Genomic DNA, 52,593 nt, shown 5'->3' on the forward strand with positions numbered 1-52,593 from the left:
CCCTTCGGCGAGGCCGAGACCAAACTCAGCCCGTCCGGCGTTTGAGGACAAGGGCCGCCGGCTGGCCCGGTGGCATCCGGCCCGAGCCCGCCCTTCGGCGGGGCCGAGGCCAAACTCAGCCCGTCCGGCGTTTGAGGACAAGGGCCGCAGGCCGGCCCGGTGGCATCCGGCCCGAGCCCGGTCCTCGACGCAGCCGAGGCCAAATCCAGCCCGTCCGGCGTTTGAGGACCCGCTAGCCGGCCCCGCCACCCCCGTGGACCGCCTCCCGAAGCCGCTCCACGAGCAACTGCGGCTTGGCCGACCCCCAGACGTTCCGACCGAAGGCGACCCCGGCCCCGCCGGCCGCGACCACGCCGCCCGCCAACGCGACGACGTCGTCCTCACTGTCCGACTTGGGCCCACCGAGCGCCACCACCGGAACCGGACACGCCTCGACCACGGCGGCGAACTCCTCGGGCCGCCCGGGGCAGACGGTCTTGACGATGTCCGCCCCCAGTTCCGCGCCGATCCGCGCCGCGCGAGCCACGTTCTCCGTGGTCCACGGCACCGCCTTGCCCCAACCCCCCGGGATCATCTCCGCCATCACCGGCAGGCCGAGCTGTTCACACTCCGAGGTCAGCCGGGCCAGCCGCCGCAGCGACAGATGCTCGTCCGGCGCACCGGGGAAGGCCAGCACCACCACGCAGTCCGCGCCCAACTTCAGCGCCTGCTCCGGCAGATGCATGATGTCGTTGACGTCACCCGGCGCGAAGTCGCCCAACTCCGAGGCGCCACCGTCGATCCGCAACACCAGACCCGCATCGGCGAAGGTGTCGGCATAGGCCCGGGCCAGATGCCACGTGGCGAGCACCGCGTCCGGACCGCCCGCGGCGATCTGCGCCATCGGCTCACCCAGCGGCGGCCCCTCGCCCATGTAGGCGGCGTGGTCGATGGCGACGAACACGGCCCGGCCGTCCGCGCCGAACATCCGACGCATCCGCCGCAGCTTGCCCGCCCCGGTAGCGGAATAGGTCTGCACAGTCGTTCCCTTCGATCGTTCTCCACCCGAATCGGCGGAGCTGCCAGCACGTTCAGTCCAGCTCGACGGACGACCCCGGACGAGCCGCGTCGACGCCCCCGACCTGCCGCTCGAACTCGCTCCCGTCCCAGTAGTCCACGCGATGCGCGATCAACCCGCCCACCACCCGGAACCGGAACACCCCCCGGATCCGCACCGGTTCGGCGACCCGCGAGCCACGCGGCCGACACGTCATCGTGTAGGCGAGCGCGGCCCGATCGCCGTCCACCAGCAGGTCCTCCACGACATAGCGCAACTCCTCGAACTCGGCCAGGAAGTGCGGCAACCGCTCGCGATAGGCGGCCCGCCCACGCAGACCGCGCCCCAGCGCGGAGGTGTGCTCGTTGTGGAAGTCGACACTCACCAGGTCCGCGATCGTGTCCGGATCACCCCCGTTGAGCGCCGCGAGATAGGCCTCGACCGCCGCCCGCGTCGCCGCCCGGTTCGCCGCCGCCTCACTCACGCGTCGGCCCGCACGTCCCGGCCGCCTCGGACGTCCCCGCCCTCCCGCTCACCCCACAGCTCACGAACCTCCGCGAACACCTGCTGGTTGTGCGAGATCTCCACGACATTGCCGTCCGGGTCCTTCAGCGCGCAGATGTAGCCCACCGGCGGCGGCACATCCATCGGCTCCCAGTGCAGGCATCCGGCCGCACGCGCCCGGTCGGCGATCGTGTCCACGTCGTTCCGCGACGGCACCTCCATGCCCAGATGCGCGAATGGCGTCAGCTGCGGTTGCGGATTGCCCCGATCCTTGTCGAAGGCGACCAGGACCAGCACGAACGGAGTCTGTACCTGGTTGGGGTTGGACAACCACGCGTTGGAGCCGGCGTCGTCGCTGTGCCGCGACACCACCACCAGCGGGGTGAACGAGGTGTAGAAGTCGATCGCCGCCTCCAGGTCGGACGACGGCAGCGCGATATGGGTCCAGCGGGCCTCGGTCAACGTCGGTTCCATCGCGGTGGCTCCTCTCGGTCCGGTGTGCTGCGTGTGCTCGCGCCGCTCGACGGCACTCAGTCGATCGGCCCGTCGAACTCGTCGGCCGCCAGCGGCGTCGCCACGTCCAGGCGGATCTGCCGCATCATGTGTTGGGCACGGCCCTCCCACGCGCTGGGCGGGCCCACCCGGTAGAACGGCGACCGCAGGTTCTCCATCAGCACGGTCACCATGTCGGTGTCCTCCTTGTTGGTCAGCTCGAGGTTGACCAACTCCCGCTCCTGCAGGTCGAGATCGTCGGTCAGCCCGTAGATCCGGGAGAACAGCCGGGTGCGATCGGGCGCGATGGGATCCGCCCGCACCATGATCAGCTGGGAGGCGTAGGGCAGCGGCGTCAGGTTCGGATAGACGAACTCCGCGTAGCTGCCCCGCAGATCCTCCTCACCCAGGTCGGTCCGACCCAGCGACATGTCGTACGCGTCGCTGTGCGGCTTGTAGCCGCTGGTGGTACGCCCCTCGAAGCGCACCACGGTGTCCATCTGCTTGCGCACCTTGTTCAACCGGCGGTGCACGAAACGCACGTGGTAGTCGTCGTTGGAGTTCTCGACGAAGGCCTTCCAGTTGAACGGATACTCCTCGTCCAGCTCGCGGTGGTAGCGGTGGTAGTCACCGATCCGATACGCGGTGTAACGCGGCAGCAGCGGCGCGATCCACTCCTCGAACGACGGCGCCTTGTGCGACAGGCACGCGAAGACGAGCTTGTCGAAGGCCACGTGCACCCGGATGGGGACTAGGCCGTACCGGTGCATCGGGAAGTCCGGACCGTACATCCGGTTCATGTCCGGGATCGACAACAGCGTGCCGTCGAGCCCGTAGGTCCACGCGTGGTAGGGGCAGGCGAACGCCTTGCCGCAGTTTCCCGCGGCGTCGAACGCGACGCCGGAGGCCCGGTGCCGGCAGTTGTTCAGGAAACCCTTGACCGAGCCGTCGCGCTGCTTGACCACCAGCACCGACTGGCCGCCGATCCGCCCGGTGATGAAGTCGCCGGGCCGGCGCAGATCCTCGGTGTCGCCCAGCCAGATCCACGAGCGGGCGAACACCCGGATCATCTCCAGATCGAACAGATCCCGATCCCAGACCTCCCAAGGCTGCAACATCTCGCTCGGCAGGGGGGCGTCCACCAAACCGTCGCCCTCGCGAGCGGTCGCGGTACGGCGTTGTTCCGCCACCCGCTCGTCCAGGGCATGTTCCGCGGCCCCGATCCGGTCCGTCAGCACAACGTCCTCCCCGTCACCTGGGATGTTTGCGATACAGCCGAAGGTAGGCGGCGGGAATCGGCCCCGATATGTGCTTCAGGCACGAACAAACGGCCCTCGCGCTGCGCCCGGACCACATCGGTGCACACGTACCGGCGTGCCAGCCTCGGGGGAGCACGTCCGAAGCACGGCACCCTGGGAGGAAACCCGTGGAGTACACCCCGCTCGGTCGCACCGGCATCCGAGTCAGCAGGCTGTGCCTCGGCACGATGATGTTCGGCGCGTGGGGCAACACCGACCAGGACGCGTGCGTACGCATGGTGCGCCGCGCGCTCGACGCCGGGATCAACTTCGTGGACACCGCCGACGTGTACGCGTTCGGGGAGAGCGAACGGATCCTGGCTAAGGCGCTCAAGGGCCGCCGCGACGACGTGGTCCTCGCCACCAAGTTCGGCGAGGCGATGGACCCGGACGCGCCGCTGCGCCGCGGGGCGTCGCGGCGGTGGATCGTGCGCGCCGTGGAGGACAGCCTGCGCCGCCTGGAGACCGACCACCTGGACCTGTACCAACTGCACCGCCCCGACCCCGACACCGACATGGACGAGACGCTGGGTGCGCTGACCGACCTGGTCCGCCAGGGCAAGGTACGCGCGATCGGCTCCTCCGCCCTGCCCGCGGAGGGCATCGTGGAGGCGCGCTGGACCGCCGAGCGACACGGGCACCAGCCGTTCGCGGCGGAACAACTGGCCTACTCGGCCCTCGCCCGGCACGCGGAGCGCGCCGCGTTGCCCACGTGCGGTCGATACGGTCTGGGCGTGCTGGTGTTCAGCCCGCTCAACGGCGGCTGGCTGACCGGCAAGTACCGGACCGGGGCGGCCGTTTCGCCCGATTCGCGCGCGGTTCGCAACGCCGAGCACTTCGACCACGCGGACGCCACGATCCGGGCGGCGAAGACGGCCCTGGTCGAGGAGTTCGCCACGATCGCCGACGAAGCCGGGTGCAGCCTGCCCGAGTTGGCCCTCGCCTTCGTCCTGGCCCACCCGCAGGTGACCGCCGCCATCCTCGGCCCGCGCACCCCCGAACAACTCGAATCCCAACTCGGAGCCTGCGAGGTCCAGTTGAGCCGCGAGACGCTGGCCCGACTGGACGCCCTGGTCGCCCCCGGCACGGACGTCAACCCGGCGGACTGCCCCTATCCCCGCCCGGCCCCCCGCGCCTGAGCGCATCCGCTCACGCCGTCGTCACCGACGACCGCCCGTGCGCACGATCCCCATCCGGGATCGTGCGCACGGGCGGTCGGTGTTTCGGTGGTGCGGTGGTGCGGCGAGGCGACCCGTCGGGGCTACCTCACTTCTCCCACATCACGATCTGGTTCCCCCACGGGTCCAGGAACGAGGCGTGGTGACCCCCGAATTCCTCCCAATAGCACTGCTCCCACAGCGCGGTCGCGCCGAGCAGTACCGCCTTGTTCAGATACTCGCTCGGAGCCGCGTCGACCAGGATGTACACCCGCGAGTGCAGTCCGGCGCGCGGCTGTTGGGGCAGCGGCGCCGGGTCCGGCACCTGGGCGGCCTCGTCGAACAGGCCCAGGTGCAGCCCCTCGCCGGGCACGATCTGGTGGAAGACGCCCTGCGGGCGCGGGTTGATCGTCCAGCCGAACAACTCGCGGTAGAACTCGGTGGTCGCCTGCACGTCGGGCGTGGGCATGTCGACGAAGACCAGGGTATTGGTCACGGGTGGATCCTTTCCGGGGCCGGGCTGTGTCCAAGGACGGTGAGCGGAGCGGAACGGGGTGAACCGCGGGTGGGATGACGAAGGATCAGACCTGGTGGGCGTGACCATGCGTGAAGTAGGTGCCCTTGTCGCGCCAGAGCACGACCTCGTTGCCCCACGGGTCGCGGAACGCGGCGTAACGGGCCTCGAATTCGGCCCACGGCTTCTCCTCCCACAACACGCTCGCCCCGGCCGCGACGGCCTTGTCGAGGTAGGCGGGCGGCTCGTCGACCATCACGTAGATGCGCGGCACCGGGCCGACCGCGGGGCGGGCCTCGCGGCGGATGCCCAGGTTGGGCTTCACCCCGGGCAGCACCTCGCTGAACTCGTCGGCCGGGCGCCGCTTGAACTCCCAGCCGAACAACGCCGCGTAGAAGGCGGATGTGGCCTCCACGTCGGGGGAGGGCAGGTCCATGAAGATCACCGGATTGGGCACGTCGACTCCTCGGAGCGGGTGGGGGTATTGACGGCGGCGGCGGACGCGCGCCGCTGGGCGGCGTCGCCGAGGTCGAGGAAGCGGCGCAGTCCGGCCGCGTACTCGGGGTGGGGTTCGGGATCGAGCACGGTCATCGTCGGGCGCGGCCAGTCGCCCGCCCGACCGGCCCCGGGCGCGGGCCACCAGCGGGCGCCGGCACCGGCGGCCAGGGCCGCGCCGTACGCGGCCAGGTCCGTCTCGGCGGGCACCTCGACCGGAACGCCCAGTACCGAGGCCTTGATCGAGCACCACAGCGGGCTGCGCGCGGGCGACCCGGCGCACACCAGGGTGTCCAGGCGAACTCCTCGCGCGGCCAGGCCGGTCGCGATGTGCGCGAGGCCGTACGCGGTGCCCTCCAGGACGGCACGGGCGAGTTCGCCCGGACCGCTGCCCGAGGTCAGGCCGAAGACCTCGCCGCGCAACTCGCGGTTCCAGCGCGGCGCGCGCTCGCCCTCGAGGTAGGGCAGGACCAACACGCCCCGCGCGCCCGGCGGTACCTCCGCGGCCAGGGCCAACAGGTCGCGGACCTCCCGCCCGGTGAGGTCGCGCAGCCATTCCAGGATCAGCCCGTGCGCGGCGACCGGGCCGCCGACGATCTCGACCCCGGGCACCGCCGCCGGCAGCGCGTACGCGTCGGCGGCGGGCGATCCGGCGGCCACCGCCACGGCCAGCCCGCCGGTGCGCCCACCGGGGTCCAGGGCCCGCCCGGGACGATCCAACCCGCCCGCCCAGAAGGCCAGATAGGCATCCTGCGCACCGGCCACCAGCGGGGTGCCCGCCGCCAGATCGTGCCCCACGCCCAACGCGCCGACCACGGACCCGGTGGCGACCACCGGCCCGTATCCGGTCAGCGCCGGATCACCCGGCCACCGCGCCTGCGCCCGATCCGCGCCGAACCGGGCGGCCAGCCAGTCGTACAGCTGCCAGGCCCGCACGTCGGGCCCGTGCTCGGCGCGCAACGCCGCGTGCTGGGCGTGGTGCTGCTCCACGGGCGAGCCGGTCGCCCCCGCCGGATGCCGACAGGTCAGCGCGGCGACCCCGGAGCGGACCTCCGCGCCGACCTGCGAGCCGGCTCCCGACGCCCCGATCCCGCCGACCACGGTCGTCGGGCTCTGCCCGCCCAGGCACAGCGCGGCGGGACGGGCCGCACCGGGCACCAGCGCGCGCAGTTCGGCGAGCGCCTGCGTGGTGGCGGCCAGCCAGGCGTACGGATCGGCCTGCCCGGGGGCCCAGTTCGCCGCCCCGGGGTAGCCGGCGGTGGTACCGCCCAGGACCGTGCCGTCGGGATCCAGGGCCAGTGCGCGGACCGAGTTGCTGCCGACGTCGACGCCGACCACGACGGAGGAGGTGCCGGGCATGCTCAGCCGCCCACGAGGACACGGTAGACGGGCGACTTCGCGGCCAGCCGGAAGGCCGCGTCCACGTCGGCGAGCGGATAGGTGGCGGTGACCAGCGCGTCCAGGTCGGCCGCCAGTCGGCCGGAGCCGATGATCGCGGCGGCCTCGGTCCAGTCCCGCGGTTCCTGGCTGTAGACGCCGACGACGCTCAGTTCGTGATGGTGGATCAGGTCCGGACCGACCTCGGCGAGCACCTCCTTGGGGAAGGCGCCGAACAGCACCACCGTGCCGCCGTCGTCGCACAGGGACAGCGCGCTCTCCAGGGCGCCCGGGGCGCCGGCGGTGACGAACACGACGTCCTGCCGGCCGCCGGTCTCGGCGGCCTGCTCCGGGGTGCTCGTCCAGTCCGCGCCCGCCGCGCGGGCCTCGGCCAGGCGTTCCTCGCTGATGTCGATCAGGCCGACCGAGGCGGCGCCCTTGAACCGGGCCAGGGCCAGGTGCAGGCGGCCCATGAACCCGGCTCCGATCACCGCGACCCGATCGCCCGCGCGCAGTCCGCCGAGCCGGGCCGAGTGCGCCACACAGGCCAGCGGTTCGCCCATCGCGGCGTGCGCGATCGGCGCCGAGCCGGTGCGGAACGCCTGGAGCGCCTTGACCTTGACGAACTCGGCGAAGCCGGCGCCCATCGAGATGGTCCCGTCGGCGAGCGCGCCGCCCTGTGGCTGCTTGCACAGCGCGCTGCGCCCGCGCCGGCACGAGGTACAGGTGCCGCAGCGGGTGAGCAGGTCGACGGTGACCGTGTCGCCGACGGCCGCGACCCCGGGCAGCCCGGCCACGGCACGTCCCACGGCGACCACCTCGCCCGCCACCTCGTGGCCGGGGGCGACCGGGTAGATCGGCTTGGTGCCCAGGTAGAGCCGGCGCTCCATGGTGCACATGCCGGTGCGGCCGACGCGCACCAGCACGTCGTCCGGGCCGACCTCGGGGACCGGTTCCTCGCGCAGGTCGACCTGCTCGGGCGCGGTGACAACGGCAACTCGCATGGGGGCTCCTCGACTTCGCGGCAAGACTGCGGCGGAAAAACGGAAGGACGGGGTGTTCAGTACGCCCGCAGGGTCGGCCAGCGCGAACGCAGCGGTACGCCCGCCCGGGCGAGCAGCGCCTCGGCGGCGCGGGCGGCGGCGGTACGCAGCGCAGGCTCGTCCACCTCGACGCACGCGTGGTCGCGCACCACGATCCGGCCGCCGACCAGGACGTCGCGCACCGAACGCCCGTCGGCGGACCACACCAACTGCTGCGCGACATCGCCGCGCGGGGTCCACTGCGGGCCGGTGGCGTCGTGCACCACCAGGTCGGCGTACTTGCCGGGCTCCAGCGAGCCGATCCGGTCGGCCATGCCGATCGCCTCGGCCCCGCCGATGGTGGCCAACTCCAGCGCCTCGGCGGCGCCCGGGCCGGTGGGGTCGAGCGCCATGTCCTTGGCCAGCCCGACCGCGAGCGCGGCGGTACGCAGCAGGTCGGCCGAGTCGGCGGCGTTGGCCGCGTCCGTGCCGAGCGCGATCCGCCCGCCGCGGCGCAGCAGCTCGGCGTGCCGGCCGGCGCGGGTGACGCCCTGACCCAGGCGCAGATACGCCCACGGGCAGTAGGCGACCGCCGTGCGGGTGGCGAGCAGCGCCTCGACCTCGGCGTCGTCCAGCCACACGGCGTGTGCGAGCAGCAGGTGCGGGCCGAGCACGTCGAGCGAGGCCAGGTGCAGTGCGGGCCGGCGGCCGGTGCGGCGCAGGTAGTCCTCGGGGTCGGCGCCGGAGGGGGACAGGTGCATCGTCATCCGGGCGCCGCGGTCACGGGCCAACTCGGCCGCGCCGGCGAGCAGTTCGTCGGAGGCCAGACCGTGCCCGACCAGGGTGACCCAGCCCTCGACCCGGCTGCCGGGCGGATGGGCCGTGACCAGCGCGGCGAGCCGGTCCAGCACCTCGCCGGCGGGCCCGGCGAACGGCGCGCCGGGCACGTCCCACCCCCAGGCGCCGATCCCGCCCCGGATGCCGACCTCGTGCATCGCGGCGGCCACCCGCTCCGGGTGCGCCACGGTGCCCGCCTCGATCACGGTGGTCACCCCGTTGCGCAGGCTCTCCACGCCGGCCAGCAGTGCGGACAGTTCGTCGTCGGCGGGCAGGTGCGCCGCGTGCAGCGGCACCGCCCAGGTGTCGACGGAGGCGCCCGGCGGCAGGTCGTCGGGGATGCGCGCGCGGGCCAGCGGGTCGCCGGTCTGGTGCAGGTGGGCGTTGACCAGGCCGGGGGTGACGACACAGTCGCTCGCGTCCAGTTCCGGGGTGCCCGGCCAGCGGGCGCGCAGCTCGGACGTGGCGCCGACGGCCAGGACGCGCTCTCCGGCGACGGCGACGGCGCCGCCGAGCAGCACCTCGCGGCGCGGGTTCATGGTGACCACGTCACCGCCCGCGACCAGCAGCTCCGGCCGGGTCGGCCCGGGGCCGTTCACGTTGGTCTCACCTGCGCAGTCGCCATGTCCGGGGACACTAGGCCCGGCGCCGGCCGCCGGCATCGTGGCCCGGAGCACAATCAAGTGCGCCCAGTCCATGCCGGGAACACAATGCGAGCACAGGCCGACGGGGGAAAACCTGGCCCGGTGCCGTGTCGGGCGAGCTTCCAGGTTGCGGCGCCCGACACGGTTCGGGCCGGTCCGGCGGACCCACCGGGATCCGCCGGACCGGCCGGGCCCGTCCACCGCGTCGAGGGAGTTGCCCACATGACCGACACCAGCACCAGCGGGCCGCGGATACGTGCGGACTGGCTGCGCTCGGATCCGTACCCGCAGTTGATCGGCGGCCGGGAGTCCTTCGACGGGGAGGCGCGGCCGGTGATCGACCCCTCCACGGGCGGCCGACCGGCATCCTGGCTGGCGGCGACCGACGCCGAGGTCGAGGCGGCGATCGTCGCGGCGCGGAGCAGTTTCGACGCCGGAGTGTGGCGGCGCATGCCGGGACCGCGCAAGGCGGAGGTGTTGGAGGCGGTGGCCGCGGCGATCCGCGCGGACGCGCCCCGACTGGCGGCCCTGGAGGCGATGGACACCGGCAAGGCGGTCTCCGGGGCGCTGACGAACGACGTCTACGAGGCGGCGAACGCGTTCTCGTACGCCGCGGCGATCTGTCGCACCGCGCACGGCGACGTGCGGCGCTCGTCCTTCCCGCCCGAGTTGTTGCCCGGCGGCGGCCCGGACCTGCTGACCCTGCGCCTCGGCGAGCCGGCCGGCGTGGTGGTCGAGTTGTTGCCGTGGAACGGCCCGTTGATGACGGGCAGTCAGCGGATCGCCTCGGCGCTGGCGGCCGGCTGCTCGATCGTGGCCAAACCGCCGGTCGACGCGGTGGTGACGCTGGTCGAGCTGGGCCGGACGCTGACTGCGGCGGGACTGCCGGCCGGGGTGTTGAACATCGTGCTCGGCCCCGGCGCCACGGTCGGCGAGCGGCTGATCACCGACCCCAGGATCGACCTGATCAGCCTGACCGGCGGCACGGACACCGGCCGGCACGTACTGGCTGCCGCCGCGCGCAACCTGACCCCGGTCCATCTGGAGCTGGGCGGCAAGTCGCCGGTGGTCGTGTTCGACGACGCCGACCTGGACCAGGCGGTGGGCTGGGCGATGATGGCCGCGTTCGTGAACATGGGCGAGGTGTGCGTCGCGGGCAGTCGGCTGCTCGTCCAGGAGTCGGTGTACGAGCGGGTGGTGGAGGCGGTGGCGGCGGCCGCGGCGTCGCTGCCGGTGGGCGACGCGCTGCATCCGGACACCTTCATCGGGCCCCTGATCAACCCGCGCCACGCCGACCGGGTCCGCGGCTTCGTGGACCGGGCCCTGGCCGCGGGGGACGCCTCCGCGGTCGGCAAGCCGGTGCTGCCCGACGGCCTGCCGGACACCTATGTCGCGCCGACCGTGCTCGGCCGGGTTCGACGCGGGTGCGAGGTGGAACAGGAAGAGGTGTTCGGGCCGGTGCTCGCCGCGATGCCGTTCGCCGACGAGGCGGAGGCGGTGGCGCTGGCCAATGGGACGCGGTACGGCCTCAACGGCACCGTGTTCACCCGGGACATCGAACGCGCGTTCCGATTCGCGGACGCGCTGGACTGCGGTGAGGTCAACGTGAACTGTCACTTCGCGCCGGACATGAACGGCGGACGCGGCGAGCCGCGCCGGGCCAGCGGCTTCGCCAGGACCGGGGTGGACGCCTACACCCGCACCAAGGCGGTGAACGTCCAGGTGCACAGCGGGTGAAGCGCCGGGTTGTGCTCGGGGACCAATGACCGCACCTGACCGAGCTTCATACCTTCTGATTGTCAGACCAACAGCCTGACCCACACCCTGAGGAGGCCCGATCGTGGCCGTTACCGGGATGAACCACGCGGTGCTGTACGTGCGCGACGCGCACAAGACCGCCCGGTTCTACAACGAGGTGCTGGATTTCGTCACCGTCATCGACGGCCCGCCCGGGAGCTACGTCTTCATGCGGGCCCCCGCGTCGAAGAACCACCACGACATCGCGTTCTTCACCGTCGGCGCGGAGGCGGGCGAGTCCCAGGCCGGTCGGCGCACCGTGGGGATGTACCACATCGCGTGGGAGGTCCCCACCCTCGACGACCTGGACGAGGCCCGGCAACGCCTGGCCACCGCAGGCGCGTTGATCGGCGCGAGCGACCACGGCGCCAACAAGAGCCTGTACGCCAAGGACCCCGACGGTCTCGAATTCGAGGTCATGTGGCTGGTCCCGCCCGAGTACTGGGGCGACGAGGAGCACGAGGCGATCATCCGCCCGCTCGACCTGGACGCCGAACGCGAGCGGTTCGCGCATCTGGCGGGCGCGTAGTGCCCTTGCGGGCACCGGGGGAGCGGATCCCGTTCGCCAAGGTCGCGCGCCGCACGATCTCCGAGGAGGTCCGCGACGCGCTCCTGGCGAGCGTGCGCGAGGGCGACCTGCGACCGGGCGCCCAACTGCCCCCGGAACGCACGCTGTGCGAGCAGTTCGGGGTGGCCCGCACCTCGGTGCGCGAGGCGATCCAGGGCCTGGTCTCGCTGGGCTGCCTGGTCAAGCGGGGCAACCGGTTCTACGTCGCCGAGCGGCTGCCCGGGGTGTCCTTCGACGCGGCCGACGGCCGCAAGCTGCGCGTGTCCGAGTTGTTCGAGGTACGCCAGGTGACCGAGGTCGCCATCGCCCGACTGGCCGCGCTGCGCGCCGAGCCCGACCAGCGGGCCGAGATCGGCGAACTGGCGGCCGGATTCGACCCGTCGATGAGCCTGGAGGCGTTCCGCCGCCAGGACCGCCGCTTCCACGCGGCACTGGCCCGCGCGTGTGGCAACACCACGCTGCGCGAGTTGTACGCGAAGGTGCTCGACGCGGTATTCGCGTCCGGCGACTTCGCCTCGCTCCTGGCCGCCGAGGGCAACGCCGAGGCGGTCCGTCAGGTGATCGCCGAGTCCTGCCGCTCGCACCGCGGCATCGCCGAGGCGGTCGCCGCCGGCGCCCCCGACGCCGCCGCCCACGCCGCCGCCGAACACCTCGGCGAAGTGGAACGGCAGATGACCGCGCGGATGTTCTAGGTCCGCCGTTCCGGGTCCGGCGGATCGGGCCCGCCGCTCGGCGGCCGGCGATCCGGTACACCCTCCGGGCCCGCCGTCCCCGGTACCGGCCGGGGCGTGCCCGGCCGGCCGCGGCCCGGACCCGTGCGGGTCGGCCCGTCCACCCGCCAACCCCCAACGACCGTACGCACCTCTCGGAGAGGACCGCATCGAGATGAGCGACACGCAACGCGTCTGGGCCTTCGACGACAGCGAGTTCGTCGAGGTCAAGCCGGGATTCCGGCGCCGGGTCTACACCGGCGACGAGTTGATGCTGACCCTGTGGCGGATCCGCGAGGGATGCGGCCCCACCCCCTACGACGACCATCCCGACCACGAGCAGTACGGCATGGTGCTCAAGGGCAGGCTCGACTTCCGGATCGACTCGGACGAGCGGCGGGTGCTCGGGCCCGGCGACGTCTACTGGGCACCCAAGGGTTGCGACCACGGGGACAGCCTGTTCATCGGCGACCCCGAGCACGGCGAGACCTGGATCCTGGACATCTTCACCCCGCCGCGCGACGAATACCGCTGACGGCCGACCCGCACCGACCCACCCGCACGACGTCCCCGCACCACCGCGACACCCCACGACTGTCGGACGGTTGCGCTCGCCGCAGGCACCGCGCACCGACCCCCACCCGCTTCCGGGCCGGATTCCCCCGCGCAACCGGAACGGGCTCCTCCGCCGGACCGACATCCCACCCCGGCCCGCGGCCGTACACCCGGCAACGGCACGCCCACCGTGCCCGCCCGGATCGCCGCGTACCCGTCGGTCCGTGTCGAACCAACGCGCCCTGATTCGTCTGGAGACCTTCCGATGAAGAACATGGTTCGAGTCATCGCGGCCTCGGTCATCATACCGGGACTGCTCCTCACCGCCTGTGGCGGCGGTTCCTCCTCGTCCTCCACCACCGAGGCCGGGGCGCCCGCCTCGGCCGGCGCCCCCGGCGCCGGCACCCTCCCCGCCAACGAACCCGACGTCAACAAGGACAAGAAGGTCGTCATCGGGGTGATGAGCCCCGGCGACACCAAGGACAAGGGCTACTACCAGAGCTTCGTCGACGAGGCGAACACCTATGCCACGGCCAATGGTTGGAAGCTGGTGGTGGTCGACAAGATCAACCCGGCCAACGCCGTGCAGCAGGCGCGCAACCTGTGTCGGCAGAAGGTCGACATGATCGCCATCGGCGCCAGCGAGCTCAAGGACGCGCTCAGCGCGGCCAAGGAACCCCAGTGCAAGGGCACCACCTGGTACATCAGCGGCGGGCAGGGCGTCACCCAGACCGCCGAGTTCACCCAGTCGCTCGACTACATCAACGAGTCGCTGTACGTGGCCGGTTACGCCGCCGGACTGATCCTCAAGGAGAACGGCGGCAAGAAGGCCGGCTACATCACCGGCCCCGACCTCCAGTTCGCCCGCGACGTGGCGAAGGCGTTCGAGGCCGGCATCAGGAAGGTCGTGCCCGACGCCGAGATGGTGCAGACCTACACCGGCGACTTCAACGACTCCGGCAAGGCCAAGGAGGCCGCCCAGGCGCAGATCAGCCAGGGCGTCAAGGTGATCTACCCCTACCTCGGCGGCGCCACCGACGTGGTCACCCAACTCGCCAACGAGAAGGGCGTGCCGGCGCTGACCCCCGGTACCGACCGCTGCGGCACGCCCGGCGCGCAATACGCGATCTCGGTGATCTTCAGCCCCGGCGCCTACTTCGCCGGCGCGCTGGAGGACTTCAAGAAGGGCACGCTGCGGATGGGTGTGGCCCGCGAGTGGCACCTGGGCAAGGACCCGGTGCCCACCGTCAAGCTCTGCAAGCCCACCGGCGACCAGGCGCAACAACTCCAGACGCTGATCCAGGACATCGGCAGCGGGAAGGTGAAGGTCGATGAGGCCGTCGCCGCAGGCAAGTGACACCGCCGTGACCGCCTCCCGACCGGCACCCGACACCGTCGGCGAGCCCGCCGGCGCCCCCCTCGACGGGCCCGCCGAACACACCGGCGCCGCCTCCGTTCTCACCGTCCCCGTGGTGCAACTGCTCGGCATCGGCAAGCGGTTCGGCGCGGTACGCGCCTGCGACGACGTCTCGCTGCGGGTTCGGGCCGGAGAGATCCACGGCCTGCTCGGCGAGAACGGCGCGGGCAAGAGCACGTTGATGAAGATCCTGCTCGGCCTGGTCGTCCCGGACACCGGACGGATCGTGCTGCGCGGCAGCGAGACGACCATCGCCGACCCCTCGGCCGCGGCGGCGCACGGCATCTCGATGGTGCACCAGCACTTCAGCCTGGTGGACCGGCTCAGCGTGTGGGAGAACGTGGTGCTCGGCGACCGCGGCCGGGTCGACCGGGACCGGGCGCGCAAGTCGGTGCGCGAGGTCGGCGACCGCTACGGCCTGCGGGTGGACCCCGACGCGTGCGTCGAGGACCTGTCCACCGGCGAGCGCCAGCGGGTCGAGATCGTCAAGTGTCTGCGCCGCGACCCCGGGGTGCTGATCCTGGACGAGCCGACCTCGGTACTCACCCTGGAGGAATCGCGCGAACTGTTCACCGTGCTGCGCCGGGTGGTCGCCGACGAGGGTAAGGCGGTGATCCTGATCAGCCACAAGCTGGACGAGATCGTGCACGCCACCGACCGGGTCACCATCATGCGCCAGGGGCGTGTGGTGGCCAGGCGGGCCACCGCCGACACCGATGTACGGGCGCTGGCCCGGGAGATGGTCGGGCGCGAACTGTCCAAGTGGACCGCCGCGTCCGCGGTCGGCGCGCTCGACGCGCTGATCGAGCCCGGCACCGGCGAACCGACCGGTGGCACCGCCGTGTTGGACGTGCGGGAACCCGAGGCGGCCCCCGCCCCGAAACCGCGGCCGGCGGCCGGCGAGGTCCGGCTGCGGATCACCGACGCGCACGCCCGGGCCGCCGACCGGCGCCCGCTCCTGCGCGGGCTGAGCCTGGAGGTGCGCGCCGGGGAGATCCTGGGCATCGCGGGCGTCGAGGGCAACGGCCAGGCGGCGCTGGGTGATCTGCTCTCCAGCCTGCTGCCGCTGGACGCCGGCCGGGTGGAGGTGTGCGGCGGCGCCGTCGCCGCCGGCCGGCCCGGCGCGATGCACGCCGCCGGGGTCGGCGTGGTGCCCGAGGACCGACACGTGTCGGGCTGTGTGCTGGACATGTCGGTCGCGGAGAACCTGATGATGGCCGACCTGTCCTCGGTGACCAGTCGGGGACTGCTCAGTCGGCGCCGGATGGCCGAGCGGGCCCGGCGGTTGATCGAGGAGTTCGAGATCGCCACCCCCTCGCCGGACACCCCGATGCGGCAACTCTCCGGCGGCAACCAGCAAAAGGTGGTACTCGCCCGCGAACTCGCGGGCAGACCGCAGGTGTTGGTGGCCGCACAGCCCACCCGGGGCCTGGACATCGGTGCCATCGAGTACATGACCGAGCGGCTGCACGCCGCGGCCCGGGAGGGCATCGCGGTCCTGCTGCTGTCCACCGAACTGGGCGAGATCCTGACCCTCTCGCACCGCGTCGCGGTGATCCATCGCGGCGCCGTCGTCGGCGAGATGGACCGCGCCGACGTCGACACCGAGCGACTGGGCCTGATGATGGGAGGCCAGGCGGCATGACTTCGACCTCCGGGACCCTGATCTCCGAACCCCCGCCCGCGGTCGCGGCGCCCGAGCCCGTCGAGCGCCGCCGACCCCGACTCGCCGACCTGGGCACCCCGCTGCTCTACCTGCTCTCGCTGTCCACCGCGCTGGCCCTGGCCGGCCTGCTGATCGCGCTGGTCGGCCAGTCCCCGTGGGACGCGGCGAACGCGATGTACGACGGGAGCCTGGCCGACGGCGCGGCCATCGGGCAGAGCATCGACCAGGCCGCGCCGCTGCTCCTGGTCGCCGTCGGCTCGGTGATCGCCGCCCGCGCGGGCATCTTCAACATCGGCCAGGAGGGCCAACTCCTGGTCGGCGCCGCGGTCGGCGCGGCGATCGCGCTGTTCACCCCGGGCCCGGGACCGCTGGTGCTGATCCTGGCCCTGCTCGGCGCGGCCGTCGGGGGCGCGTTGTGGGCCGGCATCGCCGCGCTCCTGTTCTACTGGCGCGGCGTCGCGGTGGTGATCAGCACGCTGCTGCTGATCTTCGTCGCGAACCAGGCCGTCTCGTACGCGGTCAACTCCCCGTCGCTGCTGCGCGAGAAGGCGGTGGCCGGCCAGGTCACCACGTCGCAGACCGACATGTTGGCCGAGTCGGTCTGGCTGCCCCGGATCGGCGAATACCCCGACTTCAACATCGGCGCGGGCATCTTCGTCGCGCTGGTGCTGGCCGTCGGCACCTCCCTGGTCCTGGTTCGGACCCGCCTCGGCTTCCGGCTGCGCATGCTCGGGCTCAACCCCAAGGCCGCGCACCGGGCGGGTGTGGGCGCGGTGCTGGTCGGCGGCGGTGCGCTGCTCGCCTCCGGCGCGTTCGCCGGGCTGGCCGGCGGCGTGATGCTCACCGGCAACGGCCATCGCATGCAGGACGGCTTCGCGGACAACGTGGGCTTCGACGGACTGCTCGTCGCGCTCGTCGCCCGGGACAAGCCGATGCTCGCCGTGCCCGTCGCGCTGTTCTTCGGCGCGCTGCGCGCGGGCGGCGGATTCCTGTCCGCCACCGGGGTTCCGCGCTACATCGTCGCCGTGGTCACCGCGCTGATGGTGCTGGCCACGGTGTTCCCCGCCGCCTACGCCGAGGTACGACGCCGTCGTACCGCCGGTGCGGCCTGAGACCGGGAGGATGCCATGATCGACGACCTCGCCATGGTCCTGGGCAGTTCGGTCCGGCTCACCGTGCCGCTGGCGTTCGCCGCCTGCGGCGAATACATCGCGGAGCGCGCCGGCACCATCAACATCTCGGTCGAGGCGATGATGCTCGGCGGCGCGTTCAACGCCGTGTGGGGCGCCTCGATGACCGGATCCGCGTCCTTCGGCCTGCTCTTCGGCATGCTGGCCGGCCTGGTCATCGGCTTCGTGCACGCCGAGTTCAGCCACCGCCTGTCGGTCAACACCTACGTGGTCGGGCTCGCCCTGAACGCGCTCGTGCTCGGCCTGACCAGCTTCCTGCTCGACTCGATCGACCTGACCGGGCACCAGGTGGACGCGCTGAACATCCCGGTCCTGTCCGATCTGCCACTCCTCGGACCGGTGTTGTTCGCCCACCGATGGCCCGCCTATCTGCTGGTCGCACTGATCCCGCTGGTGTGGTGGCTGGTGCAACGCAGCCGCTTCGGCCTGGAGTTGCGCGCCGCCGGGGAGAATCCCCAGTCGGCCGACGTCACCGGGATCGACGTGCGCCGCCGGCGCCGGCAGAGCGTGCTGCTGTGCGGCGTGCTGGCCGGACTCGGCGGTGCCTACCTCGCGGTGGGCGAAGTGGGCGCGTTCAACCAGAACATGACCGCCGGTCGCGGCTTCGTGGTGATCGCGGCGGTGATCTTCGGCGGCTGGACGTTGCGCGGCACCATGGCCGGCTGCCTGGTCTTCGGCGCCGCCGACGCGATGCGGCTCGCGCTGCCCGCGCTCGGCGTACACCTCAACTCGCAACTGCTGATCGCCGCGCCGTACCTGCTGGCGCTGCTCGCGATGATGTTCCTGGCCAAGACGCATCGCCAACCGGCCGCGCTGGGCGCGCCGTTCGTGCGGGGGATCGTATGAGGGCGGTACGGCACCGCGGCCACGGCGGCCCGGAGATCCTGGAGCAGGTGGTCCTGCCCGACCCCGAACCGGGCCCGGGCGAGGTGCTGGTCGCGGTGCGCGCCGCCGCGGTCAATCGCCTCGACCTGCTGCAACGGCGCGGTCCGGGCCTGCTGCCGGGCTTCACGCTGCCGCACGTGCCCGGCATGGACGTCGCGGGGGACGTCCTGGCCGTCGGCGGCGGTGTGCGCGAGCGCCGGGTCGGCGACCGGGTTCTGGTCAACCCGGCGGTGCACTGCGGGAGTTGCGCCGCCTGTGGGCGCGGCGACGAGGCGTGGTGCGGGGCGCTGCGCGTGGTCGGCGGGAACCGGCCCGGCGGCTATGCCGAGTCGATCGTGGTCCCGGCCGGGCGCACCCACGCGATCCCGGCACACGTGCCGCACGTGGCCGCGGCCGGGCTGCCCACGGCGTACGGGATGGCCTGGCAGGGCCTGGTCGTACGCGGCGGCCTGCGCGCGGGGGAGACGCTGATGGTGCACGGCGCGGGCAGCGGGGTGAGCATCGCCGCCGTACAACTGGCCCGCGCGCTCGGAGCGCGCGTCGTGGTCACGTCCGGTTCCCGGGCCAAGCTGGACCGGATGGCCGACCTCGGCGCCGACGTGCTGATCGACCACCGCGCCTCGGACCTGGTCGCCGGGGCCCGCGCGGCGACCGGCGGGGCCGGCGTCGACCTGGTGCTCGACCACGTCGGCCCGGCGCTGTTCCAGGCGTCGCTGCACGCACTGCGCCCGCGCGGCCGACTGGTCTTCTGCGGGGACACCACCGGCACCGAGGCCGGCTTCGACCTCCCGCACGCGTTCCACAGCGGACTGACCCTGCTCGGCGCGGGCTCGATCGGCGACGCGGACTTCGCGGCCATGGTCGAGTTCTGCCTGGATCGGGAGCTGACCCCGGTACAGGACGGCGCGTTCCCGCTCGCCGACGCGGCCGCGGCACACCGGCGCCTGGAGAGCGGTGCCGCCTTCGGCAAGGTCACCCTGCTCCCCGGCGGCGCCCGATGACCCCCGCCGAGGCCCTGCTCGTGCTGACGGCGGGCCTCGGCGCGGGCACGGTCAACACGGTCGTCGGCTCCGGCTCGCTGCTCACCTTCCCGGTCCTGCTCGCCCTCGGCCATCCGCCGGTGGTCGCCAACGTCTCCAACACGATCGGCCTCACCCCGGGCTCGATCGCCGGGACCCTGGGCTATCGCCGCGAACTGGCCGCCCAGTCGGCCCGGTTGCTCCCGCTGTCCGCCGCCGCCGTGCTCGGCGGGGCGACCGGCGGCCTGCTCCTGCTCGGCCTGCCACCGGGCGCGTTCCGGGCGGTGGTGCCCGTACTGGTCCTGCTCGCCGCGGCGCTGATGGGCGTACAGCCGTGGTTGTCCGCCCGCCTGCGCGCACGCCGTACCACGCGCGAGGCGGCGCGGGCGGTGGTCCCGGCGGTCGTGCCGGCATCCTCGGCCGAGTCGCCCGCCGCGTCCCGCGCGGCCGGTGCCGGCGTCGGCGTGGCGCTGCCGGCCGCGGTGTTCGCGGTGAGCGTGTACGGCGGCTACTTCGGCGCCGCGCAGGGCGTGTTGCTGCTCGCGCTGCTCGCGATCGTGCTGGACGAGGACCTGAACCGGCTCAACGGCCTGAAGAACCTCCTCCAGGCGCTGGTCAACCTGGTGGCCGCCGTGCTGTTCGCGCTCACCGCCGAAGTCGCCTGGCTCCCCGTCCTGTTGCTCGCCCTCGGCTCGGTGGTGGGCGGCCGGGTCGGCGCGCACGTCGGCCGTCGGGTCCCCGCCCCGATACTCCGCACCCTCGTCATCGTCGTCGGCACGGTGGTGGGGGTCGTCCTGCTGGTCACCTGACCCCGCCCGGTCCCGTTCGACCGTCGCACTCGTGAAAGAAGGAATCCCATGTTGCGTTGGCTCACCGCCGGGGAGTCGCACGGTCCCGCGCTCACCGCCGTACTGGAGGGGCTGCCGGCCGGAGTCGAGGTGTCCTCCGCCGAGTTGGCGCACGCGTTGGCCCGGCGGCGGCTGGGGAACGGCCGCGGGGCCCGGATGCGGTTCGAGCGGGACGAGGTGGAGTTCACCGGCGGCGTGCGGCACGGGGTCACCCTCGGCGGGCCCGTGGCATTGCGCGTGGCCAATACCGAATGGGCCAAGTGGGCCGAGGTGATGGCGCCGGATCCGGTCGACGCCGACGGGCGCCGCTACGACGAACCGGGTCGGCTCGCCGATCGGGGCCGGGCCGCGGCGCTGACCCGCCCCCGCCCCGGACACGCCGACCTGGCCGGGATGCAGAAGTACGGCTTCGACGACATCCGCCCGGTCCTGGAGCGGGCCAGCGCCCGGGAGACCGCGGCCCGCGTGGCGCTCGGCGAGGTCGCCCGCGCGTTCCTGGCCAAGACGCTGGACGTGGAGATCCTCAGCCACGTGGTCCGGATCGGCGCGGTCGCCCTGCCCGGCGCGCTGGTGCCCGAGCGCGGCAGCCTGGATTCGATCGACGCCGACCCGGTGCGCTGCGTCGACCCGGAGACCTCCGCCGCGATGAACGCCGAGATCGAGGCCGCGCAGAAGGACGCCGACACCCTCGGCGGCGTGGTCGAGGTGGTGGTGTACGGCCTGCCGCCGGGTCTGGGCAGCTACGTGCACTGGGACCGCCGGCTGGACGCGCGCCTGGCCGCCGCGCTGATGGGCATCCAGGCGATCAAGGGCGTCGAGGTCGGCGACGGCTTCACCACCGCGACCCGCCGCGGCTCGGTCGCGCACGACGAGATCACCCCGGTCGCCCCGGGACACCCCGGCCCCACCCGGGTGCGCCGCGAGACCGGCCGCGCCGGCGGCATCGAGGGCGGCATGACCTCCGGCGAACCGCTCCGCGTGCGCGCCGCGATGAAGCCGATCTCCACCCTGTCCCGGGCCCTGGCCACCTTCGACGTGCGCACCGGCGACCCGGCCAAGGCGATCGCCCAGCGCAGCGACGTGTGTTCGGTGCCCGCGACCGGCGTGGTCGCCGAGGCGATGGTGGCCCTCGTCCTGGCGGACGCGGTCCTGGAGAAGTTCGGCGGGGACAGCGTGACCGAGACCCGGCGCAACGCGGAGGCCTACCTCGCGGCACTGCCGGTGACCGTCGCCGACGCGTGACCGTGCCCGCCGGGCCGAACACGGCGGACGGGCTCCGGGGTGACCACCCCGGAGCCCGTCGGCGGCTCAGCCCCCGGCCGTCGCCCCCGCGAGCAGCCGCGCGCGCAGGCCCTCGTCCAGTGCGGCGTCCACGCACGTCCACGCCATCGCCAGACCGCCGTCCAGCAGCGCCCGATCCGCGGCCGGCCGGGCGGCATAGGCGGCGAACTCGGCCTGGTGCAGCCCCACATCACCGGAGTCGATGGAGATCAGCGGCTGGATGGACGGGATCGCCAGCGACACGTTGGCCATGTCGGTCGATCCGGCCTGCCGGTCGTCCTCGGCGGTCACCGGCGGGAACTCCCGCCCCACCACCAGCGCGTTGCGCTCATAAGCGGCCAACAGCCCCGGGTCGTGCCGGAATTCCGAGTACGCGGGCGAGGTCGAGGACAGCGTCAGCCGCGACCGGGTGGCCACCGCGCCCGCTTGGAAACACTCGCGCACCCGCGCCTCCAGGTCGGTCAACCCGGCCAACGTGGCGGCGCGTACGTAGTAGTCGGCCTCGGTGTGCTCGGGGATCACGTTCGGCACCTGCCCGCCGGTGGTGGTGATCCCGTGCACCCGCTGATCCGGCGTCATGTGCTGGCGCAGCAGTCCGATCGCCACCTGCGCGACGGTCAGCGCGTCGGCCGCGTTGATCCCGTCCTCCGGGCAGGCCGACGCGTGCGCGGCGCGGCCGTCGTACTCGACGTGCAGTTGCGCGCGGGCCAGGCAGGTGGGATCGAGCCGCTCCCGGGGCGAGGGGTGCACCATCATCGCCGCGTGCACCCCGGCGAACGCGCCGCGCTCCAGCATCAGCACCTTGCCCCCGCCGTTCTCCTCGGCGGGAGTGCCCAGCACCCGTACGGTCACGCCCAGGTCGTCGGCCACCGCGCCCAGCGCGAGCGCGGCGGTGATCGCGGCGGACGCGATCACGTTGTGTCCGCACGCGTGCCCGATCCCCGGCAGCGCGTCGTACTCCGCGCAGATCCCGAGCACCAGCGGTCCATCGCCGCGCTCGGCGACGAAGGCGGTCGGCAACTCGCACACGCCGGGGGTGACGGTGAAGCCGTGTTCGGTCAGCTGCTCGCCCAACCATCCGCAGGCGCGCTCCTCGACGAAGCCGAGTTCGGGATGGGCGTGCAGACGGTGACTGAGTGCAACCAGCTCTGGTGCGGCGGCGTCCACCGCCGCCTGGGCGGCGGCCTTTGCGGGTGCCGCGAGGTCGAAGGCTCGCATGGGCGCATCCTGCCCCACGACGGACGTAACGGGAAGTGACCGAACGAAGTATCTGTTCCGCGTAACAACGACCGGCTAAGGTGCGGAAATCCATGATCGACAAGGCAGAAGTCACGGAAGACCGGACCCCGGTGCCGGACCGGGCCGAGGTGTTCGAGCGTGAGCTGAACGTCCTCGCCCTCTCCGGCGACGGCTGGCTCGCGATCCTGCGAGCGCTGGCCCGACGCACCGGTCGCACCGCCCGACTGGTGGGTGTGCACGGTGGTGTGCTCGCCGCGACCGACGACGGCACCGAGTCGATGACCCCGGTCGCGGTGGCCCACGTGTTCGTCGAGGACCGCGTGGTCGAGGTCACCTGCGACGAGGGCTGGCGGGCCTCGGCGTTGCCCGTACGGGTGGCCCAACGCCGGGTCGGACTGCTGCTGTTGGGCGAGCCGGACGGCGCCGCCGACGACGAGCCGCTGCTGCGCGCCGCGGTGACGGCGGTGGCGATCGAGGCGATCCGGCGGGACGCGGTCGCCACCGCGACCGCCGAGACCGCGGGTCGGCTGATCGACGAACTGCGCTACGGCGCGCTGCGCAACCTTGGCGATGTCACCCGCACCGCCGCCCGGTTCGGCCTGCACCTCGACCGCCCGCACTCCGCCGTCGTGTTCGCCTACTCCGGACCCAACCAGCGCACCTGGACCACCGCGCTGTCCTGGCTGGAGATGCCGGTGCGCCAGGAGGGCGAACTGGGCCTCGCGGTGCTCTCGGGCAACGTCGAACGCGAGATCAGCCGGATCCGCATCCGGCTCCAGGGCATGGTCGGCGACGTCCCCGTACTGGCCGCGGCCGGCCCCACGGTCAGCGATCCACGCGGGACGGCCCGCTCCTTCCACGACGCGGAGACCGTGCTCGGCCTGCTGCGCCGCCGTCCGGGCGAGGTACAGCTGATGTTCTCCTCGCTCGGCCTGGCCCAACTGCTGTTCGGCGTGCCGCCGGCCCGGCTCCAGGCGTTCGTGGACCAGCACCTGGGCCCGATCCTGGAACGCGAGGAATGGGTGGCCACGCTCAGCGCGTGGCTGGCCACCAACGGCAGCCGCGCCGCGGTCGCCGAGCTGCTGCACCTGCACCGCAACTCGGTCGGCTACCGGATCGGCCAGATCCGCGAGCTCCTCGGCGCCAACCCCCTCGACCCCGAGGTCACCCTCCAACTCCAGGCGGCCCTGACCGCCCGCGAACTCCTCCTGGCCCTCCGAGAGGTCCCCTGACACCCCCGCGAGCACGACCGGCCCCCGTGCCGGCCGCCCGCAGGCGCCCGAGTGGGGCCATCCGGATGACTCCCGGGCGAGAGTTCGCGTCGATCGGCCGCGCCTCGGTGGGATGCCGCCGGGTGTGGGTCACAGTCGTTCCAGCCCCGGTGCGGACCGCCGGGACGTCGACGCGCGGGCCGATCCGGTCGAGCCCGCCGGTTGCTCGGGGTGTTCCAGCGGTCGAGAGGCGATCAGCATGACCGAAACCGACGTGACCCGTACGCCGCAGGCGGCCACCCGGCTGCGCGAGCTGGCGTTCGGCGCGATGTCCGCCGGCGCGCTCCGCGCCGCGCTGCGCCTGGGCCTGCCCGACGCGCTGGGCGACACCTCGGCGACCGTCGAGGACCTGGCCCGCGAGGTGTCCGCGCACCCCGGGGCACTGCACCGCCTGCTGCGCGCGCTCGCCTGCCAGGGCGTCTTCGCCGAGGAGCCCGACGGGCGCTACACGCACACCGAGGCCTCCCGCCTGCTGCGCGCGGACGCGCCCCGCAGCATGCGCGACGTGGCGCTGTGGACCACCGAGCCGTGGACCTGGGAGGCCTGGCCGCACCTGGACCGCGCGGTGCGCTCCGGCGGCAGCGTCTTCCCCGAACTGCACGGCAAGCAGTTCTTCGACTACCTGCACGAGGACGCCCCCGAGTCGGCCGCCGCGCTCGACCGGGCGATGACCCAGTCCAGCCGGACCTCCGCCCAGGACGTCACCGCCGCGCTCGACCTGACCGGCGTGGACTCCGTCGCCGACATCGGCGGTGGTCAGGGCCTGGTCCTGGCCACCCTCCTGGAGCGCGACCCGACCCTGCGCGGCACCCTGCTCGACCTGCCCGGCGTGGTCGCCTCGGCGGATCGCCGACTGCGCGACGGCGGCGAACTCGCCGCCCGGGCGACCCTGGTGGGCGGGGACTGCCGGGTGGACATCGGAGTGCGGGCGGACCTGTACATCGTGAAGAACATCCTCGAATGGGACGACGACAGCACCCTCCGCACGCTGCGCAACATCGTCGCCGCGGCCGCCCCCGGTGCCCGGGTCGCGGTGATCGAGAACCTGGTCGACGAGACCGCCTCGATGCGCTTCACCGCGGCGATGGACCTCCTGCTGCTGCTCAACGTCGGCGGCCGCAAGCACACCAAGGACAGCCTGCTGACCCTGATCGAACAGGCGGGCCTGCGCGGCCGGGACGTGCGCGCGGTGAACCCCTCGCTGCACATGTTCGAGTGCACGGTCCCGGCCTGATCGGCCGCACCCGACCCACCGGACCCGCCCGGCCCACTTCGGCCACGGATAGTCATGGCCGACTACCGTGAGCTAAACATCCGACTGCTCCCCGGGGGTGAAGCCGGTCGGGATATCCGCCCGGGAGGCCCAGAGCGGGGCCCCGAATGCAGTCACGCGGGTCGCGGGGGCGCCGGCGCCGTTCGATGGTGATGAAGGCGCCTCGCCGATCCCCGTTGCCGATGCCCGTCGGCAGTTCGCGAGCGCCGGAAGGAATATCACGATGCGTCGTGCACGCGCTCTCGTCGCCGGTTCCGCCCTCGGCTTCGCTGCCCTGACCCTGGCGGTTCCGGCCGCCTACGCCGATGCCCCGGCGCCGGTGAAGCCGGACAGCGGCTCCTCGGCCCCCGGGAACGACGGGCAGGAGAAGTCCTGGTCCGGTGAAGGAAAGTGGACGCCCGACAAGGGCGGCGAGTCCAGCCAGGACAAGGGCGGCGAAGGCGGCTCGCACGAGAAGTCCTGGAAGGAGCACAAGAGTCCGCACGGTGGCGTGCACACCGGCATCGGCGGCTCCTTCCTCGACGACGGTGCCGCGCTCGGCACCGGTGCGGCCCTGATCGCGGGTGGTGTCGGCGTCGGCATCTACGCGCTGCGTCGTCGTCCGGCCGTCTCGGCGGCCCGGGCCTGACCCGTCCCGCCCCAGGCAACACACGCCGTGGCCACCGCCCTTCCCGGGGCGGTGGCCACGGTGACGTCGTCGGCCGCCGGCTCACCCCCGAGCGCGGCCCCGACCCGCTCCGCCGGGCCCGCCGCGTGAACCCGGCCCGGGTACTCCTCCGGCCAGGAAAGAGGCATCGCCTTGCACGACCCGGCATCGTCCACCGAGACGTCCGAGCCCGCCGCGCCGCGCCGCGTCAGCGCCGTCCGACTGATGGTGATCGCCGCGGTGGCGATCCTCCTGGGCGCCCTGATGATCAAGCACGACCTGAGCAGCGACTCGGGTCCGCCACCCCAACCCGTGCCCGCCGCCGCGCAGCCGAGCGCCGGGTCGAACACCGCCCCCTCGCCGACCCCGACCCCCGAGGGCGGGCCGGCGATGAAACGTTCGGAGCCGGTGCGGATCAAGATCCCCCGGATCAAGGTGGACGCCCCGTTCATCGGGCTCGGCCTGAACTCCTCCGGGGTCTTGGAGGTCCCGCCCGCGGGCGACCGCAATCTGGCCGGCTGGTACGAGGACGGCGTCGCCCCCGGCTCCCGGGGCAACGCGCTGGTGCTCGGGCACGTCGACACGATGATGGGCCCCGCCGTCTTCTGGGGACTCGGCAGCCTCAAGGCCGGTGACATCGTGGAGATCTCGCGCGCCGACGGCAGCGTGGCCAAGTTCGCGGTCGACTCGGTCGAGGCGTTCCCGAAGGACGCCTTCCCCGACGAGCGGGTGTACGGGAAGACCCGCGATGCCCAGTTGCGGCTGATCACCTGCGGCGGCACATACGACCGCAAGGCCAAGGACTACAAGGACAACGTGGTCGTCTTCGCCCACCTGCTGCCCCCGGAGTAGCCGGCCCGCGCCCGCGCACCCCGTACATCCGCCCCGAACACACCGCGGCCGGCCCCGGACCTCCTCCCGGGGCCGGCCGCCGCGCGTCCCGCTACACCTGCGCGTCCCCGCCGACCTTCGCGGCCTCACCGCCCCGCTCGCCCCGCGCCGTCCGACACGCCACCGCGCCCAACACCGCCATCAGGGTGTCCTCCGGATCCGGCTCGGCGACCGGGACCCGCCAGGCGACGAACCCGTCCGGGCGGACCAACACCGCGCCCTCGTCGGTGACTCCGTGCACCTCGGCCCAGTCCACGTCCGGCGCGGTGACCAGGTCCACCACCGCGGTCTCCGCCTCGGTGCCCACCCGGTACACCGCGACCGGCACGCCCAGGCGCCGGCTCGCGCGCTGCGCCGACCGCTGCCACGCGGCACCGGCCGGACCCGCGCCGACCAGCAACACCGGCGAGGTCTCGTACAGGTCCAGGGTGGACACCCGGGTGTCGTTGCGGCGCAGCCACAGGTGCGGCGCGCGGGTGCCCGGCTCGCCGTTCGGCGGCCGGAACCGCTCCGGCAGCACCGGCAGTTCGGGGTCCGCGCCGAGCACGGCGGCGGACGCGTAGCGGTAGCCCAGGACCACGCCGAGCACTCCCGGCTGCCTGCCGCCGCCGACCGTGGGCGCGGCATACCCCGGGTGGCTGTGTTCGGCCGAACGGGTGGACGCGCGCGCGGCCGTGGCCACCGCCACCGGCCGGCGCTCCGCCTCGTAGGTGTCCAGCAGGTCGGCGCCCGCGTGCCCGTTCAACACCGCGGCCAGCTTCCAGGCCAGGTTGTGCGCGTCCTGGATCCCGGTGTTGGACCCGAACGCGCCGGTGGGCGACATCTCGTGGGCCGAGTCGCCGGCCAGGAACACCCGCCCGCAGCGGTAGCGTTCGGCCACCCGCTCGGCGGCGTGCCACGGCGCCTTGCCGGTGATCGTCACATCCAGGTCCGGCACCCCGGCGGCGGCGCGGATGTGCGCCACGCAGCGCTCGTCGGAGAACGCCTCGATCGGCTCGTCCTCCTCCGGATGCCACGGCAGGTGGAAGACCCAGTGCTCCCGGTTGTCCACCGGCAGCAGCGCGCCCTCGCCCCGAGGGTTCGTCAGATAGCAGACGATGAACCGGCGTTCGCCGACGTGCGCGGCCAGGTCGCGCGAGGTGAACGTGACGCTCACGTTGTGGAACAGGTCGCCGGGCCCGGTCACCTCGATGCCGAGCGCTTCGCGCACCGGACTGCGCGGACCATCCGCCGCGACCACGTAGTCGGCGCGTACGGTGAGCCGTTGCCCGGTCTCCCGGGTCTCCACGATCGCCGTCACCCCGTCCTCGTCCGGTACGCAGGACCGGAGTTGGGTACCGAAGCGCACGTCGCCGCCGAGTTCGCGGGCGTAGTCGGCGAGTACCGGCTCCAGATCGTTCTGACTGCACAGGCACCACGACGACGGGCTGAACTTCGCCAATCCGCCGCCCGGATCGATCTCCTTGAACAGCCACTCCTGGATGTCGCCGGCGATGGTGTCCGCCTGGAGGATGCCGTGGTTGTCGGCGAGCACGGCGGACGCGGCGCGGATTCGATCCTCGACCCCGGCGGTGCGGAACACCTCCATCGTGCGCACGTTGTTGCCGCGCCCGCGCGGATGCCGCGAGGTGTCGGCGTGCCGCTCCACCAGCATGTGCGGGACGCCGAGCCGGCCCAGGAAGACGGACGTGGACAGCCCGACCAGCGAGCCGCCCACGACCAGGACCGGCACCCGGTGTTGGATCTCGGGGTTCATCACTACTCCTGCGTTGGTGAGGACTGCGGACCCGACCGCCGTCGCGAGCGGAGGAGGTCCGTCGGGCTCCTCCTGTTCCCGCTGATCGCGGCCGGCCGGTCGTCGTCGCCCAATGTCACTCATATGCCCTCAAAAGATGCACAGGGTGATGATCGGCCGCCACGCTCGAAGTCGAAGCCGGGTCCCGACGGACGGATCGGGCGGGTATCCGGGTGTGATCGCGCGAGCGGCGCGACCGCCCGCGACCCGCTCGACCTCCCCGTGCCCCGGGCGGCGTCGGCGCGACCCGGTCCCCCGGGAGCGCCCTCGACGGGCGGGCACGACGTTCGGCCGAATCCCATGACCAAAGGACTGACATGGACACCCTCGTCCACTCCACGGCGAATCCCACCGCCGACACCACGTCCAAGCTCCGGGTGCTGCTCATGCTGGAGCTGCACGAAGGGTCGGAGCAACGTTTCCTCGAGGCCTACGAAGGCATCCGCCACCAGGTGGCCGCCGTTCCTGGGCACCTGCGCGACCAGCTCTGCCAGTCCATCGAGGACCCCAGCCAGTGGCTGATCACCAGCGAGTGGGAGGGCACCTCCCAATACCTGGCGTGGGTGGACAGCCCCGAGCACCAGGTGATGGTCCAGCCGCTGCACGGCTGCGTGCGCGGCACCCGTTCGCTGCGCTTCTCGGTGGCCCGGGAGACCGACCTGCGCGCGCCCGACGGACCGGTGATCACCACCGGCGCCCGCGCGCCGAAGGGCAAGGCGAAGGCCGGCGCCACGAGCAAGGCGAAGGCGGCCGACAAGGCCCGCGCCGCCGCGCCGGCCGCCCCCGGCGTGGTGCGCTGCGCGCTCACCTTCACCGTCAAGCCCGGCAGCGAGGCCGAGGTGGCCCGCATCCTCTCCGGCTACGAGTCGCCCGAGGCCCGGGTCAACCCGACCACCTCGCTGCGCCGCACCTCGGTGTTCATGCTCGGCAACCGCGTCGTACGGGCCATCGAGGTCGAGGGCGACCTGCGGGCCGCACTGCGCCACGTGGCCGAGCAGCCCCAGGTCCGCGCCGCCGAGGAGGCGCTGAACCCGCACCTGGAGGAGGCGCGCGACCTGAACGACTCCGAGGCCGCCCGCGCGTTCTTCATGCGCTCCTCGCTGGCCGAGGTCTACCACCTGAGCGCGCCGGCCAAGAAGTCGGCCAAGAAGGCGGCCACCACGAAGACCACCCGCCGCGCGTTCCTGTACCCGGTCCGGCACGGCTGCGGCGAATCCGCCGCGACGCTGCTGCGGCGGCACGACGAGCAGGCGATCGCCGTCGCCGGCGGGCCGATCGCGCACAGCCAGGTCTTCCTGCGCGGCGACACCCTGATCCGCGTGCTGGACCTGCGCGGCCCGGCGGACGAGGACCCGGCGCTGCTGCTCGGGGTGGACCGCCGCGAATCCGCCGCTCGCCTGAGCCGACTGCTCGAACTCGGCGAGGACGGCGAGTTGGACACCGACGAGGGGCTGCGCCGACTGCTGGCCGCGTGCGAGACGACCCCCGTCACCGACCGTCGCGCCGCGCGCGACGCCTGATCCCCCGGGGCGGCGCCCGACGGCGCCGCCCCGCCACTTGGAGGTGGCACAGATGACCACGCAGACCGTACGCATCGTCAACCTGGACGAGATCGAGCCGAACCGCCGCCGCGGCGGAGACCTCCGGGTCATGCTCGGCCCGGCGACCGTGGGCTCCACCAGCGGCTTCATGGGCCTGGCCCTGATCGAGCCCGGGGACATGATCGCCGAGCACTACCATCCGTACTCCGAGGAGTTCATCCACGTCGTGGTCGGCTCCATCGAGGTCGACCTGGACGGCGTCACCCACGAACTGCGGCCCGACCAGGGCCTGATGATCCCGAAGAACATGCGCCACCGCTTCCGCAACGTCGGCCGGGTCCAGGCGCGGATGGTCTTCCAACTCGCCCCGCTCGCGCCGCGGCCCGAACTCGGGCACGTCGACACGGAGGGGACCGAACCCGCCGAGACCGTGGGCGCCGACTCTTGAGGCGCCGGGTCGCGGTCACCGGCGTCGGGGTGGTGGCACCCGGTGGGGTGGGTGTCACCGCGTTCTGGGACCTGCTGATGGCGGGCCGCACGGCGACGCGCGGGATCACCTTCTTCGACCCCACCGGGTTCCGCTCCCGGATCGCCGCCGAATGCGACTTCGACCCGATCGCGTGCGGCGTCGACCCCGACCGGGCCCGACGCGCGGACCGCTACGTGCAGTTCGCGCTCGCCGCGGCGGCCGAGGCGGTCCGCGGCAGCGGCCTGGACCACGACGTCGAGGACCCCTGGCGGATCGGCGTCTCCCTCGGCACCGCCGTGGGCGGCACCACCCGGCTCGAACACGACTACATCGCGGTCAGCGGCCCCGGCAAGACCTGGGCCGTCGACCACCGCAGGGCCGACCCCTTCCTCCACCGGGCCTTCTCGCCGAGCACCCTGGCCGCCGAGGTGGCCGAGGAGTTCGCCGCCAAGGGCCCGGTGCAGACCGTCTCCACCGGCTGCACCTCCGGCCTCGACGCGATCGGCTACGCCGCGCACGCGATCGAGGAGGGCCGTGCCGACGTGTACATCGCCGGCGCCGCCGACTCGCCGATCTCGCCGATCACGGTCGCCTGCTTCGACGCGATCAAGGCCACCTCGACCCGCAACGACGACCCGGCGCACGCCTCCCGGCCGTTCGACGCGGACCGGGACGGGTTCGTCCTCGGCGAGGGCGCCGCGGTGCTGATCCTGGAGGAACTGGAGCACGCCCACCGGCGCGGCGCCCATGTGTACTGCGAGGTCGGCGGGTTCGCCACCCGCGGCAACGCACACCACATGACCGGCCTGACCCGCGAGGGCCTGGAGATGTCCGAGGCGATCGACCGCGCACTGGCGGACGCGGAGGTCGCCCCCGACGCCGTCGACTACGTCAACGCGCACGGCTCGGGCACCAAGCAGAACGACCGCCACGAGACCGCCGCCGTCAAGCGCTCGCTGGGCACGCACGCGCACAAGGTCCCGATGAGCTCGATCAAGTCGATGGTCGGCCACTCGCTCGGCGCCATCGGCGCCATCGAACTCGCCGCGTGCGCCCTGGCGATGGAGCACAAGGCGGTGCCGCCCACGGCCAACTACGAGACGCCGGACCCCGAGTGCGACCTCGACTACGTGCCGGGCACCGCCCGGCCGATGGGCCTGACGACGGTGTTGTCGGTGGGCAGCGGGTTCGGCGGCTTCCAGTCCGCGGTGGTCCTGGACCGTCGGGAGAGGAGACCCCGATGAACGGCTCCGCAGCAAGGCGCACCGTGGTCACCGGCGTCGGCGTGGTCGCGCCCAACGGCATCGGCGCGGACGTGTTCTGGAAGGCGACCCGCGAGGGCCGCTTCGTGCTGGACCGGATCTCCCGCGAGGGCTGCGAGCACCTGCCGCTGACCGTCGCGGGCGAGGTCCGCGACTTCGACCCCGCCGCCGTGGTCGAGGAGCGCTACCTGGTCCAGACCGACCGCTTCACCCACTTCGCGCTGGTCGCCGCCGACCAGGCGCTGGCCGACGCGGCACTGGGCCCGACGTCCACCTTCGGAGTCGGGGTGACCACCGCGAGCTGCTCCGGCGGCGGCGAGTTCGGCCAGCGCGAACTGCAGAACCTGTGGGGCAAGGGACCCGGCTTCGTCGGGCCGTACCAGTCCATCGCCTGGTTCTACGCCGCCACCACCGGCCAGATCTCCATCCGCGGCGGCTTCAAGGGCCCGTGCGCGGTGCTGGCCAACGACGAGGCCGGCGGCCTGGACGCGCTCGCGCACGCCGTCCGGACCATCCGCCGAGGCACCGACGCCGTCGTGGTCGGCGCCGCCGAGGCCCCGCTCGCCCCCTACTCGATGGTCTGCCAACTCGGCTACGACGCGCTCAGCCTCGCCGCCGACCCCGCGCGGGCCTACCTCCCGTTCACCTCCGCCGCCCGCGGCTTCGCCCCCGCCGAGGGCGGCGCGATGTTCGTCGTCGAGGAGGCCGAGTCGGCCCACCGGCGCGGTGCCCGGGTCCGGGCCGAAGTACTCGGACACGGCGCGACGTTCACCGGAACCTCCGGCTGGGGACCCTCCCGGCACGGACTGGCCCGGGCGATCCGCGACGCACTGGCCGAGGCCGAATGCGGACCCGCCGACATCGACGTGGTCTTCGCCGACGCGCTCGGCACCCCCGAAGCCGACCACGCCGAAGTGCTCGCCCTGTCCGACGCGCTGGGCGCCCGCGCCGCCCGGGTGCCGGTGACCGCGCCCAAGGCCGGTATCGGTCGGGCCTACTGCGGCGCGCCGATGCTCGACTGCGCCGCCGCGATCCTGGCCATGGAACACGGCGTACTGCCGCCCACCCCGGGCGTGTTCGACGTCTGCCACGACCTCGACCTGGTCACCGGCCGGGCCAGGGCCGCCGAAGTGCGCACCGCCCTGGTGCTCAGTCGCGGCCTGATGGGCGGCAACGCCGCGCTGGTGCTGCGCCGAGGCGAGGGCCGCACCGACACGCCGTAACCCGACCGGCGACTGCCGCGGCCGGTAGGACCCGTGCCCTCGTACGCATCATCCGACTCATCCGAAAGGAAGCCCGCGATGAACGGACCGCTCACCCACGAAGTGCTCGCCGAGGTGATGAAGTCATGCGCCGGCGTCACTGCCAGGCCCGAGCAACTGCGGGACCCCGACGCCACGTTCGAACAGTTCGGCCTCGACTCGCTGGGCCTGCTCGGGATCGTCGCCGAGCTGGAGCGGCGCTTCGAGTTCCCGCTCGGCGCGGACGTGGACCAATGCAAGACCCCGCGCGAGTTCCTGGAAACCACCAACTCCCAACTCATCTCAGGAGTGTGACATGGCCGGCCATACCGACAACGACATCGTCATCGCGGCCCCGTTCGACCTGGTCTGGGACATCACCAACGACGTGGACAACTGGACGAACCTGTTCAGCGAGTACGCGTCGGTGGAGGTCCTCGAACGCGAAGGCAGCAAGGTGACCTTCCGCCTGACCATGAAGCCCGACAAGGACGGCAAGGTCTGGAGCTGGGTGTCCGAGCGCGAGGCCGACCGCGAGACGCGCACGGTCTGGGCCCGCCGGGTGGAGACCGGGCCGTTCGCGCACATGCACATCCGGTGGGAGTACCACGAGGTCCCCGACGGCGTACGGATGCGCTGGGTACAGGACTTCGCGATGAAGGAGACCGCCCCGGTCGACGACGCGTGGATGACGGACAACATCAACCGCAACTCGCGCGTCCAGCTCGAACTGATCCGGGACCGGATCCAGGAGCGCGCCAGGGAGACGGGCGTCGCATCCACCGCGCGCACCTGGTGAATCCCTCGTCGTCGCCCGCCCCGGCGCGACGACGCCCCGCCGGCGGGGCCGCGCCTCTCGCGGCCCCGCCGGCCCACCCCTCGACAAGGACGGCAAGCCATGCACCGCACCCTGATCGTCGCCCGGATGAAGCCCGACTCGGCGACCCCGATCGCCGACATCTTCGCCGCCTCCGACACCGGCGAACTCCCGCACCTGGTCGGCGTCACCGGCCGCAGCCTGTTCCAGTTCGGCGACCTGTACCTGCATCTGATCGAGGCCGACCGGCCCCCGGGCCCCGCGGTCGCGAAGGTGGCCGGACACCCGGAGTTCCGCGACATCAGCGAACGGCTCTCGGCGCATGTGAACGCGTACGACCCGCAGACCTGGCGCTCGCCGCAGGACGCGATGGCCCGCGAGTTCTACCGCTGGGAGCGCGACGCGCAGCGGTGACGTCGCCACCCGTCCCCACCGTCCAAGGCTCGACCGTCCAAGGACCTGATGCCATGATCGAGACCCATCCGGGGCTCACCGTCGACAGCCGACCCGACTGGGTCAAGTGCGGGCGCTGCGCCGAACTCGTGTACGGCAAACGTTTCACCCGAGACCTGCGGGTGTGTCCCGACTGCGGCGAGCACGCACGCCTGACGGCGCGTGAGCGCCTGGATCAACTCCTCGATCCCGGCTCGGAGACCGCGCTGCGTGCCGACCCCGCCCCGCACGACCCGCTCGGCTTCGTCGACTCCCGCCCCTACCCGGAACGGCTGGACCGGGCGCGTGCGGAGACCGGTATGGACGAGGCCGCGGTGTGCGCGCGAGGCACCATCCACGGGCTGCCGGTGGTGGTCGTCGCGATGGACTTCCGCTTCCTCGGCGGCAGTCTGGGGTGCGCGGTGGGCGCGCGGGTCACCGCCGCCGCCGACGAGAGCCTGCGGACGGGGATCCCGCTGCTGCTGATCACCGCCTCGGGCGGGGCACGCATGCAGGAGGGCGTGCTCTCGCTGATGCAGATGGCCAGGACCGCGCACGCCCTGGCGGAACTGGACGAGGCCGGCGTGCCGGTGCTGTCGCTGATCACGGATCCCACGTACGGCGGGGTGGCCGCCTCGTTCGCGACGCTCGCCGACGTGATCCTGATCGAGCCCGGCGCGCGGATGGGCTTCGCGGGGCCACGGGTGATCGAGCAGACCATCGGCGAGCGGTTGCCCGAGGGGTTCCAGACCGCCGAATTCCTGCTCGAACACGGGATGGTCGACACGATCGTCGCGCGACCGGCGCTGCGCGCGACGCTGCGGCACTTCCTTGCCGTGGGCGGGGCGAGGGCGGGGCGTATGGGCCTGAACGGAGTCGTGTCGGGTGGGGCGGGTTCGGACGGGGTGGGTTCGAACGGGGCGGCTTCGAACGGGGCGGCTTCGCACGGGAGCGGTGCGAAGGGCATCGGCGTGAACGGAGCCGCGGGGGAGGGGCCGGATGGGAACGAGTCCGGTGCGAACGGATCCGGCGCGAACGGATCCGGGGCGAATGGCTCGACGTCGTACGGGTCCGCCCCGATGGGTACTGCGCCGAACGGGGGCGCACGGAATGGGTCCGGTCCGGATGGGGCTGCCGGGAACGGGTTTGCTTCCCATGGGTTCGGTCCGGACGGGGCTGCCGAGGACGGGTTCGTTCGGAACGGGTCCGGTCCGGATGGGTCCGCTTCGAACGGGGCGGCGTCGAACGGGTCCACCCCGAATGGGTCCGCCGTGCATGGCTCCGCGTCGAAGGGGGCCGGTCGGAGTGGATCGGTTCCGAGTGGGGTTGTATCGGAAGGGTCCAGCACGCGTGGCACCACACCGAACGGGGCCGTGCGAGACGGGGTGGCGCCGAAGGGGTCGGTACGGAACGGGTCCGCTTCGGGCGGGTCCGCCGGGAACGGGTCCGCCGCGCATGGGCGCGCGTCGTATGAGCCGGCCGTCGACGAGTTCGCGGGGGAGTCCGGGGAGCCCTGGGAGGCTGTTCGGCTGGCGCGGCATCCGGGTCGGCCGACGGCGCTCGACTACGCGCGTCGACTCCTGGAGGACTTCCACGAGTTGCACGGGGATCGCATCGGCGCCGACTGTCCCGCGATCGTGGGTGGCATCGGTCGACTCGATGGTCGGCCGGTGATGCTGATCGGGCATCAGAAGGGCGGCGACAACCTCGCCGAGCGGCAGCGGCGCAGGTTCGGCATGGCCACCCCGGCCGGCTTCCGCAAGGCGGCCCGGTTGATGCGGCTCGCCGGCAAACTCGGCCTGCCGGTGATCACCCTGGTCGACACGCCCGGAGCCAACCCCGGACCGGACGCCGAACGCGACGGCCAGGCCGTCGCCATCGCGGAGAACCTGCGCCTGATGGCCCGACTGGCCACCCCCATCGTCACGGTGATCACCGGCGAGGGCGGCAGTGGCGGCGCGCTCGCGCTGGCCGTCGCCGACCGGGTGCTGATCGGCGAGCACGGCGTCTACTCGGTGATCAGCCCCGAGGGCTGTGCCGCGATCCTGTGGAAGGATCCGTCGGCGGCCCCCGCCGCCGCGGCGGCGCTCCGTATGGGGCCGCGCGACCTGCTGCGCCTCGGCGTGGTCGACCGGATCGTCCCCGAGCCACCGGGCGGCGCCCACACCGATCCCGGCCGAGCCGCCACACTGCTGCGCGCGGCCCTGATCCCCGTCGTCGACGAACTCCTCGTCCTCAGCCGCACCCGCCTCCTACGCGAACGCGGGGAACGCTTCCGGCGGTTCGGCGCCCCCGAGGCCACCCACGCCGAGGCCTCCCACGCCGATGCCTCCCGTGTCGAGACCGTCCGTGTCGAGACCGTCCGCGCCGAGGGTGCTCGTGCCGACTCCGCTCGTGCTCACTCCGCCCGGGCCGAAGCCGCTCCGGGTGAGGTCGTGCGGGTCGAGACGGTCCGTGCGGAGGCCGTCCCCGTCGAAGTTGCTCCCGTCGAAGGAAGTGCCCGATGAGTTCGCCCCATGGACCCTCCCAGGCGCGCGACGCGCACGCCGACGAGCGACCCGACCGCCACCCCGCCGGCTACGCCGACGAGCGCTGGGTCAGGCCGTTCGATCCCGCGCACGCGTCCGCGCATCCTCGGCAGGTCGCCACCGAGGCACCGGGCCCGGTGCGGCCGGCGCCGGTGCCGCCGCGCTGGATCCGGCTGCGCTGCGGCGACACCAGCATCGAGATCGAGTGGCCCGAGGCCGCCCCCTCCGGCGCCGCGCCCGCCGTCCCCGGTGCCACGCCCGCCGCCGTCCCCGGTGAGCGGCCGTCGGCCGAGCCCGACGGCGGACGCCGCTACGTGCCGGCCCCGATGGTCGGCACCTTCTACCACGCTCCCGAGGTGGGTGCGAAGCCGTTCGTCGGCGTCGGCGACACCGTCCGCCCCGGTCAGACGGTGGGCATCCTCGAGGTCATGAAGATGATGAACACCATCACCGCCGAGGTGTCCGGGCTGGTGGTGGAGGTGCTGGTGGCCGACGCCCAACCGGTCGAGTACCAGCAGCCCTTGTTCGTGATCGAAACCGGCGGCGCCGATCCGGACACGGGCGCCGACAACCGCCCCGGCGGCTCCCACGACCGGCACTGACGACGACCCGAGGTGGTCCCCGTGTTCTCGACCGTGCTCATCGCCAACCGCGGCGAAATCGCCCTGCGGGTCGCCCGCACCTGCCGCGAAATGGGCATTCGCAGCGTGGCCGTGTACTCCACCGCGGACCGGGAGTCCGCGGTGGTGCGCTTCGCGGACGAGGCCGTGCACATCGGTCCGCCGCCGGCCAGGTCCAGCTATCTCAACATGCCCGCGATCATCGAGGCGGCCCGGAACACGGGGGCGGAGGCGATCCATCCCGGCTACGGATTCCTGTCCGAGGACCCCGACTTCGCCGAGATCTGCGAGGCGAACGGGATCACCTTCATCGGTCCGCCGCCGCACGTGATGCAGCGGCTCGGCGACAAGAGCGAGGCACGTGCGGTGATGGCCGCGGCCGGACTGCCGGTACTCCCGGGCAGCGACGGCGCGTTGGGCTCGCCGACGGAGGCCGCCGAGATCGCCGCGCGGGTCGGCTATCCGGTGATCCTCAAGGCCGTCGCGGGCGGCGGCGGTCGCGGGATGAGCGTGGTCCGCGACCCGGACGAACTGGCCTGGGCGTACCAGGACACCCGCGCCCGTGCGCGAGCCGTCTTCGGCGACGAACGGCTCTACCTGGAGCGCTACATCGACCGCGCGCGGCATGTCGAGGTGCAGGTGTTGTGCGATGGCCGCGGCGGCGCCGTGCACCTGGGCGAGCGGGACTGCTCCGCGCAGCGCAGGCACCAGAAGTTGGTCGAGGAGTCGCCCGCCCCGAACCTGCCGGCCGAGACGCGCGAGGCGATGTGCGCGGCGGCGCTGCGCGGGGCGACGGCGGTCGGCTACGTGGGGGCGGGCACCTTCGAGTTCGTGGTCACACCCGCGAACCGGTTCCACCTCCTGGAGATCAACTGCCGTATCCAGGTGGAGCATCCGGTCACCGAGATGGTCACCGGCGTGGACATCGTGCGCGAACAGCTCACCATCGCCGCCGGTGCGCCGCTGACGTTCGGTCAGGACGACGTGGTCCCGCGCGGGGTGGCGATCGAGTGCCGGATCAACGCCGAGGATCCGGCTCGGGCCTTCGCGCCCACGCCGGGCCGGTTGACCGAGTTCGTGCCGCCCGGCGGTCCGTGCGTGCGGATCGACACGCACGCCTATCCGGGCTGGACGGTCGGTCCGGACTACGACTCGCTGCTCGCCAAGGCGATCGTCTGGGCACCCGACCGGGAGCGGGCCATCGCGCGCGCCGAGCGGGCCCTGGGCGAATTCCGGGTGGCGGGCGGCGGGGTGCACACCACGCTGGGCTTCCTGCGGCGACTGCTGGCACACCCGCGCTTCCGGGCCGGCGAGCACACGACGGACCTGGTGGACACGATGACCTCGAACGTCGCCGAGCCCGCACCGGCCGAGCCCGCGCCGGTGCCCTGAGGCCCGACCCGATCCCCGTTCCCGTATCCCGTACCTGTTCCCGTTCCCGTTACGGCTTTTCCCGGTTTCCCTCGGTTGTCCATCCCCGGTTTTCTGCGAAGGCGGATCATTTCCCATGTACCCCATGCACGCACTGCCCGTACGGCGACTGCTTCCCCTCGGCTGTGTCACCGCGCTCACGATGCTCGGCTCGGTGTCGGCGCCGACCGCACGGGCGGATACCCTGCACGTCGTCCATCCGGGCGAGTCGATCCAGGCGGCGGTGGACGCCGCCGCGCCCGGGGACACCATCCAGGTGGCGCCCGGTACGTACGCCGGCAGCGTCCTGGTCCGCACCGATCGGCTGACGATTCGCGGGGCGGGTGAGCGTACGGTGCTCACCCCCGGCGAGGCGGACGCGACGAACGCGTGCGCGGCGGCCGGGAACGGGCTGTGCGTGGTCGGCACGGCCGAGCACCGGGTCGCGGACGTGCGGATCCAGTCGTTGACCGTCACCGGCTTCACGAAGACGGGCGTGATGGGCAGCGGCACCGAACGTATGCGGGTGCGCCGGGTGTTCGCGCATCACAACGGTGAGCACGGGATCGGCCAGGAGAACTCCGTCCGGGGCGAACTCACCGACAACACCTCCGAGGACAACGGCCAGGCCGGACTGTTCCTGGCGGACACCGCCGACGCGATGGGCGCGAGCATCGCCCGCAACCACTCCGCCGGCAACCGGCTCGGCGTACTGATCCGGCGCGGGCGGGAGTTGGCGATCGAGCAGAACGAACTGACCGGGAACTGCGCCGGCCTGTTCGTGGTGGGCGACGACAAGGAGCCCGCCGCCGGGCCGCTGGCGATCCGGGGCAATCGCATCGACGAGAACAACAGGTATTGCCCGCCGAATCCGCGACTGGCCTTCATCCAGGGCTCCGGCATCGTGCTCACCGGCGCCCGGGAGACGCTGGTGACGGACAATCAGGTGCGGGACAACCAGGGGGAGTCGCCGATGTCCGGCGGCATCGTGGTGATGCCCAGTCAGGCCGGGCGGCCGACCGTGGGCAATGTGATCCGGGGCAACGTGGTGACGGGCAACGCGCCCTCCGACCTGGCGTATCGGGTCACCGAGATCAACACGTTCGAGGCGAACGTGTGTGAGCGGTCCGAGCCCGCCGGGCACTGCTGACGGGTTGTCGGGAGCAGGCGAACCCACCCGGGCCGGCGACGCGTTGCGCGTCGTCGGCCCGGTCAGCGCTGTTCGGGGGCCATGTCGGACATGCTCGGGTCCGGCGGGTCGTCACCGTAGCCCAGGGTGGTCATCATGCCCTGCTCGCTGTGGTAGAGGTTGTGGCAGTGCAGCATCCACTCGCCGGGGTTGTCGGTGAACACGTCGACGGCGACGGTCTCCCCGGGAAGCACCACCACGGTGTCCTTGCGCGGGCCGCCGCCCTCGGGTCGACGCACCTGGAAGGTGTGCCCGTGCAGGTGGACGGGGTGCCACATCCGGGTCCGGTTGGTGAACGACAACCGCACCCGTTCGCCGGCGGCGACCGGTACCCGCGGCAACTTCTCGTCGGGTGTTTCGGCGGCGGCGATCCACGCCCTGCCCCGTGCGCCCGTCTTGTTGAGCACGAGGCCCACCTCGCGGGCGGCCCCGTCGCCCGGGTCGACCGACGGATCGGCGGTCAGGTCGGCGAGATCGAGTACTCGGCGATCCAGTTCCGGGACGTCGACCGAGGCCGGCGGAGCGTTGCCGGTCGAGGTCCGGACCACCGCGAAGGCCCGCGCGTCCTTCCCTTCCGCGGCGGCGACCAGCGGGAACACCCCGTCGTCGAGAGTGACCAGCACGTCGTAGCGCTCGCCCATCCCGATCAGCAGCGTGTCCACCCGCACCGGCACCACCGGGAAGCCGTCGGTGTGGGTGACGGTCAGCCGGTGGCCGCCCAGCGCGACCCGGAACGCCGTGTCCGCCCCGGCGTTGATCAGGCGCAGGCGAACCCGTCGGCCGGGTGCCTCCTCGAAGACCGTCGGGGCCTGCGCGGTGCGGCCGTTGATCAGGTAGTGCGGGTAGGCGATGTGGCCGGCGGGCCCGCCGAGCAGGGTGCTACGCAGGGGTTGTGCGGGCCGCCCGCCGGCGTTCAGGTCGGCGAGTACCGCGTCCGGGTCGGTGCCGGTGCCGTCGATCCAGTCGTCGAGCACGACGGTCCACTCCGCGTCGTAGGACAGCGGTTCGGCTGGGTCCTCGACCACCAGCGGGCCGTAGAGCGCGCGGTCGAGTTGGGTGCCCACGTGCGAGTGGTAGAAGTACGTGCCCGGATCGGGCGCGACGAAGCGATAGTCGAAGCCGCCGGCGGCCGGAACCGGGGCCTGGCTGATCCCGGGAGCACCGTCCATGCCCTGATCGATCCGAACCCCGTGCCAGTGCACCGTGGTGTCCTGCGGCAGGTCGTTGCGCAGGTGCGCGGCCACGGTGCCGCCGGCCGCGACGCGGATCTCCGGGCCGGGGATCCGGTCGCCGAACCCCCAGGTCGCCACTTCGCGCCCGCCCAGGTCGACCGTGGTCGGCGCGGCCGTGAGCAGGACCGCGACATCGGCGGCCGAGCCGGCCCGGGAGACGGGCGCGAGGGTGGCGGGGGTGCCGGCGCCGAACCGGGTGCCGGTGCCGGCGGCGAGCAGCGCGGCGGTGCCGGCCGTACCGAGCAGCAGCGAGCGGCGGGTGGGGTGGGAGGGGACAGGCAACGGTGCGGCCCTGCTTCCTGAGGTCGGCTCGCGATCGGGGCGTCGCCCGCCGGAAACGCCGGCGGGATCCGGCGCCAGTACCCCGCGCCGGTCCGGCGAACACGCCCTGGCGTCGGGCCACTCCGTCGGCCGCGATCCGTGCCGCCGGTCGGGTGAACGAGCGCGAACGACAGTTGCCTCCTGGGATTCCCCTCGTTGCACCGGTCGATCGCGCCACCCGCGGCGCCATCCGAAACGGAGATCACATGTACACGTTCAAGAAGACGGCCTCCGTGGCCGCCGGTGTCGCAGCCCTCGTCATGGCCGGGGCCGGCGTCGCCAGCGCCGGGGCCGAGGCCCAGGGCGCGGCGGTCGGTTCGCCCGGCGTGCTGTCCGGCAACAACCTCCAGATCCCGATCCACGTGCCGATCAACGTCTGCGGCAACAGCATCAACATCATCGGGGTGCTCAACCCGACGATCGGCAACGTCTGCGCGAACGTCGACGGCGGGCACGAGAAGGAGCACGGCGGGCACGAGGCGCCGCACCACGGTGAGCACCACGAGGCCCCGCACCACGGTCAGCACGGCTGATTCGAGGTTCGTGCCGTCCGTCCTCCGCTGACGGCGCGTGACACCGATGTACCGGCGGCCCCTCGATGCGGACGGATCCGAGGGGCCGCCAACACGCGGCCGGTGGCGGCGCTCCCCCTGCGGCGCGGCCCCGGCTTCGTCGTGTGCGCGACGGGCTACGGTTTGCGGCCCACCGCTCCCCACATGGCCACCTCGGGAGCGCGAACCCCGGTGTCCGGCCGCCAGTGCGAACAGGTGACGACACCCGGTTCGAGCAGTTCCAGGCCGTCGAAGAAGCGGGCGATGCCCTCCGGTGAGCGCTGCTTGAGCTTGGGCGTGCCGTGCTCGTTCCAGAACGCCACCGCGTCGTCCACGTCCGGTGGCGCGGGCGGACTGGTCACCGTGTGGGACAGCGCGAGATGGCTGCCGGACGGAAGCGCGTCCAGGAGGCGGCGTACCGTGCCGTAGGCCTCGTCGTCGTCGTTCACGAAGATGATCACGCCGAGCAGGACCAGGGCGATGGGCTGGTCGAAGTCGAGGGTTTTCGACGCCCGGGCCAGGATCTCGTCGACGTCGCGCAGATCGGCGTCGATGTAGCGGGTGGCCCCCTCCGGACTGCTGGTCAGCAGCGCCCGGGCGTGCACCAGCACCAGGGGATCGTTGTCGACGTAGACGATGCGCGATTCCGGCGCCACGCCCTGCGCGATCTCGTGGGTGTTCCCGGCCGTCGGCAGTCCGGTGCCGATGTCGAGGAACTGCCGGATGCCGAGATCGGCGGCCAGGTATCGGATCGCCCGACCGAGGAACTGCCGGTCGGCGAGGGCGTAATCCCGGGTGCCGGGGTGGATCGCGGCGATCTGATCGCCGGTCTCCCGGTCCACGGGGTAATTGTCCTTGCCGCCCAGCCAGTAGTTCCACACCCGGGCGGTATGGGCCACCTCGGTGTCGATCTTCCGCTCTGGTAAAGCCGATTCGGCGTCGGGTATGAACTCGGCCACGAACTCTCAACTCCGGATGCCGTGTGGGGTGGTCCAGGCCAATCTAAGGGTCCGTCGACCCGAGCCGGCAGGCGAGGCGGTGAATCTTCCGTCACGGGTGGCAAAGTTTTCCGGGCGGCGGCGGAACGCCCGGTTTCGGTACGGCTGTTCGGCGTTCTTCCCGGTGGGCGCGCGGAGTTCAGCCGCCGGCGCGGGTGCGGATCAGCTCGGCGAGGTGGTGCAGGGCGGCGGGGTTGTCGGCGAGGAACAGGTTGGGCTCGACGAGTTCGAGTTCCATCAGCACCGGCGAGCCGTCGTCGGCCAGGGCCACGTCGACGCGGGCGTAGAGCAGCGGACATGCGCCCGGGACGACGGACAACGCCGCGGCGGCCAGGTCGAGTTCGGCGGTGGTCGGGGTGTGCCGGGCCAGGCCGGGATGCGGGTGGCGGTCGTTGTCGAGGACGCCGACCTCGGTCAGGACCGGTCCCTTGCGCATCGCGTGGCTGAACATGCCGCCGAGGAAGACCAGCGCCCGTTCGCCCTCGTCGATCCGGGACAGGTACGGCTGCACCATCGCGGTCTCGCCGCCGGCGTGCAGCGCGGCGATGTGGCGGGCGGCCGCGTCGTGGTGCTCCGGGGCGTAGCGGGCGCTGTCCCGGGCGCCGGAGGAGACGGCGGGCTTGATCACGAAGTGGCCGCGTTCGGGCAGGGTGGCCCGCTCGCCGGGGGCGACGAATCGGGTCGGCACCACCGGGACGCCGCGCGCGCAGAGTTCGCGCAGATACCGCTTGTCGGTGTCCCAGCGCACCGGCGCGGCCGGGTTGTCCAGCCGGGTCACCGCCTCGACCGCGTCCACCCAGGCCAGGTACGACGCCGGCCGCTCGCAGTAGCCCCACGTGGACCGGATCACCACGGCGTCGTAGGTCGACCAGTCCACGTCGGCGCGATCCCAGGACACCGCCTCGGCGTCGACGCCCCGCGAGCGCAGGGCGGCGACCAGCGGTGGCAGGTCCGCGTCCAGCCGGAGACCCAGGGCCGAGGTGGCCGCCGCCACGCGGATCGGGACCGACATCGGTACCTCCGGGGGAAGCGGAACGGCCGTGAACGGGTCGGGAAGGCCGAGTCGGCGGATCACCCGGGCCCGCCCGCGAGCGGGCCGCGTTTCGCGGTGGCCCGGGTTCGCGGACGTGGCTTGTTCGCGTGGGTCGACGGGTGTTGATGACCTCCGGGCGAACGATAGCCGTCCATTGGCCGACATGGTGCGATTGCACCCATCGGATACCCCCAGACTGCCACCGCCGGCCGGTCGGGGTCGGGGGCCGGGACCGTGGATGAGCGAGGAAACCGTGGCAGACGAAACCATGGACGATGTGCGTGCCGGGGTGGACGCGACCTATGTGGCGGCGGCGAGCGCCGTGCTGGCCGGGGGCAGTGTGACCAGCGAATCCTGCTGTGACGGCAGTGGGGTCGGGGTCGGTCGGGGGTTCGGGGCCGGGCGGTATCGCGCGGAGGAACTGGGGTGGCTGCCCGGGGCGGCGTCGGCCGCGAGCCTGGGGTGTGGCAATCCGGCCGCCGCGGCCGATCTGGTCGAGGGCGAACGGGTGCTCGACCTCGGCTCGGGCGGCGGCATCGACGTCCTGCTTTCGGCCCGACTGGTGGGGCCCAAGGGGCGGGTGTACGGGCTCGACCTGCTGGACGAGATGCTGGAGTTGGCCGGGGCGAACGCGCGGCGCGCCGGGGTGGACAACGTCGAGTTCCTGAAGGGTTCGATCGAGGCGGTGCCGTTGCCGTCCGCGACGGTCGACGTGGTGATCTCGAACTGTGTGATCAGTCTGGCGGCGGACAAGGGCGCGGTGTTCGCCGAGACGTTCCGGGTGCTGCGCCCCGGCGGCCGGTTCACGGTGTGTGACGTGGTGGCCGGTGAGGGGCTGACGATCGAGGAGCAGGCCGCGCGCGGGTCGTTCGCCGGATGTCTGGCCGGGGCGTTGGCGGCGAGCGAGTATCGGGCCGGGCTCCGGGCGGCCGGGTTCATCCGGATCACCGTCGAGCCCTCGCACCAGATCACCGACGGGATGCGGGCGGCGATCATTCGGGCCGACAAGCCGAAGGCGTGCTCCTGCGACTGGTGATCCGAGGGTCGGCGGCGGGTGGCGCGCCGTCGACCCCGCCGCCGCCCGGATCGGGGCGGGGCTTCGGCCGTTCGGCGAGGAGGCCGTCGGCCGGTGGCGGGAGGCGCGGCCGAGGTCGGCGAATGCGGTGGGTGCGGACGCGTGTCGGCGTGGGTCGTCGGCGGCCCCGGCGGCGGCGTCGTCGGGTGGGTGGGCGCGGGGCGGGATCGTCGGTGGGTCGGCCTTCGGCCGGGACGGAAACCGCCGGCTCGACGTGGCCCCGATGGTGCCGAGGAAGGTTGTCGAGCCGGCGATCGTCCGGAGAACCGGGCGGACCCGGGTGGTTCAGGCCGCGGGGCCGGTGAACAGCCCGCGACCGGTCTTGACCGCTCGTCCGGCCTTGACCAGACCCTCGGTCGAGGTGCGCACGCTCTCCATGCGGCTCTTGGTGGCGACCTCGCCCAGGGCCTCGGTGAGCTGACGCACGTTCATCGGCTCGCCGGTGCCCGCCAACAGCGCGGCGATCTCGTCGCGCAGGTGGGAACGGACCGGACGGGCCGCCGGTGCCGCCGCGGGTGCGGGTGCGGGTGCGTCCGTGGCCTTGGCGACCGGGGTCGCCTTGGCGGCCTTGGTCGCGGTGCCCGCCTTGGCGCCGGCCCGCTTGGTGGCGCTCGGCTTGGTGGTGCTCGGCTTGGCGGTGGTCGCCTTCGCCGTGGCGCCGGCCTTGGTGCGGGTGGACTTCCTGGCCGCCGGCTTGCCGGCCGGAGCCTTGCGGGCGGAGGCGGACTGTATCCGCGTCTGCTCCGCCACCGCCGCGACCGCCTGCTTCTTGCGGCGCGGGGCCGGAACGGTCGCCGCCGGGGTCTCCGGAGCGGCCGGTTCGGGCGTTGCCTCGACGACCGGCTCGGGCGAGGCGGTGGCCTCGGCCTCGGGCGCGGCCTCCACGACGGGTTCGGCCTCGGGCGCGGGTTCGGACGCCGGGGCGACCTCGGCCTCGGCGACCGGCTCCGCCGCGGCCTCCTCGGCCGGGGCCGGCGCGGTCAGCGGGCGAATCAGCGCCAGCTGTTCCACCGCGCTCAGTCGAGCGGCCAACTGTGCCTCGACCAAGGCCAGTTCCTCTTGCAGCCGGTCTCGTCGCCCGGCCAGTTCGGTGGCCTCCCTTTCCAATGCAACTCTCAGTTCGTCAACCGACGATGCGACCATCCGGCGACTCCTTTTCGTGGCTCGGCAATCGGTTCGGGGCAGTCGCGATCCGGCGGACCGGAGCACGTCGCTCCCCTTCGGCGGGCGGGGGCATCCCACCCGCGCCGAGTCCATGATCGCCCGTTCCGCGCGTGACATGCACCAAAACACGTTTCCGCGTGCGGAATTGCCCGAAGAAAGCTTGGATCGGCCGCTCTGCGTGCGGTGTTGCGGACGGGTTGTGACATGGGAAACGGGGTTCGGGGGTCCCGGAGCGCTGTCGAGGCCCGGATTCGGCAGTGCCGATGTGGTGTCGGGCCCGGTTTCGGGGTGGTTTCGGCCGGGCCGATGCGCTCCCCGGCGACGCCGGCTCTCGTCGATGTTGTATTGAAAATGAAAACCATTCCCGATACGGTCGCGGCGGATCGATGCTCTGCGAGAGAGCCGTCGCGCGGTCGGAGAGGGAGTTCGGTGGGTCATCTGTTGGTTGTCGAAAGCTGGGTCGGGGCGATGAGCGGATTGTTGCCCCGGGCCATCCACGAGGCCGGACACGAGTTCACGTTCCTCACCCGGGACCTGCACCACTACCTGCGCGCGACGCCCGGCGCCGCGCCGCATCCGCTGCTGTCCGCGCGCAACATCGTCACGACGGAGACCAACGACACGACGGAACTGCCGGCCGCGGTCGAACGACTGCACGAGGTGTTCGCGTTCGACGGGGTGTTGTCCGCGTGCGACTACTACCTGCCGGCCACCGCGCGGATCGCCGCCCGGCTCGGTCTGCCCGCCCCCGCGCCGGACGCGGTGGAGGCGGCCTGCCGCAAGGATCTGACCCGACTGCGCCTGGCCGAGGCCGGCGTCCCCGGCCCGCGCTTCGCGCTGTGCGCGGACCGGGCGCAGGCGCGTGCCGCGGCGCGTGAGATCGGCTACCCCGTCGTGGTCAAGCCGGTGGACCTGTGCGCCGGGATGTTGGTCCGCGTCGTCCACGACGAGGTGGAACTGGCTCGCGCACAGCGGGCCATCACGGATCTCACGGTGAACGCGCGCGGACAGCGCCGGGCCTCGGTGGTGCTGATCGAGGAATACCTCACCGGCCCCGAGGTCAGTGTCGAGACGGTCACCCGCGCGGGACACACCCACGTCGTCGGCGTGACCGACAAGAGCCTGGGCGCCGAGCCGACGTTCGTCGAGACCGGACACATGTTCCCGGCCGCCCTGGACCCGGACCGCACGCGGGCCGCCGCGGACACCGCCGTACGCGCGGTCGAGGCGCTGGGCCTGGACCACGTCGTGGCGCACACCGAGATTCGACTCACCCCCGACGGGCCGCGAACGATCGAGGTCAACCCCAGGCCGGCGGGCAATCGCATCACCGAACTGGTTCGGCACGTCACCGGCGTCGACCTGGTCGTGGCCTGCGTGGACGTCGCGCTGGGCCGGCGTCCCGACCTGGCCGTGCGCGAGACCGGCGTCCGCAGTGCGGCCATCGGCCTGCTGCTGCCCGACGAACGCGACCTGTCGGCGGACGGGACGGGCACACTCGCCGGCATCGACGGCGCCGACGCGGTACGCGCCGAGCCGGGCGTGGTCGAGCTGACCCTGGCCGAACCGGGGCGGTCGGTACGGGCCGCGACCAGCAACAACGAGTATCTGGGCCACGTGCTGACCGCCTCCCGGGGCGCCGGCGCGCGGGAGTCGGCCGAGCGCATGCTGGGCCGGCTGCGCCCCCGCTACGCGGCCGTGTCGGCGGTGACCGGGTGAGCCGGCCGCGATTCGCACCCGAGGCCCCGGGCGCCCTCGACGAACTGCTCGTCCGGGTCCGCGCCGGGGAGTTCGGGGCCGACCCGAACCAGGAGCGGGTGAGCACCGCCTTCCGCACCGTGCAGGCCGTCCGGCACGCGGAACGCACCACCGGCTACCGCAACGAGGTGCTGAGCGTGCGGCTGGGCGCGGCGGTCGGCTCGTGCGCCGCCGAACCGGGCACGCTGCCCGCCGAGACCATCGACGACTGCGTCGGGGCCCGCGTCGCCGACCTGCTGGCGCATCCGCTCGCGCCGGTCCGGATCGCCGCCCTGGACGCCTACCTGATGCGAGCCCGCCCGCACGGCCCCGAGCACGGTGCCAGGGCGTACCCGTTGCCGGCGGGGAGTTCGCTGACCAAGTCCCGCGCCCGGGCCCGCGCCGTGATCGACCTGCTGCCGGCGGCGCGGATACGCACCGTGCTGGTCGTGGGCGTGGTCAACTCGCTGTTGGAGCGGCTGCACACGCTCGGGATCGGCTGCGTGCCGTGCGACTTCGCGGGTGGGCGCACCGAATGGGGCGAGCCGATCCGCCGCGACGCCGAGGCCGAACTGGACCGCTGCGACGCGATTCTGGCCTCCGGCATGACGCTGGGCAACGACACCTTCGAACCGCTGCGCGCACACGCCGCGAGCACCGGCAAGCCGCTGGTGATGTTCGCCCAGACCGGCAGCGCGATCCTGCCGCACTTCGTCGGCTCGGGGGTGAGCGCGGTATGCGCCGAGCCCTATCCGTTCTTCTGGCTGGACGGCGGACCCGGTGTGGTCCATCGCTACGGCGGGCCGAGTGCCGCGCACCGACCCGCAGACCCGGGCGCGGCGCGCCGATCCGAAGGCACGAGCGCGGCGCGCCGATCCGGAGGTGCCGCGTGAGCACCGTCCCGCCGCCGCGTGCCGCCGACTCGACCGGTGCCAATCCCGACCTGCTGTCCCTGCTCGGCCGCACCCCCGTGGTCCGTGTCGGCACCGAACTGCCCTGCGCGCACCCGGGATTCTGGGCCAAGCTCGAATACCTGAGCGCGGGCGGCATGAAGGCCCGGGCCGCCGTATCGATGTTGCGCGGCGCCCGCCGACGCGGCGAACTGCGCCCCGGCGCGCTCGTGGTCGAGTCCACCTCGGGCACCCTGGGCATCGGTCTGGCCTTCGCCGGACAGGCCCTCGGTCATCCGGTCCGGCTCGTCGGCGACCGCGAACTCGAACCGTCCATGCGGCAGTTGTTGCGCGCGCACGGCGCCGAACTGGACCTGGTGGAACAGCCGGCGGCGGTCGGCGGCTGGCAGGCCGCCCGGCTCGCCCGGCTGCGCGAGATCCTGCGCGGCACCCCCGGCGCCTATTGGCCGGATCAGTACAACAACCCCGACAACCCGGCGGGCTACGCGTCGATGGCGGCCGAACTCGCCGACCAGCTCGACCACGTGGACATCCTGGTGTGCAGCGTGGGAACCGGCGGGCACAGCGCCGGACTGATCGGGCCGCTGCGCCGGCGCTGGCCGGCGCTGACCGTGATCGGCGTCGACTCGGTCGGCTCGACCATCTTCGGCCAGCCCGCCCGACCCCGCCTGATGCGCGGGCTCGGCAGCAGCATCCGGCCGCGCAACGTCGCCCACCACGCGTTCGACGAGGTGCACTGGGTCGGCCCGGCCGCCGCCGTCGACGCATGCCGTCGGCTGGCCCGGGGCAGCTTCGTCAGCGGCGGCTGGAGCACCGGCGCGGTGGCCCTGGTCGCCGCGTGGGCGGCCCGTGTCCACCCGGGCACCACCGTGGCCACCATCTTCCCGGACGGCCCGCACCGGTACCTGGGCACCGTCTACGACGACGCCTTCTGCGCCGCGCACGGCCTGGCCGGCGCCCGCGTGCCCACCCACCCGGTGGAGATCCTGGACCCCGGGATCGTCGAGGTCGGCGGCTGGGCGCGCTGCCGGACGGCCGCGCGCCCGCCGGGCGTCCCGGGGCCTTCGGCGCGGGAACACGCGCCCGCGTGCGCCGCTGCGCCCGTGCCCCGCGTCGCCGGCGCGCCCGAGACCTCCATACCGGGGTCCGCATGAGGCTCACGTGGCAGACGACCCGGCTCGAACTGGGTGAGCCGTTGCGCATTTCGCGGTCGGTGATGGCCGGGCGCGATGCCGTCTGGGTGTGTGTCGAGCACGAAGGGACGCGCGGGTGGGGTGAGGCGCTGGGCAGCGCTCGGCTGGGGCTGGCGGCCGATGACATCGGGGCGGCGCTGGCGCGGGCGGCTCGGCCGTGGCTGGGGCGGTTCGGCGAACCGGAGAGCGCTTCGGAGGAGTTGGCGGGCATCGGACCGAGCGGGCTGCCGCTCGGGGTGCGGGCCGCGCTCGACGCGGCGCTGCTCGACCTGGTGGGCAAACGCGCCGGACGGCCCGTACATCGGCTGCTGGGCGCCGAACGGGCGCCCGCCGCGGTGACCGCCCGGACCATCGGGCTCGGCGGGATCGAGCACGCGGCCGATGCGGCGACGCGGCTGGCCGCACTCGGGTTCACCGTGCTCAAGGTGAAGGCCGGTGCGCCCGATCCGGCGCACGATCTGGCCAGGGTCGCGGCGGTGCGCGACGCGGCGCCGGACGCCCGGATGTTGCTCGATCCCAACGGCGCGTGGAGCGAGGCGCGGACCATGGAACTGCTGCCGCGATTCGCCCTGCTCGGGGTCGAGGCGGTGGAGCAGCCGATCGCCGCCGGGCGACCCGATGTGCTGGCTCGGATCGCTCGGCACGCGCCGATTCCGGTGATCGCCGACGAGGACGCGGTCACCCGCGAGGACGTACTGCGACTGGCGGGACGGATTCCCGGGGTCAACCTCAAACTCGCCGAATGTGGCGGTGCGCGTGCGGCGTCGCGGATCGTCGAGGATCTGCGCGGCAGCGGTACCGAGATCATGTTCGGCTGCCTGACCGGCAGTTCGCTCGGCATCGCGCCCGCCGTACACCTCGTCGACCGGGCCCGCTGGGTCGACCTGGACGGGCATCTGCTGCTCGCGCGCGATCCGTGGACCGGCATCGGCGGTACCGCCGGCACGGTGCGCGCCGCCGAACACACCCCCGGGCTGGGCGTACGGCGCACGATCGGGGCCGGCCGATGAGGACACTCCGCGCGGTGGCCGGATTCCCGCTCGCGGTGCGGCTGTTGCTGGTCAACCAGCTCGGCGTGAACACCGGCTTCTACCTGCTGATCCCGTATCTGGCCACCCATCTCACCGACGACCTGGGAATGTCCGCCGCCGTCGTCGGCATCGTCCTGGGCGTGCGCAACCTCGCGCAGCAGGGCCTGTTCATCCTCGGCGGATCCGCCGCCGACCGGCTCGGCGCGCGCGGCGTGATCATTGCCGGATGCGCGCTGCGCACCGTGGGGTTCGGGCTGTTCGCGCTGGGCGACGGACTGCCGGTACTGCTCGCCGCCGCGCTGCTCAGCGGGCTGGCCGGCGCGCTGTTCAACCCCGCGGTGCGCACCTACCTCGCCCACGAGGCGGGGCCGCGCAGGGCCGAGGCGTTCGCCCTGTTCAACGTCTTCGCCACCACCGGTGCCCTGCTCGGTCCGCTGCTCGGCAGCCTGCTGCTCCTGGTCGACTTCACCGCCGCCGCGCTGACCGCGGCCGTGCTGTTCGCGGTGCTGACGATCGCCCAGGCGCTCGTCCTGCCGGCGCGTCCGGTGCCGGCGCCGGAGCGTTCGGTGGTGGCCGACTGGCGTGAAGTCCTGGGCAACCGCGCCTTCGTGGCGTTCTCGATCGCGATGGCCGGGCTGTACGGCCTGGAGACGCAGCTGTATCTGCTGCTCCCGGACGGCGTTCGGCACGCGACCGGCCAGGAGGCCGCCGTCGGAGTGCTGTTCCTCACCGGGACGGTCGCCAACCTGCTGCTGCAACTGCGGATCACCCGCCTCCTCCAGGCACGCGGCGACCGCACGCGGTGGATCACGATCGGAACGGCCGTGACGGGACTGGCCTTTCTGCCCCCGATCGTGGTCGCCGGCGGCGCGGGCCCGGACGGGACCGGGGACGCGGTGGTGCGGATGGTGCCGTTGATCGCCGCCGCCCTGTTGCTGCATGTGGGCGTGATGATCGCGCAGCCGTTCGTGCTCGAACTCGTCCCCGCCTTCGGCCCGGACCGATTGACCGGCACCTGCTTCGGGCTGTTCTACGCGGCCTCCGGCATCGCGGCGGCGGTCGGCAACGCCGGGATCGGCTGGGCGATGGACGCGGGCGCGGGCAGCGGCCGGGCGTGGTTGCCGTGGGCCTGCTGTGCGCTCCTCGGCCTGCTGTCGGCCTCGGCGATGGGGTGGCTGCGCCGGGGCGGGACGCTGCCCACCGTGCCCGGCGCCGGCGCCGTCGAGCCGGCCGCGGCGTCGCGTACGCCCGACCACCCCAGAGCCGAGAGCGAGCCCCGATGAGCACCCGTGCCGCCGCGCGACCGAGAAGCGCCCCGATGGGCACCGATGACGGCCGCGCGGCCGAGCACCTGCCCGGAAGAGCACCCGTGCCGCCGCGCGGTCGAGAAGTGGCCGCGATGGGCGCTGTG

At 73.0% G+C, this 52,593-nt stretch carries 49 protein-coding genes; 34 read left to right on the plus strand and 15 right to left on the minus strand.

Annotation, left to right across the window (positions count from 1 at the left end; all coding sequences use genetic code 11):
• Positions 1–232 precede the first annotated feature (232 nt).
• Genes EMA17_RS20820 through EMA17_RS20835 form a run of 4 tightly spaced genes read right to left on the minus strand, consistent with a single transcriptional unit; the run spans position 233 to position 3,270 of the window.
• Positions 233–1,018, minus strand: coding sequence for a class I fructose-bisphosphate aldolase (locus tag EMA17_RS20820; protein ID WP_126638594.1), 786 nt, complete (start codon positions 1,016–1,018; stop codon positions 233–235).
• Positions 1,019–1,070: 52 nt separating this feature from the next.
• Positions 1,071–1,520, minus strand: coding sequence for a nuclear transport factor 2 family protein (locus tag EMA17_RS20825; protein ID WP_126638595.1), 450 nt, complete (start codon positions 1,518–1,520; stop codon positions 1,071–1,073).
• Positions 1,517–2,014, minus strand: coding sequence for a VOC family protein (locus EMA17_RS20830; protein ID WP_126638596.1), 498 nt, complete (start codon positions 2,012–2,014; stop codon positions 1,517–1,519). The genes EMA17_RS20825 and EMA17_RS20830 overlap by 4 nt, the downstream gene beginning before the upstream one ends.
• 56 nt (positions 2,015–2,070) lie before the next feature.
• The gene (locus tag EMA17_RS20835) at positions 2,071–3,270 is read right to left on the minus strand and encodes an aromatic ring-hydroxylating oxygenase subunit alpha (RefSeq protein ID WP_126638597.1); all 1,200 of its coding nucleotides are present in this window, start codon (positions 3,268–3,270) and stop codon (positions 2,071–2,073) included.
• 188 nt (positions 3,271–3,458) lie between these two features.
• Here EMA17_RS20835 and EMA17_RS20840 point away from each other — a divergent pair, with 188 nt between their 5' ends.
• The gene (locus EMA17_RS20840) at positions 3,459–4,469 is read left to right on the plus strand and encodes an aldo/keto reductase (RefSeq protein WP_126638598.1); all 1,011 of its coding nucleotides are present in this window, start codon (positions 3,459–3,461) and stop codon (positions 4,467–4,469) included.
• A gap of 127 nt (positions 4,470–4,596) precedes the next feature.
• Here EMA17_RS20840 and EMA17_RS20845 read toward each other — a convergent pair whose 3' ends face one another.
• From EMA17_RS20845 to EMA17_RS20865, 5 genes are all read right to left on the minus strand, one after another.
• Positions 4,597–4,983: a VOC family protein gene (locus EMA17_RS20845; RefSeq protein ID WP_126638599.1), complete on the minus strand. Its 387-nt coding sequence runs from the start codon at positions 4,981–4,983 to the stop codon at positions 4,597–4,599.
• Between the two features lie 85 nt (positions 4,984–5,068).
• Entirely contained in the window at positions 5,069–5,458 is a 390-nt protein-coding gene (locus EMA17_RS20850; RefSeq protein WP_126638600.1) for a VOC family protein, read from the minus strand.
• Positions 5,443–6,855 (minus strand): FGGY-family carbohydrate kinase, encoded by a 1,413-nt coding sequence (locus EMA17_RS20855; protein ID WP_126638601.1) that lies wholly within the window; start codon positions 6,853–6,855, stop codon positions 5,443–5,445. The genes EMA17_RS20850 and EMA17_RS20855 overlap by 16 nt, the downstream gene beginning before the upstream one ends.
• A 2-nt stretch (positions 6,856–6,857) precedes the next feature.
• Positions 6,858–7,877, minus strand: a complete 1,020-nt coding sequence (locus EMA17_RS20860) for a zinc-dependent alcohol dehydrogenase (protein ID WP_126638602.1) — start codon at positions 7,875–7,877, stop codon at positions 6,858–6,860.
• Between the two features lie 56 nt (positions 7,878–7,933).
• A complete protein-coding gene (locus EMA17_RS20865; protein WP_126638603.1) occupies positions 7,934–9,331 on the minus strand; it encodes an amidohydrolase family protein in 1,398 nt (465 codons plus the stop codon).
• Positions 9,332–9,598: 267 nt separating this feature from the next.
• On the opposite strand from EMA17_RS20865, the gene EMA17_RS20870 reads away from it, so the two are divergent.
• The 11 genes from EMA17_RS20870 to aroC all read left to right on the plus strand — a co-directional run bounded on the left by EMA17_RS20870 (position 9,599) and on the right by aroC (position 21,273).
• Complete coding sequence (locus EMA17_RS20870) at positions 9,599–11,113, plus strand: aldehyde dehydrogenase family protein (protein WP_160161487.1); 1,515 nt, start codon at positions 9,599–9,601, stop codon at positions 11,111–11,113.
• 103 nt (positions 11,114–11,216) lie between these two features.
• The gene (locus EMA17_RS20875; protein WP_246126792.1) at positions 11,217–11,702 is read left to right on the plus strand and encodes a VOC family protein; all 486 of its coding nucleotides are present in this window, start codon (positions 11,217–11,219) and stop codon (positions 11,700–11,702) included.
• 5 nt (positions 11,703–11,707) lie between these two features.
• A complete protein-coding gene (locus EMA17_RS20880; RefSeq protein ID WP_160161488.1) occupies positions 11,708–12,433 on the plus strand; it encodes a FadR/GntR family transcriptional regulator in 726 nt (241 codons plus the stop codon).
• 193 nt (positions 12,434–12,626) lie between these two features.
• Entirely contained in the window at positions 12,627–12,986 is a 360-nt protein-coding gene (locus EMA17_RS20885; protein WP_126638606.1) for a cupin domain-containing protein, read from the plus strand.
• 294 nt (positions 12,987–13,280) lie between these two features.
• The gene (locus EMA17_RS20890; RefSeq protein ID WP_246126793.1) at positions 13,281–14,363 is read left to right on the plus strand and encodes a BMP family ABC transporter substrate-binding protein; all 1,083 of its coding nucleotides are present in this window, start codon (positions 13,281–13,283) and stop codon (positions 14,361–14,363) included.
• Positions 14,338–16,068: an ABC transporter ATP-binding protein gene (locus EMA17_RS20895; RefSeq protein WP_246126794.1), complete on the plus strand. Its 1,731-nt coding sequence runs from the start codon at positions 14,338–14,340 to the stop codon at positions 16,066–16,068. The genes EMA17_RS20890 and EMA17_RS20895 overlap by 26 nt, the downstream gene beginning before the upstream one ends.
• On the plus strand, positions 16,065–17,201 hold the full coding sequence (locus tag EMA17_RS20900; protein WP_126638608.1) for an ABC transporter permease: 1,137 nt from the start codon (positions 16,065–16,067) through the stop codon (positions 17,199–17,201). Before EMA17_RS20895 ends, EMA17_RS20900 begins: the two co-directional genes overlap by 4 nt.
• Before the next feature lie 15 nt (positions 17,202–17,216).
• On the plus strand, positions 17,217–18,125 hold the full coding sequence (locus EMA17_RS20905) for an ABC transporter permease (protein WP_126638609.1): 909 nt from the start codon (positions 17,217–17,219) through the stop codon (positions 18,123–18,125).
• The gene (locus tag EMA17_RS20910; protein WP_126638610.1) at positions 18,122–19,165 is read left to right on the plus strand and encodes a zinc-binding dehydrogenase; all 1,044 of its coding nucleotides are present in this window, start codon (positions 18,122–18,124) and stop codon (positions 19,163–19,165) included. The genes EMA17_RS20905 and EMA17_RS20910 overlap by 4 nt, the downstream gene beginning before the upstream one ends.
• On the plus strand, positions 19,162–19,992 hold the full coding sequence (locus EMA17_RS20915; protein ID WP_126638611.1) for a sulfite exporter TauE/SafE family protein: 831 nt from the start codon (positions 19,162–19,164) through the stop codon (positions 19,990–19,992). Before EMA17_RS20910 ends, EMA17_RS20915 begins: the two co-directional genes overlap by 4 nt.
• 48 nt (positions 19,993–20,040) lie before the next feature.
• Positions 20,041–21,273, plus strand: coding sequence for a chorismate synthase (gene aroC, locus EMA17_RS20920; RefSeq protein ID WP_126638612.1), 1,233 nt, complete (start codon positions 20,041–20,043; stop codon positions 21,271–21,273).
• A 66-nt stretch (positions 21,274–21,339) separates the two neighbouring features.
• Here the strand turns inward: aroC and EMA17_RS20925 are convergent, their stop codons facing one another.
• Positions 21,340–22,530, minus strand: coding sequence for an amidohydrolase (locus EMA17_RS20925; protein ID WP_126638613.1), 1,191 nt, complete (start codon positions 22,528–22,530; stop codon positions 21,340–21,342).
• A gap of 92 nt (positions 22,531–22,622) precedes the next feature.
• Here EMA17_RS20925 and EMA17_RS20930 point away from each other — a divergent pair, with 92 nt between their 5' ends.
• From EMA17_RS20930 to EMA17_RS20945, 4 genes are all read left to right on the plus strand, one after another.
• Entirely contained in the window at positions 22,623–23,783 is a 1,161-nt protein-coding gene (locus tag EMA17_RS20930; protein ID WP_126638614.1) for a PucR family transcriptional regulator, read from the plus strand.
• A gap of 238 nt (positions 23,784–24,021) precedes the next feature.
• On the plus strand, positions 24,022–25,056 hold the full coding sequence (locus tag EMA17_RS20935) for a methyltransferase (protein WP_126638615.1): 1,035 nt from the start codon (positions 24,022–24,024) through the stop codon (positions 25,054–25,056).
• Between the two features lie 262 nt (positions 25,057–25,318).
• Positions 25,319–25,723, plus strand: coding sequence for a hypothetical protein (locus tag EMA17_RS20940; RefSeq protein ID WP_126638616.1), 405 nt, complete (start codon positions 25,319–25,321; stop codon positions 25,721–25,723).
• Between the two features lie 171 nt (positions 25,724–25,894).
• Complete coding sequence (locus EMA17_RS20945) at positions 25,895–26,593, plus strand: class F sortase (RefSeq protein WP_246126795.1); 699 nt, start codon at positions 25,895–25,897, stop codon at positions 26,591–26,593.
• Between the two features lie 91 nt (positions 26,594–26,684).
• On the opposite strand, the gene EMA17_RS20950 is transcribed toward EMA17_RS20945, so the two are convergent.
• Complete coding sequence (locus EMA17_RS20950; protein WP_126638617.1) at positions 26,685–28,388, minus strand: FAD-dependent oxidoreductase; 1,704 nt, start codon at positions 28,386–28,388, stop codon at positions 26,685–26,687.
• 356 nt (positions 28,389–28,744) lie between these two features.
• On the opposite strand from EMA17_RS20950, the gene EMA17_RS20955 reads away from it, so the two are divergent.
• The 11 genes from EMA17_RS20955 (at position 28,745) to EMA17_RS21010 (ending at position 39,897) form a co-directional block, all read left to right on the plus strand.
• The gene (locus EMA17_RS20955; protein ID WP_126638618.1) at positions 28,745–29,947 is read left to right on the plus strand and encodes a SchA/CurD-like domain-containing protein; all 1,203 of its coding nucleotides are present in this window, start codon (positions 28,745–28,747) and stop codon (positions 29,945–29,947) included.
• 52 nt (positions 29,948–29,999) lie between these two features.
• Positions 30,000–30,416, plus strand: coding sequence for a cupin domain-containing protein (locus tag EMA17_RS20960; protein ID WP_126638619.1), 417 nt, complete (start codon positions 30,000–30,002; stop codon positions 30,414–30,416).
• Positions 30,413–31,681: a beta-ketoacyl-[acyl-carrier-protein] synthase family protein gene (locus tag EMA17_RS20965; protein ID WP_126638620.1), complete on the plus strand. Its 1,269-nt coding sequence runs from the start codon at positions 30,413–30,415 to the stop codon at positions 31,679–31,681. The genes EMA17_RS20960 and EMA17_RS20965 overlap by 4 nt, the downstream gene beginning before the upstream one ends.
• A complete protein-coding gene (locus EMA17_RS20970) occupies positions 31,678–32,922 on the plus strand; it encodes a beta-ketoacyl synthase N-terminal-like domain-containing protein (protein WP_126638621.1) in 1,245 nt (414 codons plus the stop codon). Before EMA17_RS20965 ends, EMA17_RS20970 begins: the two co-directional genes overlap by 4 nt.
• A 78-nt stretch (positions 32,923–33,000) precedes the next feature.
• Positions 33,001–33,255 carry an acyl carrier protein gene (locus tag EMA17_RS20975; protein WP_126638622.1) on the plus strand — a complete coding sequence of 85 codons (255 nt, stop codon included), beginning with the start codon at positions 33,001–33,003 and terminating at the stop codon, positions 33,253–33,255.
• 1 nt (position 33,256) lies between these two features.
• Positions 33,257–33,739, plus strand: coding sequence for an SRPBCC family protein (locus tag EMA17_RS20980; protein WP_126638623.1), 483 nt, complete (start codon positions 33,257–33,259; stop codon positions 33,737–33,739).
• Positions 33,740–33,838: 99 nt separating this feature from the next.
• Positions 33,839–34,171, plus strand: a complete 333-nt coding sequence (locus EMA17_RS20985; protein WP_126638624.1) for a TcmI family type II polyketide cyclase — start codon at positions 33,839–33,841, stop codon at positions 34,169–34,171.
• A 53-nt stretch (positions 34,172–34,224) separates the two neighbouring features.
• Positions 34,225–36,696 carry an acetyl-CoA carboxylase, carboxyltransferase subunit beta gene (gene accD / locus EMA17_RS54160; RefSeq protein WP_246126796.1) on the plus strand — a complete coding sequence of 824 codons (2,472 nt, stop codon included), beginning with the start codon at positions 34,225–34,227 and terminating at the stop codon, positions 36,694–36,696.
• Positions 36,693–37,319 carry an acetyl-CoA carboxylase biotin carboxyl carrier protein gene (accB, locus tag EMA17_RS21000; RefSeq protein ID WP_126638625.1) on the plus strand — a complete coding sequence of 209 codons (627 nt, stop codon included), beginning with the start codon at positions 36,693–36,695 and terminating at the stop codon, positions 37,317–37,319. The genes accD and accB overlap by 4 nt, the downstream gene beginning before the upstream one ends.
• A gap of 21 nt (positions 37,320–37,340) precedes the next feature.
• Positions 37,341–38,729 (plus strand): acetyl-CoA carboxylase biotin carboxylase subunit, encoded by a 1,389-nt coding sequence (locus EMA17_RS21005; RefSeq protein WP_126638626.1) that lies wholly within the window; start codon positions 37,341–37,343, stop codon positions 38,727–38,729.
• Positions 38,730–38,853: 124 nt separating this feature from the next.
• Positions 38,854–39,897: a right-handed parallel beta-helix repeat-containing protein gene (locus EMA17_RS21010; RefSeq protein WP_246126797.1), complete on the plus strand. Its 1,044-nt coding sequence runs from the start codon at positions 38,854–38,856 to the stop codon at positions 39,895–39,897.
• A 62-nt stretch (positions 39,898–39,959) separates the two neighbouring features.
• Here EMA17_RS21010 and EMA17_RS21015 read toward each other — a convergent pair whose 3' ends face one another.
• Entirely contained in the window at positions 39,960–41,450 is a 1,491-nt protein-coding gene (locus EMA17_RS21015) for a multicopper oxidase family protein (protein ID WP_126638627.1), read from the minus strand.
• A gap of 245 nt (positions 41,451–41,695) precedes the next feature.
• On the opposite strand from EMA17_RS21015, the gene EMA17_RS21020 reads away from it, so the two are divergent.
• Positions 41,696–42,022: a chaplin gene (locus EMA17_RS21020; protein ID WP_126638628.1), complete on the plus strand. Its 327-nt coding sequence runs from the start codon at positions 41,696–41,698 to the stop codon at positions 42,020–42,022.
• A gap of 155 nt (positions 42,023–42,177) precedes the next feature.
• Here the strand turns inward: EMA17_RS21020 and EMA17_RS21025 are convergent, their stop codons facing one another.
• Both EMA17_RS21025 and EMA17_RS21030 read right to left on the minus strand, forming a co-directional pair.
• Entirely contained in the window at positions 42,178–42,999 is an 822-nt protein-coding gene (locus EMA17_RS21025) for an SAM-dependent methyltransferase (protein ID WP_246126798.1), read from the minus strand.
• A gap of 178 nt (positions 43,000–43,177) precedes the next feature.
• Positions 43,178–44,050: an ATP-grasp domain-containing protein gene (locus tag EMA17_RS21030; protein ID WP_126638629.1), complete on the minus strand. Its 873-nt coding sequence runs from the start codon at positions 44,048–44,050 to the stop codon at positions 43,178–43,180.
• A 274-nt stretch (positions 44,051–44,324) separates the two neighbouring features.
• Here EMA17_RS21030 and EMA17_RS52965 point away from each other — a divergent pair, with 274 nt between their 5' ends.
• Positions 44,325–45,107, plus strand: coding sequence for a methyltransferase domain-containing protein (locus EMA17_RS52965; protein WP_246126799.1), 783 nt, complete (start codon positions 44,325–44,327; stop codon positions 45,105–45,107).
• Positions 45,108–45,431: 324 nt separating this feature from the next.
• On the opposite strand, the gene EMA17_RS52970 is transcribed toward EMA17_RS52965, so the two are convergent.
• Complete coding sequence (locus EMA17_RS52970) at positions 45,432–46,289, minus strand: hypothetical protein (RefSeq protein ID WP_174861406.1); 858 nt, start codon at positions 46,287–46,289, stop codon at positions 45,432–45,434.
• Positions 46,290–46,739: 450 nt separating this feature from the next.
• On the opposite strand from EMA17_RS52970, the gene EMA17_RS21040 reads away from it, so the two are divergent.
• From EMA17_RS21040 to EMA17_RS21060, 5 genes are read left to right on the plus strand one after another with little or no spacing between them, the layout of a single operon-like run.
• Positions 46,740–48,029 (plus strand): ATP-grasp domain-containing protein, encoded by a 1,290-nt coding sequence (locus EMA17_RS21040; protein WP_126638630.1) that lies wholly within the window; start codon positions 46,740–46,742, stop codon positions 48,027–48,029.
• Positions 48,026–48,940, plus strand: coding sequence for a Rossmann-like domain-containing protein (locus tag EMA17_RS21045; RefSeq protein ID WP_246126800.1), 915 nt, complete (start codon positions 48,026–48,028; stop codon positions 48,938–48,940). The genes EMA17_RS21040 and EMA17_RS21045 overlap by 4 nt, the downstream gene beginning before the upstream one ends.
• Positions 48,937–50,112, plus strand: coding sequence for a PLP-dependent cysteine synthase family protein (locus EMA17_RS21050; protein ID WP_126638631.1), 1,176 nt, complete (start codon positions 48,937–48,939; stop codon positions 50,110–50,112). The genes EMA17_RS21045 and EMA17_RS21050 overlap by 4 nt, the downstream gene beginning before the upstream one ends.
• Positions 50,109–51,161 (plus strand): enolase C-terminal domain-like protein, encoded by a 1,053-nt coding sequence (locus EMA17_RS21055; RefSeq protein ID WP_126638632.1) that lies wholly within the window; start codon positions 50,109–50,111, stop codon positions 51,159–51,161. The genes EMA17_RS21050 and EMA17_RS21055 overlap by 4 nt, the downstream gene beginning before the upstream one ends.
• Positions 51,158–52,465: an MFS transporter gene (locus EMA17_RS21060; protein WP_126638633.1), complete on the plus strand. Its 1,308-nt coding sequence runs from the start codon at positions 51,158–51,160 to the stop codon at positions 52,463–52,465. Before EMA17_RS21055 ends, EMA17_RS21060 begins: the two co-directional genes overlap by 4 nt.
• The last annotated feature ends 128 nt before the right edge of the window (positions 52,466–52,593 follow it).

The sequence above is a fragment of the Embleya hyalina genome, from assembly GCF_003967355.1.
Classification (GTDB): domain Bacteria; phylum Actinomycetota; class Actinomycetes; order Streptomycetales; family Streptomycetaceae; genus Embleya; species Embleya hyalina.

What these genes read in the sequence shown, in the direction of transcription:
- EMA17_RS21020 (WP_126638628.1), top strand. Translation starts at nt 41,696, where the DNA reads ATGTACACGTTCAAGAAGACGGCCTCCGTGGCCGCCGGTGTCGCAGCC.
- EMA17_RS20955 (WP_126638618.1), top strand. Translation starts at nt 28,745, where the DNA reads ATGGACACCCTCGTCCACTCCACGGCGAATCCCACCGCCGACACCACG.
- EMA17_RS20885 (WP_126638606.1), top strand. Translation starts at nt 12,627, where the DNA reads ATGAGCGACACGCAACGCGTCTGGGCCTTCGACGACAGCGAGTTCGTC.
- EMA17_RS20925 (WP_126638613.1), bottom strand. Translation starts at nt 22,530, where the DNA reads ATGCGAGCCTTCGACCTCGCGGCACCCGCAAAGGCCGCCGCCCAGGCG.
- EMA17_RS20930 (WP_126638614.1), top strand. Translation starts at nt 22,623, where the DNA reads ATGATCGACAAGGCAGAAGTCACGGAAGACCGGACCCCGGTGCCGGAC.
- EMA17_RS20975 (WP_126638622.1), top strand. Translation starts at nt 33,001, where the DNA reads ATGAACGGACCGCTCACCCACGAAGTGCTCGCCGAGGTGATGAAGTCA.
- accD (WP_246126796.1), top strand. Translation starts at nt 34,225, where the DNA reads ATGATCGAGACCCATCCGGGGCTCACCGTCGACAGCCGACCCGACTGG.
- EMA17_RS20980 (WP_126638623.1), top strand. Translation starts at nt 33,257, where the DNA reads ATGGCCGGCCATACCGACAACGACATCGTCATCGCGGCCCCGTTCGAC.
- EMA17_RS20940 (WP_126638616.1), top strand. Translation starts at nt 25,319, where the DNA reads ATGCGTCGTGCACGCGCTCTCGTCGCCGGTTCCGCCCTCGGCTTCGCT.
- EMA17_RS20855 (WP_126638601.1), bottom strand. Translation starts at nt 6,855, where the DNA reads ATGCCCGGCACCTCCTCCGTCGTGGTCGGCGTCGACGTCGGCAGCAAC.
- accB (WP_126638625.1), top strand. Translation starts at nt 36,693, where the DNA reads ATGAGTTCGCCCCATGGACCCTCCCAGGCGCGCGACGCGCACGCCGAC.
- EMA17_RS20905 (WP_126638609.1), top strand. Translation starts at nt 17,217, where the DNA reads ATGATCGACGACCTCGCCATGGTCCTGGGCAGTTCGGTCCGGCTCACC.
- EMA17_RS20935 (WP_126638615.1), top strand. Translation starts at nt 24,022, where the DNA reads ATGACCGAAACCGACGTGACCCGTACGCCGCAGGCGGCCACCCGGCTG.
- EMA17_RS21060 (WP_126638633.1), top strand. Translation starts at nt 51,158, where the DNA reads ATGAGGACACTCCGCGCGGTGGCCGGATTCCCGCTCGCGGTGCGGCTG.
- EMA17_RS20950 (WP_126638617.1), bottom strand. Translation starts at nt 28,388, where the DNA reads ATGAACCCCGAGATCCAACACCGGGTGCCGGTCCTGGTCGTGGGCGGC.
- EMA17_RS20970 (WP_126638621.1), top strand. Translation starts at nt 31,678, where the DNA reads ATGAACGGCTCCGCAGCAAGGCGCACCGTGGTCACCGGCGTCGGCGTG.
- EMA17_RS20870 (WP_160161487.1), top strand. Translation starts at nt 9,599, where the DNA reads ATGACCGACACCAGCACCAGCGGGCCGCGGATACGTGCGGACTGGCTG.
- EMA17_RS20910 (WP_126638610.1), top strand. Translation starts at nt 18,122, where the DNA reads ATGAGGGCGGTACGGCACCGCGGCCACGGCGGCCCGGAGATCCTGGAG.
- EMA17_RS20915 (WP_126638611.1), top strand. Translation starts at nt 19,162, where the DNA reads ATGACCCCCGCCGAGGCCCTGCTCGTGCTGACGGCGGGCCTCGGCGCG.
- EMA17_RS20890 (WP_246126793.1), top strand. Translation starts at nt 13,281, where the DNA reads ATGGTTCGAGTCATCGCGGCCTCGGTCATCATACCGGGACTGCTCCTC.
- EMA17_RS20985 (WP_126638624.1), top strand. Translation starts at nt 33,839, where the DNA reads ATGCACCGCACCCTGATCGTCGCCCGGATGAAGCCCGACTCGGCGACC.
- EMA17_RS20895 (WP_246126794.1), top strand. Translation starts at nt 14,338, where the DNA reads ATGAGGCCGTCGCCGCAGGCAAGTGACACCGCCGTGACCGCCTCCCGA.
- EMA17_RS21010 (WP_246126797.1), top strand. Translation starts at nt 38,854, where the DNA reads ATGCACGCACTGCCCGTACGGCGACTGCTTCCCCTCGGCTGTGTCACC.
- EMA17_RS20830 (WP_126638596.1), bottom strand. Translation starts at nt 2,014, where the DNA reads ATGGAACCGACGTTGACCGAGGCCCGCTGGACCCATATCGCGCTGCCG.
- aroC (WP_126638612.1), top strand. Translation starts at nt 20,041, where the DNA reads ATGTTGCGTTGGCTCACCGCCGGGGAGTCGCACGGTCCCGCGCTCACC.
- EMA17_RS52970 (WP_174861406.1), bottom strand. Translation starts at nt 46,289, where the DNA reads ATGGTCGCATCGTCGGTTGACGAACTGAGAGTTGCATTGGAAAGGGAG.
- EMA17_RS20960 (WP_126638619.1), top strand. Translation starts at nt 30,000, where the DNA reads ATGACCACGCAGACCGTACGCATCGTCAACCTGGACGAGATCGAGCCG.
- EMA17_RS21055 (WP_126638632.1), top strand. Translation starts at nt 50,109, where the DNA reads ATGAGGCTCACGTGGCAGACGACCCGGCTCGAACTGGGTGAGCCGTTG.
- EMA17_RS20900 (WP_126638608.1), top strand. Translation starts at nt 16,065, where the DNA reads ATGACTTCGACCTCCGGGACCCTGATCTCCGAACCCCCGCCCGCGGTC.
- EMA17_RS21030 (WP_126638629.1), bottom strand. Translation starts at nt 44,050, where the DNA reads ATGTCGGTCCCGATCCGCGTGGCGGCGGCCACCTCGGCCCTGGGTCTC.
- EMA17_RS20860 (WP_126638602.1), bottom strand. Translation starts at nt 7,877, where the DNA reads ATGCGAGTTGCCGTTGTCACCGCGCCCGAGCAGGTCGACCTGCGCGAG.